Annotated in this window: 55 protein-coding genes and 2 pseudogenes (2 of these 57 only partly in view); 34 read left to right on the top strand and 23 right to left on the bottom strand. The window is 70.9% G+C overall.

Annotated features, from left to right (window positions below):
• Positions 1–656, bottom strand: the 5' portion of a protein-coding gene (locus OCT49_RS04010) for a DMT family transporter (RefSeq protein WP_502963334.1). Its footprint begins 355 nt before the window's first position; the window shows 656 of its 1,011 coding nt (coding positions 1–656); the start codon lies at positions 654–656; the stop codon falls past the left edge of the window.
• A gap of 74 nt (positions 657–730) precedes the next feature.
• On the opposite strand from OCT49_RS04010, the gene OCT49_RS04005 reads away from it, so the two are divergent.
• Positions 731–1,639: a LysR family transcriptional regulator gene (locus tag OCT49_RS04005; RefSeq protein WP_283850520.1), complete on the top strand. Its 909-nt coding sequence runs from the start codon at positions 731–733 to the stop codon at positions 1,637–1,639.
• A gap of 77 nt (positions 1,640–1,716) precedes the next feature.
• Positions 1,717–2,103, top strand: coding sequence for a hypothetical protein (locus OCT49_RS04000; RefSeq protein ID WP_283856033.1), 387 nt, complete (start codon positions 1,717–1,719; stop codon positions 2,101–2,103).
• Here the strand turns inward: OCT49_RS04000 and OCT49_RS03995 are convergent.
• Positions 2,025–2,501, bottom strand: a complete 477-nt coding sequence (locus OCT49_RS03995; RefSeq protein ID WP_283850519.1) for a pyridoxamine 5'-phosphate oxidase family protein — start codon at positions 2,499–2,501, stop codon at positions 2,025–2,027. The two genes, OCT49_RS04000 and OCT49_RS03995, sit on opposite strands and share 79 nt — an antisense overlap.
• 109 nt (positions 2,502–2,610) lie before the next feature.
• On the opposite strand from OCT49_RS03995, the gene OCT49_RS03990 reads away from it, so the two are divergent.
• Positions 2,611–3,264, top strand: a complete 654-nt coding sequence (locus tag OCT49_RS03990) for a cysteine hydrolase family protein (RefSeq protein WP_283850518.1) — start codon at positions 2,611–2,613, stop codon at positions 3,262–3,264.
• Here the strand turns inward: OCT49_RS03990 and OCT49_RS03985 are convergent.
• Together OCT49_RS03985 and OCT49_RS03980 are read right to left on the bottom strand one after the other, a co-directional pair.
• On the bottom strand, positions 3,248–3,697 hold the full coding sequence (locus OCT49_RS03985) for a Rieske (2Fe-2S) protein (RefSeq protein ID WP_283850517.1): 450 nt from the start codon (positions 3,695–3,697) through the stop codon (positions 3,248–3,250). The genes OCT49_RS03990 and OCT49_RS03985 overlap by 17 nt on opposite strands.
• A gap of 194 nt (positions 3,698–3,891) precedes the next feature.
• Entirely contained in the window at positions 3,892–5,391 is a 1,500-nt protein-coding gene (locus OCT49_RS03980; protein ID WP_283850516.1) for an ankyrin repeat domain-containing protein, read from the bottom strand.
• A gap of 516 nt (positions 5,392–5,907) precedes the next feature.
• Here OCT49_RS03980 and OCT49_RS03975 point away from each other — a divergent pair.
• On the top strand, positions 5,908–7,329 hold the full coding sequence (locus OCT49_RS03975) for an APC family permease (protein ID WP_283850515.1): 1,422 nt from the start codon (positions 5,908–5,910) through the stop codon (positions 7,327–7,329).
• A gap of 162 nt (positions 7,330–7,491) precedes the next feature.
• On the opposite strand, the gene OCT49_RS03970 is transcribed toward OCT49_RS03975, so the two are convergent.
• Both OCT49_RS03970 and OCT49_RS03965 read right to left on the bottom strand, forming a co-directional pair.
• Positions 7,492–7,953, bottom strand: a complete 462-nt coding sequence (locus OCT49_RS03970; protein ID WP_283850514.1) for a cupin domain-containing protein — start codon at positions 7,951–7,953, stop codon at positions 7,492–7,494.
• A gap of 535 nt (positions 7,954–8,488) precedes the next feature.
• Positions 8,489–9,646: a serine hydrolase domain-containing protein gene (locus OCT49_RS03965; RefSeq protein WP_283850513.1), complete on the bottom strand. Its 1,158-nt coding sequence runs from the start codon at positions 9,644–9,646 to the stop codon at positions 8,489–8,491.
• A 189-nt stretch (positions 9,647–9,835) separates the two neighbouring features.
• Between OCT49_RS03965 and OCT49_RS03960 the strand changes: the two genes are divergently transcribed.
• The 4 genes from OCT49_RS03960 to OCT49_RS03945 all read left to right on the top strand — a co-directional run bounded on the left by OCT49_RS03960 (position 9,836) and on the right by OCT49_RS03945 (position 13,776).
• Positions 9,836–10,459 carry a TetR/AcrR family transcriptional regulator gene (locus tag OCT49_RS03960; RefSeq protein WP_283850512.1) on the top strand — a complete coding sequence of 208 codons (624 nt, stop codon included), beginning with the start codon at positions 9,836–9,838 and terminating at the stop codon, positions 10,457–10,459.
• 378 nt (positions 10,460–10,837) lie between these two features.
• Positions 10,838–11,512 carry an ArsR/SmtB family transcription factor gene (locus tag OCT49_RS03955; RefSeq protein ID WP_283850511.1) on the top strand — a complete coding sequence of 225 codons (675 nt, stop codon included), beginning with the start codon at positions 10,838–10,840 and terminating at the stop codon, positions 11,510–11,512.
• Between the two features lie 660 nt (positions 11,513–12,172).
• Complete coding sequence (locus tag OCT49_RS03950; RefSeq protein WP_283850510.1) at positions 12,173–12,370, top strand: PLP-dependent transferase; 198 nt, start codon at positions 12,173–12,175, stop codon at positions 12,368–12,370.
• A 140-nt stretch (positions 12,371–12,510) separates the two neighbouring features.
• A complete protein-coding gene (locus OCT49_RS03945; protein WP_283850509.1) occupies positions 12,511–13,776 on the top strand; it encodes an MFS transporter in 1,266 nt (421 codons plus the stop codon).
• Between the two features lie 358 nt (positions 13,777–14,134).
• Here OCT49_RS03945 and OCT49_RS03940 read toward each other — a convergent pair whose 3' ends face one another.
• Positions 14,135–15,049: a LysR family transcriptional regulator gene (locus OCT49_RS03940; RefSeq protein WP_283850508.1), complete on the bottom strand. Its 915-nt coding sequence runs from the start codon at positions 15,047–15,049 to the stop codon at positions 14,135–14,137.
• A gap of 105 nt (positions 15,050–15,154) precedes the next feature.
• On the opposite strand from OCT49_RS03940, the gene OCT49_RS03935 reads away from it, so the two are divergent.
• The 4 genes from OCT49_RS03935 to OCT49_RS03920 all read left to right on the top strand — a co-directional run bounded on the left by OCT49_RS03935 (position 15,155) and on the right by OCT49_RS03920 (position 17,748).
• A complete protein-coding gene (locus tag OCT49_RS03935) occupies positions 15,155–15,460 on the top strand; it encodes a hypothetical protein (RefSeq protein WP_283850507.1) in 306 nt (101 codons plus the stop codon).
• 12 nt (positions 15,461–15,472) lie between these two features.
• Complete coding sequence (locus OCT49_RS03930) at positions 15,473–15,823, top strand: DoxX family protein (RefSeq protein WP_283850506.1); 351 nt, start codon at positions 15,473–15,475, stop codon at positions 15,821–15,823.
• A 643-nt stretch (positions 15,824–16,466) separates the two neighbouring features.
• Positions 16,467–17,522: an OsmC family protein gene (locus tag OCT49_RS03925; protein ID WP_283850505.1), complete on the top strand. Its 1,056-nt coding sequence runs from the start codon at positions 16,467–16,469 to the stop codon at positions 17,520–17,522.
• Positions 17,523–17,598: 76 nt separating this feature from the next.
• A complete protein-coding gene (locus OCT49_RS03920) occupies positions 17,599–17,748 on the top strand; it encodes a hypothetical protein (protein WP_283850504.1) in 150 nt (49 codons plus the stop codon).
• 229 nt (positions 17,749–17,977) lie between these two features.
• Here OCT49_RS03920 and OCT49_RS03915 read toward each other — a convergent pair whose 3' ends face one another.
• Complete coding sequence (locus tag OCT49_RS03915; RefSeq protein ID WP_283850503.1) at positions 17,978–18,562, bottom strand: helix-turn-helix domain-containing protein; 585 nt, start codon at positions 18,560–18,562, stop codon at positions 17,978–17,980.
• A 450-nt stretch (positions 18,563–19,012) separates the two neighbouring features.
• Here OCT49_RS03915 and OCT49_RS40030 point away from each other — a divergent pair.
• A pseudogene (locus OCT49_RS40030) lies at positions 19,013–19,129 on the top strand (thioredoxin reductase); the annotation flags it as partial.
• 224 nt (positions 19,130–19,353) lie between these two features.
• A complete protein-coding gene (locus OCT49_RS03910) occupies positions 19,354–20,010 on the top strand; it encodes an NAD(P)/FAD-dependent oxidoreductase (RefSeq protein ID WP_502963333.1) in 657 nt (218 codons plus the stop codon).
• Positions 20,011–20,291: 281 nt separating this feature from the next.
• On the opposite strand, the gene OCT49_RS03905 is transcribed toward OCT49_RS03910, so the two are convergent.
• The 3 genes from OCT49_RS03905 to OCT49_RS03895 all read right to left on the bottom strand — a co-directional run bounded on the left by OCT49_RS03905 (position 20,292) and on the right by OCT49_RS03895 (position 22,773).
• A complete protein-coding gene (locus OCT49_RS03905; RefSeq protein ID WP_283850502.1) occupies positions 20,292–21,278 on the bottom strand; it encodes an LLM class flavin-dependent oxidoreductase in 987 nt (328 codons plus the stop codon).
• A gap of 341 nt (positions 21,279–21,619) precedes the next feature.
• Positions 21,620–22,180, bottom strand: a complete 561-nt coding sequence (locus tag OCT49_RS03900; RefSeq protein ID WP_283850501.1) for a DEAD/DEAH box helicase family protein — start codon at positions 22,178–22,180, stop codon at positions 21,620–21,622.
• Positions 22,181–22,269: 89 nt separating this feature from the next.
• Entirely contained in the window at positions 22,270–22,773 is a 504-nt protein-coding gene (locus tag OCT49_RS03895; protein WP_283850500.1) for a GNAT family N-acetyltransferase, read from the bottom strand.
• Positions 22,774–22,824: 51 nt separating this feature from the next.
• Between OCT49_RS03895 and OCT49_RS03890 the strand changes: the two genes are divergently transcribed.
• Complete coding sequence (locus OCT49_RS03890) at positions 22,825–23,403, top strand: TetR/AcrR family transcriptional regulator (RefSeq protein ID WP_283850499.1); 579 nt, start codon at positions 22,825–22,827, stop codon at positions 23,401–23,403.
• A 119-nt stretch (positions 23,404–23,522) separates the two neighbouring features.
• Here OCT49_RS03890 and OCT49_RS03885 read toward each other — a convergent pair.
• The 3 genes and pseudogenes from OCT49_RS03885 to OCT49_RS03875 all read right to left on the bottom strand — a co-directional run.
• Positions 23,523–23,717, bottom strand: a pseudogene (locus OCT49_RS03885) (IS5/IS1182 family transposase); the annotation flags it as partial.
• Between the two features lie 218 nt (positions 23,718–23,935).
• Positions 23,936–24,709, bottom strand: a complete 774-nt coding sequence (locus OCT49_RS03880) for a GNAT family N-acetyltransferase (RefSeq protein ID WP_283850498.1) — start codon at positions 24,707–24,709, stop codon at positions 23,936–23,938.
• A gap of 88 nt (positions 24,710–24,797) precedes the next feature.
• Positions 24,798–25,820 (bottom strand): GNAT family N-acetyltransferase, encoded by a 1,023-nt coding sequence (locus OCT49_RS03875; RefSeq protein ID WP_283850497.1) that lies wholly within the window; start codon positions 25,818–25,820, stop codon positions 24,798–24,800.
• 1,129 nt (positions 25,821–26,949) lie between these two features.
• Here OCT49_RS03875 and OCT49_RS03870 point away from each other — a divergent pair.
• On the top strand, positions 26,950–29,241 hold the full coding sequence (locus OCT49_RS03870; protein WP_283850496.1) for a M20/M25/M40 family metallo-hydrolase: 2,292 nt from the start codon (positions 26,950–26,952) through the stop codon (positions 29,239–29,241).
• A gap of 471 nt (positions 29,242–29,712) precedes the next feature.
• Here the strand turns inward: OCT49_RS03870 and OCT49_RS03865 are convergent, their stop codons facing one another.
• Positions 29,713–30,930, bottom strand: a complete 1,218-nt coding sequence (locus OCT49_RS03865; protein WP_283850495.1) for a PucR family transcriptional regulator — start codon at positions 30,928–30,930, stop codon at positions 29,713–29,715.
• Between the two features lie 289 nt (positions 30,931–31,219).
• Between OCT49_RS03865 and OCT49_RS03860 the strand changes: the two genes are divergently transcribed.
• The 10 genes from OCT49_RS03860 to OCT49_RS03815 all read left to right on the top strand — a co-directional run bounded on the left by OCT49_RS03860 (position 31,220) and on the right by OCT49_RS03815 (position 41,254).
• Entirely contained in the window at positions 31,220–32,524 is a 1,305-nt protein-coding gene (locus tag OCT49_RS03860; RefSeq protein WP_283850494.1) for an NAD(P)/FAD-dependent oxidoreductase, read from the top strand.
• A 235-nt stretch (positions 32,525–32,759) separates the two neighbouring features.
• Entirely contained in the window at positions 32,760–34,751 is a 1,992-nt protein-coding gene (locus tag OCT49_RS03855) for an alpha/beta hydrolase family protein (protein ID WP_283850493.1), read from the top strand.
• A gap of 116 nt (positions 34,752–34,867) precedes the next feature.
• Entirely contained in the window at positions 34,868–35,071 is a 204-nt protein-coding gene (locus OCT49_RS03850; RefSeq protein WP_283850492.1) for an integrase, read from the top strand.
• Positions 35,072–35,140: 69 nt separating this feature from the next.
• Positions 35,141–35,989, top strand: coding sequence for a HipA family kinase (locus OCT49_RS03845; protein WP_283850491.1), 849 nt, complete (start codon positions 35,141–35,143; stop codon positions 35,987–35,989).
• Complete coding sequence (locus tag OCT49_RS03840) at positions 35,986–36,369, top strand: DUF3037 domain-containing protein (protein WP_283850490.1); 384 nt, start codon at positions 35,986–35,988, stop codon at positions 36,367–36,369. The genes OCT49_RS03845 and OCT49_RS03840 overlap by 4 nt, the downstream gene beginning before the upstream one ends.
• A 234-nt stretch (positions 36,370–36,603) precedes the next feature.
• Positions 36,604–37,365 (top strand): 3-oxoacyl-ACP reductase FabG, encoded by a 762-nt coding sequence (fabG, locus tag OCT49_RS03835; RefSeq protein WP_283850489.1) that lies wholly within the window; start codon positions 36,604–36,606, stop codon positions 37,363–37,365.
• 19 nt (positions 37,366–37,384) lie between these two features.
• A complete protein-coding gene (locus OCT49_RS03830) occupies positions 37,385–38,140 on the top strand; it encodes an SDR family oxidoreductase (RefSeq protein ID WP_283850488.1) in 756 nt (251 codons plus the stop codon).
• A gap of 118 nt (positions 38,141–38,258) precedes the next feature.
• Positions 38,259–39,839 (top strand): ABC transporter substrate-binding protein, encoded by a 1,581-nt coding sequence (locus OCT49_RS03825; RefSeq protein ID WP_283850487.1) that lies wholly within the window; start codon positions 38,259–38,261, stop codon positions 39,837–39,839.
• A 95-nt stretch (positions 39,840–39,934) separates the two neighbouring features.
• Positions 39,935–40,618, top strand: coding sequence for a uracil-DNA glycosylase (locus OCT49_RS03820; RefSeq protein WP_283850486.1), 684 nt, complete (start codon positions 39,935–39,937; stop codon positions 40,616–40,618).
• Positions 40,619–40,768: 150 nt separating this feature from the next.
• Positions 40,769–41,254, top strand: coding sequence for a hypothetical protein (locus tag OCT49_RS03815; protein WP_283850485.1), 486 nt, complete (start codon positions 40,769–40,771; stop codon positions 41,252–41,254).
• Between the two features lie 49 nt (positions 41,255–41,303).
• On the opposite strand, the gene OCT49_RS03810 is transcribed toward OCT49_RS03815, so the two are convergent.
• Positions 41,304–41,729 carry a hypothetical protein gene (locus OCT49_RS03810; RefSeq protein ID WP_283855659.1) on the bottom strand — a complete coding sequence of 142 codons (426 nt, stop codon included), beginning with the start codon at positions 41,727–41,729 and terminating at the stop codon, positions 41,304–41,306.
• Between the two features lie 108 nt (positions 41,730–41,837).
• The gene (locus OCT49_RS40025) at positions 41,838–42,698 is read right to left on the bottom strand and encodes a TetR family transcriptional regulator (RefSeq protein WP_502963332.1); all 861 of its coding nucleotides are present in this window, start codon (positions 42,696–42,698) and stop codon (positions 41,838–41,840) included.
• Positions 42,699–42,785: 87 nt separating this feature from the next.
• On the opposite strand from OCT49_RS40025, the gene OCT49_RS03795 reads away from it, so the two are divergent.
• The 3 genes from OCT49_RS03795 (at position 42,786) to OCT49_RS03785 (ending at position 45,374) form a co-directional block, all read left to right on the top strand.
• The gene (locus tag OCT49_RS03795; protein ID WP_283850484.1) at positions 42,786–43,997 is read left to right on the top strand and encodes an FAD-dependent monooxygenase; all 1,212 of its coding nucleotides are present in this window, start codon (positions 42,786–42,788) and stop codon (positions 43,995–43,997) included.
• 84 nt (positions 43,998–44,081) lie between these two features.
• On the top strand, positions 44,082–44,981 hold the full coding sequence (locus OCT49_RS03790) for a Gfo/Idh/MocA family protein (RefSeq protein ID WP_283850483.1): 900 nt from the start codon (positions 44,082–44,084) through the stop codon (positions 44,979–44,981).
• Positions 44,982–45,101: 120 nt separating this feature from the next.
• Positions 45,102–45,374, top strand: coding sequence for a DUF8108 domain-containing protein (locus OCT49_RS03785; protein ID WP_283850482.1), 273 nt, complete (start codon positions 45,102–45,104; stop codon positions 45,372–45,374).
• A gap of 114 nt (positions 45,375–45,488) precedes the next feature.
• On the opposite strand, the gene lnt is transcribed toward OCT49_RS03785, so the two are convergent.
• Positions 45,489–47,117 (bottom strand): apolipoprotein N-acyltransferase, encoded by a 1,629-nt coding sequence (gene lnt, locus OCT49_RS03780; protein WP_502963331.1) that lies wholly within the window; start codon positions 47,115–47,117, stop codon positions 45,489–45,491.
• Between the two features lie 182 nt (positions 47,118–47,299).
• A complete protein-coding gene (locus tag OCT49_RS03775) occupies positions 47,300–48,157 on the bottom strand; it encodes a universal stress protein (RefSeq protein WP_283850481.1) in 858 nt (285 codons plus the stop codon).
• 306 nt (positions 48,158–48,463) lie between these two features.
• Between OCT49_RS03775 and OCT49_RS03770 the strand changes: the two genes are divergently transcribed.
• Together OCT49_RS03770 and OCT49_RS03765 are read left to right on the top strand one after the other, a co-directional pair.
• Positions 48,464–48,733 (top strand): MDR/zinc-dependent alcohol dehydrogenase-like family protein, encoded by a 270-nt coding sequence (locus OCT49_RS03770; protein ID WP_283850480.1) that lies wholly within the window; start codon positions 48,464–48,466, stop codon positions 48,731–48,733.
• Between the two features lie 91 nt (positions 48,734–48,824).
• Entirely contained in the window at positions 48,825–49,079 is a 255-nt protein-coding gene (locus OCT49_RS03765) for a LapA family protein (protein WP_283850479.1), read from the top strand.
• A gap of 201 nt (positions 49,080–49,280) precedes the next feature.
• Here the strand turns inward: OCT49_RS03765 and OCT49_RS03760 are convergent, their stop codons facing one another.
• Together OCT49_RS03760 and OCT49_RS03755 are read right to left on the bottom strand one after the other, a co-directional pair.
• Positions 49,281–50,153: an undecaprenyl-diphosphate phosphatase gene (locus OCT49_RS03760; protein WP_283850478.1), complete on the bottom strand. Its 873-nt coding sequence runs from the start codon at positions 50,151–50,153 to the stop codon at positions 49,281–49,283.
• 228 nt (positions 50,154–50,381) lie between these two features.
• Positions 50,382–51,095 (bottom strand): TVP38/TMEM64 family protein, encoded by a 714-nt coding sequence (locus OCT49_RS03755; RefSeq protein ID WP_283850477.1) that lies wholly within the window; start codon positions 51,093–51,095, stop codon positions 50,382–50,384.
• Between the two features lie 499 nt (positions 51,096–51,594).
• On the opposite strand from OCT49_RS03755, the gene tuf reads away from it, so the two are divergent.
• The 3 genes from tuf to OCT49_RS03740 all read left to right on the top strand — a co-directional run bounded on the left by tuf (position 51,595) and on the right by OCT49_RS03740 (position 54,544).
• Entirely contained in the window at positions 51,595–52,764 is a 1,170-nt protein-coding gene (gene tuf, locus OCT49_RS03750) for an elongation factor Tu (RefSeq protein ID WP_283850476.1), read from the top strand.
• A gap of 66 nt (positions 52,765–52,830) precedes the next feature.
• Entirely contained in the window at positions 52,831–53,676 is an 846-nt protein-coding gene (locus OCT49_RS03745; RefSeq protein WP_283850475.1) for a patatin-like phospholipase family protein, read from the top strand.
• 22 nt (positions 53,677–53,698) lie between these two features.
• Positions 53,699–54,544 (top strand): spermidine synthase, encoded by an 846-nt coding sequence (locus OCT49_RS03740; protein ID WP_283850474.1) that lies wholly within the window; start codon positions 53,699–53,701, stop codon positions 54,542–54,544.
• Here the strand turns inward: OCT49_RS03740 and OCT49_RS03735 are convergent.
• Positions 54,506–55,849 (bottom strand): MFS transporter, encoded by a 1,344-nt coding sequence (locus OCT49_RS03735; protein WP_283855657.1) that lies wholly within the window; start codon positions 55,847–55,849, stop codon positions 54,506–54,508. The two genes, OCT49_RS03740 and OCT49_RS03735, sit on opposite strands and share 39 nt — an antisense overlap.
• 66 nt (positions 55,850–55,915) lie before the next feature.
• Positions 55,916–55,986, bottom strand: the final stretch of a protein-coding gene (locus tag OCT49_RS03730) for a DUF8017 domain-containing protein (RefSeq protein WP_283850473.1). 994 nt of this gene lie beyond the right edge of the window; the window shows 71 of its 1,065 coding nt (coding positions 995–1,065); its start codon lies beyond the right edge, outside the window; the stop codon is at positions 55,916–55,918.

Genomic DNA, 55,986 nt, shown 5'->3' with positions numbered 1-55,986 from the left:
CCCGCCAGCGTCCTGCGGACGTAGATCCAGCCGACCGGGTAGCTCAGCGAGGCCAGCAGGGCCATGGCCGTACCGCCGAAGTCCAGCCCGGAGAAGCCCTGCCAGGCACCGAGCACGGTCAGCACCCCGAGGAAGCCGAGCCCGAGACCGGCGACGCGGCGACGGGTCGGGCGGTCCTCGGAGAGCGCCACGAGCGACAGCGCCATGCCCCACAGCGGGGACGTCGCGTTGCAGATGCCCGCCAGTGTCGACGGGATGCTCAGCTCGGCGTAGGCGAAGAGCGAGAACGGCAGCGCGTTCAGGAAGAACGCGGCCACGGTCAGATGGCCCCAGGTGCGCGCGCCGCGCGGCAGCCGTTCGCGCCGTACCGCCATCGCGGCCACCAGGACCGCCGTGCCCGCCACGAGACGGCCGAGGGTGACCTGGAACGGGGCGTACCCCTCGGTGCCGACCTTGATCAGCAGGAAGCTGAAGCCCCAGATGAGCGAGAGCGCCCCGAAACGGATCCGCCAGTCCAGCACCCGGCGGGCGGCGGGGGCCGGATACGCGGCCGAGGAGACTGTTCCCGGCGCGGTGCTCGTCGGCGGGAGGGGGGCTGGGACGGGGACGGGGGACTCGTCGGAAGGCGTGGTCCCCGGTGCGGCGGTGGCGCTCATGGGATCAACGATGAAGGCCACAACCGCGTAGGACAAGCGAGATTTTGTGCTGGTGTCTGCGTAGCATTGCTTACATGTTGAATCTGGAGCGCCTGCGCACCCTGGACGCCTTCGCCCGGCACGGTTCGGTCAGCGGTGCCGCGGAGGGGCTGCACGTGACCACCTCGGCCGTCTCCCAGCAGATGGCCAAGCTGGAGCGGGAGGTGGGGCAGCAACTCCTGGCCAAGAACGGGCGCGGGGTCCGGCTCACCGACGCCGGCCGACTGCTCGCCGACCACGCGGCCCGGATCCTGTCCCAGGTCGAGCTGGCCCAGTCCGACATCGAGGCGCAGCGCGGCGAGGTGGTGGGCGAGATCCTGCTCTCGGCCTTCCCGACGGCGGCGCGCGGGCTCTTCCCCGCAGCGCTCCGCACGTTGCGCGCGGACCATCCCGAACTGCGCGTGCGCACCCGGGAACTGGAGCCCGAGGACGGAATCCGCGCGGTGCTCAGGGGGGACACGGACCTCGCCGTGGTGCTGGACTGGAGCAACAAGCGACTGCCCGTGCCCGGCGGCCTGACCAAGGCCGAACTCCTGGACGACGCACCGGACATCGCGATGCCCGCCGATCACCGGCTCGCGGACCGGACCGAGGTGGACCTGGAGGACTTCGCCGACGACGACTGGGTGTCCTGGCCCGAGGGCGAGTTCTGCTACGACTGGCTGATGTTCACCCTCCGCTCCAAGGGCATCGAGCCGCGCATCGCGCACCTGGCGGGCGAACACCACACCCAACTCGCCCTGATCGCCGCCGGGATGGGCGTCTGCGTGGCACCGAGACTCGGCCGCGGCCCGGTGCCCGAAGGGGTACGGCTCGTGCCGGTGCGGCAGAAGATGCGCAGGCACGTCCACGCCGTGTGGCGCACCGACGCGGACCGGCGCCCGTCGATCAGGGCCGCGGTGGCCGCCCTGCGTGCGGCCGGTCGGGCCCTGGACGTGCCGTGAGCCGCGGAAGGGCCCTGAGCAGCGGATGTGGCCGAGGTGTGGACGTGCTCTGAGCGGCGGATGTGCCTGAGGCGTGGATGTCGGCGCGGCGTGCGTCGAGGGTGGGTTCGCCCCTGTCGCCCGACGCCGACATCGGTACGGACGTCATCCTGCTGATCGGCCTCGAGGTCGGCGTCGACCACACGCTCTTCCACGGGGCGCTGCTGCTGGTGGCCTTCGCGATGACCGTGTACGCCTTCTGCTCCGTGGCGCTCGGCCTGATCGGGGTCGCGCTCAACCTGCTCTTCGCCGCGGCCGCCGACGGTTCCACCGGTCCACCGGCCGTCGCCGGACGGACCGGGCACACCGGCCGGACCGGTGCGCCCGGCGACGGCCGCCTTGTGGTTCAGGCCGTGGGCGGTCCGGGGAGCTTGTGGAAGTCCCAGGAGGTGATTGTCCTCGGTGTCAGCCGCAGCCAGGCGTGACGGCCGTCATGCGGCATGGTGTCCCTCGCGAAGTACTTATCCGCGAACAGCCGTTCCGGCACGTCCAGTTCGGGACACGGCTCGCCGGTGCGGGGCGCCTCGCCCACGGGCACGGCCTCGCCGCGCAGTTCGATGCCGCGCAACCGGGTGTACTCCACCCCGTCGTCCACGACCACCGCGACCCTCGGATCCCCGCACAGCTGGGACCAGCGCAGGCTGCGGGTGATCGAGTACAGCCAGAGGGAGGTGCCGTCCCAGACGAACCAGAGGGCGCCGACGTGCGGACTGCCGTCCGCGGACACGGTGGCGACCCGGCAGGTGCGCTGTCGCGTGAGGTAGGCGTCGCGTTCGGCGTCCGTCATCATGATCCGGCGTCCCCGCCGCTGACCGGTGGTCATGGGTGCCCCTCCCATAGCTGACTAGGTGTCAGAAATCATGGGGCCTCTTCCCCCTTCACGCAATGGCGGATAGCCTCGCGCGCCCCGTCCGCCGCCGAAAGGGGCAGCCGTGCCGTCGACGGAACAACTCGCCGCGCAGCTCGACCCGGCCACCACCGCGCTCATGACGGTCGAATGCCAGGAGGGGGTCGTCGGCCCCCGGAGCGCCCTGCCCGAACTGGCCGACCAGGCCCGGTCCTCCGGCGTCCTCCACCGGGTCGCCCGGCTGGTCGGGGCCGCCCACGGAGCCGGGGTGCAGGTGCTGCACGCGGTGGCCGAACGCCGCCCCGACGGGCGGGGCTCCAACAGCAACGCCCGGCTCTTCCGGGCCGCCGGCCGGCTGCCCGTGCAGCAGCACCCCGGCACCACGGCGGTACGGGTCGCCGCGCCCATCGAGGTGACCCCCGAGGACCTGATCGTGCGCAGGCTGCACGGGCTCTCGCCCATCGCCGGGACGGAGGCGGACGCGCTGCTGCGCAACCTCGGCTGCCGGACCCTCGTCGTCACCGGGGTCTCCGCCAACGTCGCCGTGCCCAACGCCGTGTTCGACGCGGTGAACCTCGGCTACACGGCCGTGGTGCCGTCCGACGCCATCGCGGGGGTGCCGGCCGAGTACACCCCCGCGATGATCCGCAACACGCTCGCCCTCGTCGCCACCGTCACGACCACCGACGACGTGCTCGGGTGCTGGTCGGACCGGCCCCGGTTCAGGACAGGAGCGTGATCGAGCCGTCCGTGACGGCGATCTTCTTGGCGGGCAGCGGTTCGGTGGCGGGCCCGTGGACCACGGCGCCCGACGCGGCGTCGAACCTGCTGCCGTGACAGGAGCAGTTGACGGTGCCGTCCGACACGCTCGACACGGTGCACCCCTGATGGGTGCACTTCGACGAGAACGCCTTGAACTCATCGGCCTTCGGACGGGTCACCACGACGCCCCGGTCGGCGAAGACCTTTCCGCCGTTCTCGGGGATGTCGGCCGTTGTGGCCAGGACGACCCCGCTGTCCGTCCCCCCGTCGGAGGGCTTCACCACGTCCGAGCCGCCCGATTCCTCCCGGCCGCCGCACGCGGCGAGTACGGCGGCCAGCGGTGCGGCCCCGAACGCCATGACGACGGCCCGGCGGCCGGAACCTTCCCCGGGTTCCTGCGATGCGCTCATACCGGCTTCCCCTTTCGCGGTGTCCACGTCTGCGCCGTCCGGCCGTGACGTGCCCGGCCGGGAACCGGTGCGTGCGGGACGGCGGCCATCAAGTCATCGGCAGGTCCGTGCGCCGACATGAGCGGCCGGGGGACCGGCCCTCAGGTGCCCTGGACCGCCCCGGGCACCTGAGGGGAGCGGGCGTGTCGGCGGGATCAGTGCGCAGCCGCGTCGGCGTCCGCGCGGAAGACCGGCCTCCTCTGGCGCAGCCGGGCGAAGAGGAGCGTCTGGTCCAGCTGTTCCTCCTCCTCGTCCTCCTCGTTGCTGAACACCTCGTCCACCAGCAGCTCGCGCAGTTCCTCCTGCACGCCCTCGCCGTACCCCTGCTGGAAGTCGTCCAGGTCGAAGTGGGTGTCCGCCTCCACCGTGGCGATCGTCTCGTGCTCGTCCTCGATGACCAGACGGGCGCGGATCGTCCCCGCCTGGAGCGTCTGGTCGTTGTAGTAGCCGTAGACGACCTCGGCCTCGATGTCGCCGCCGACGGACATCTCGCCGTCGGTGTGCACCCCGAGGGCCGTGACGTCACGGCCGACGGCGACGACGGAGGAGTGGCCGCAGTCGGCCAGACAGCCCTCGACCGTGAGCGAACCGGTGACCACGAACGGGGCCGACACGTCCAAGTGCCCCTTCACCAGCAGGTTCCCGTGGTGGAAGAACGGCTCACGGATCTCCTGGTCGCCCGTCAGCGTGCGGTCCGTACGGGCCTCGTCGCCGAGTGTCCGCGCGCACAGCTCCGGTATCAGCGGCACGTGGTCGGAGTCGATGCCGTCGCACAGCCCGGTGAGGAGGTCCTGGAAGCTGTTGAAGTCCGGCCGGGTGAACTCCGTCAGCCGGCCGCTGTCGTCCGGCACCCCGGCGGCTTGGCGGGCCTCGGACAGCTCGGCGCGCATCTCCTCCGCGACCCGGCGGGCGGCCGTCATGTCGATGGGCAGCGGCCCGCCTTCCACCGCGGGGTACTCGACCCGGACGGGCGCGCCCGCCGCCTCCAGCGCGGCCACGATTTCCGCCCGCGTCCTGCGCTGCTCCTGACTGAGCTGCGGCAGGCGCAGCGCGACCCCCAGCGGGGTCCGGCCGAGACGGTCGACCGCACCGGTGTCGGCGTGCCGCTCCAGCAGCAGTTCCACCAGCCGGGGACGGCCGCAGTCGACCGCGGCGTGCAGCGGTGTCCTGCCGCGGTCGTCGACCGCTTCGAGAGGGGCACCGTGGTCGAGCAGGAACGCGAGGACCGGGGGCACCGCACAGCTGTGGTGGGCGAACGAGCCCCCGGTGGCGAGGGAGCAGCGCCCGTCGAGGCGGGCCCCGGCCCCGACAAGGAGTTCCAGCACCTCCACCGAACGGTCCACCACGGCCTTCGGATCGGAGTCGTTGGCGGAAACCGCCCACCCGGCGGCCGTCACCCCGTGCCCGTCGACCGCGTGCACGTCAGCGCCGCACTCCAGCAGCGCCCGGACGACCTCCGGGGACGGCAGCGGTCCGTTGCCTTCGTACGGAGCCCTCACCGCCCGGTGGAGAGGGGTGGCTCCTTCCTCGTCACGTGCCGACGGGTCCGCGCCGTCGGCTGTCAGCGCACGCACCTCGGCGGCCCGCCGCACGGGGTCGGCGTCGGGAGCGGGGGTGACGGCGGCAAAGAGTGCTCTGTTGGTCAAGTCGCTCATGGGGCAGGACTTTAGGAGTTGCCTCTGACACCCGGCCCCGGGCCGTGACTGCGGTCGGGCCGGACGGGGTGGTGCGGGCCCGCCGGGCGGGCAACAAAAGGCGCAACGGACAAAGCACCGCCCACCACCGCCATCGAGAAGACCGGAGAAAACGCCGGCCGCCCGGTACGTCCCCTCCCCAAGCCGGAACGCCTTGGGTGTCCTCGGCGGAGCGGAGGCGTTGTCCGGGGTGAAACCGACCGCCGACCAAAGGGGAGCCCACAAGCATGAACAACCGGCCCGACAGTCCGCTGGGACAGTTCAGCGTTCTTCCGGAACTCCTCCACCGGCTCCGCTCGGAGCACGGTCCTTCACCGCAGCCGACGTCCCCCTGCTGACTGCCTGCGACGACGGAGCCCCCGACCCAGTCGGTCGCCGAGCAGTTGAATGCCCGCCTCACGCATCGGGGTAGATCGACCAGGGCGCAAGGCGGCAGACAGCTGGATCCACGACCGTCACCACCTCAAGGAGTACTCCATGTCCGCGACAGATTTACCGAGCTCGTCCGGGACGAACCGGCCCGGACTGAAACGGGTGATGGGTCCGAGGTTGTTGTTGCTGTTCATCGTGGGCGACATCCTCGGGACCGGAATCTACGCGTTGACCGGACAGGTCGCGGGAGAGGTCGGGGGCGCGGCATGGCTGCCGTTCGTCGTGGCGTTCGCTGTAGCGCTGATCACCGCGTTCTCCTACCTGGAGCTGGTCACCAAGTACCCCCGGGCCGCCGGTGCCGCCCTCTACGTGCACAAGGCCTTCGGCAAGCACTTCCTGACCTTTCTGGTGTGCTTCGCCGTGATGTGCTCCGGCATCACCTCGGCTTCGGCGGCCTCGCGGGCCTTTGCGGCCAACCTGGTCACCGGCTTCGGGCTCGACGCGGGCGACGGCCTCATCCTGCTGATCGCCCTCGGCTTCATGGGCCTGGTGCTGATCGTCAACCTGCGGGGTGTCAGCGAGAGCCTCAAGGCCAACGTACTGCTGACGGCCGTGGAGCTGGCGGGCCTCCTCCTCGTCGTCCTGATCAGCGGCTACTTCATCGCGGGTGGGAACGCGGACTTCTCCCGTGTCGTCGCCTTCGAGACCGCGTCCGACAAGAACGTGTTCCTGGCGGTGAGTACGGCGACGTCACTGGCCTTTTTCGCCATGATCGGTTTCGAGGACTCGGTCAACATGGCGGAGGAGACGAAGGACCCGGCGCGCAACTTCCCCCGCATGATGTTCACCGGGCTGGGCATCACCGGACTGATCTACGTTCTGATCTCCGTCTGCGCCGTTGCCGTGGTTCCCGTCGGCCGACTCGCCTCCAGCGAGACCCCGTTGGCCACGGTGGTGCAGACAGCCGCGCCCGACTTCCCCATCTCCGACATGCTGCCCTTCATCTCCATGTTCGCCGTGGCCAACTCCGCGCTGATCAACATGCTGATGGCCAGCCGTCTGCTGTACGGCATGGCCGAGCAAGGAGTGCTTCCGCCCTTCCTCTCCCGGGTGCATGCCACACGACGCACCCCGCAGGCCGCGATCCTGTTCACCACCGTCATCGCCTTCGGCCTCATCACCTTCGTCTCACTGAACCCCGACAGCCCGGTCGTGGCGCTGCTGGGCGGGACGACATCGCTGCTGCTGCTCATGGTCTTCGCCGGAGTCCACGTGGCAGTCCTCGTACTGCGCCGGGACCGGGTCGAGGCACCGCACTTCCGGGCCGGCCGACTGATGCCCGTGGTGGGGGCGGTCGCCTGCGTCCACCTGGTCCTGCCCTGGTCCTCCGGACGCCCTGCCGACCAGTACCGCATCGCCGGGGTTCTGCTGCTGATCGGTGTGGTCCTGTGGGCGGTCACATGGTTCACCCGCCGCGACGCCTCCGTCCCCGAGGCCGGCCGGCCCGACGAGACCGCACCGCACTGAACCCGAGGGCCCCGACCACACCCCACTGCGGCCCGTCGCGGACGGGCCGCAGTGGGGCGGTGAGACTACGCGGCACCGCCGCCCGCCCCGTGATCGCCACAGGCGAGGCGGATCAGCGTTCCAGGTCATTGCCGACCATGGTTGACCTCGTCGATTCGGCCCCTACGACGTCGACCGGCTCGACTGGGTGCTCGTCGCCTTGAGCTGGTACAGCTCGGGCACGGAGGCCTTGAACGGCTCCTGGGTGGTCCGGGCGATCACGACGACCGCGGGCTCGTTCGGGTCGGGGTTCTCCTCCCGGTGCGGAACGAACGGGGGGACGAGGAAGAAGTCGCCCGGTCCGGCGGCGAGCCGTACCTCCTGTGTGCCGTCGTGGTAGACGAACACGGGGTGGCCGCTGACCACGTAGATGCCGGCCTCCGAATCGCCGTGATGGTGGTTGTCCGTCGAGCTCAGCGGCGGGTTCTCCACCAGGCCCATCCAGAGCTTCTTCGAGCCGACCTTTCCTCCGCTGATGGCGGCGTAACCGTCCAGTTCGCCGGATGCCACGTGGTGGACGCGGTTGTTGACCGGCGCACGGTCACCGGAGTCCGGTGCGGGCACGGCGCCTTCATGGGTAGCCATTGTGAAGCCTTTCGGATTCGTTTTGCCTTGACCCGGATCAGGCTGCAACTCCCTTACTGAAGCGGTCAATTGCTCTTGCCGTTCCAGCAACGTGCATTCTTCCGGCACCTGGGAATCCGCTCGGACTTCCCTGCGCCGTCTGCGGGACAGGGCGAGCTCTTCGTATGGTTCTCCAGCCAGGGGCGTCGGGTGTGGCTTGCAACCTTCTGCCGCTTGTGGCTTCCATCGATCGGCCGCCCATGAGGAATTGCGATTCATCGCTCCGTGGGGATGGGACAGCACGGGCATCCTGGTCGCGGACAGCGAGGCCGACCGCTCGTACTGCGGCAGGCCGTCGGCCGCAACGGAGTCTGCGGCTTTCTCGTGATGCGGCTGTCCGCGCTGGTCGGGTGCGGAACCCGGGCACTGATCGACGCGGTGCTGGGACCATGGGAGCCGACTGAGGAGTCCCGGTGCACAGTGCTGAGCCGGGTGCCGAACCCGGTGATGATGCTGCCGGCTGACCGGGGCGGCTCACCCCGCGTTCAATCACAGGTCAGTGGCTGTGCCGGGCGATCGTGCGCAGGAATGCGATGGTCTCCACCTCACGGTTGGTGGCTTCGTCCGGGGACGTCCCGTACCGGCGGTTGGCGGAGAGCTTCACGGTGGTGGTCCGGCTGACCGGATCGACGTAGACGAACTGGTTGTAGACGCCGATCGCGCTGAACTCACCACGGTCTCCCGCCGGGAGCCACCACTGGTAGCCGTAGCCGAGGTTGACATGGTTGCGGCCGATCAGAGGACGGCCGGGGCGGAGATGCGGGGCGGTCGCGGTGATGGAGTCGCGCACCCACTGTGCGGGCACGATCTGCCGGCCCTGCCACACACCCCCGTTGCGGTACAGTTCCCCGAGTCTGGCGAAGTCATGGGCGGTCAGGTTGAGCCCTCCGAAGGCGAGTTCCCTTCCGGCCGGGTCCAGCAGCCAGTATCCCGCCGACGTCATGCCGAGCGGCTCGCACAGTTTCTCGCTCATGTAGTCGGCGACCGGGCGACCGGTGGCCCGGCCCACCAGGGCGCCGAGCACCTGCGTCTCGCCGGAGTTGTAGCGGCAGACGGTGCCGGGCTCGTTCTCGCGCACCATGCGGGCGACGAAGTCGTCGAGCGTGCCACCGATGCCCATGGTCGCGGCGGTGAGCTGGAAGATGTCGGAGGCCGGGTCGTTGTAGTCCTCGTTCCACCGGGCGCCGGAGGACATCTGGAGCACGTCCCTGATGGACACACCGTCGTACGCGGAACCGGGCTGCAACGGCACGTAGGAGCTGATGGGCTCGGCGATGCTCGTGATGTGCCCCTCGTCGACCGCTATGCCGACGAGCGCGGAGACGAAGCTCTTGGCGACCGACATGGACAGCCACTGAACGTCCGGGCCGCCGGTCAGGAAGTAGCTCTCGTGTCTGATGGCCCCGTCGACGAGAACGAGCAGTGCGGACGTGTCGGTGTCGGCCAGGAACTTTTCGGTCGGCCGTGCGGTGCCGTCGTACTCGTAGGTCTCGGGCAGGGGGGTCGTCTCACCGCGTGGCCAGAAGTGAGGGTGTGCGGAGGGGGCCATCTCCCGGGTGGCGAGGAGGTCCTTCATCCGGCAGAAATGCTCGTGCTGCGGTGCGCCGGTGAAGAGGCCGAGGTCGGCCATGGTCATGCGCTTCTGATCAGTCATTGTCGTCCTTCGAGTGGAACGAGGGGTCCGGAAGGAGAGGGGGAGCGGGCCGACACCATTGCGGGGGTGTGCTCGTCCTGGGGGCCCGACGGCCCGGCTGCGATGCCGAGAAAGTAACAGTACCACTCGGTTAGGGCAACCGAGTGGTACTGTTAAATTTCAGATCAAGCAGAACGGCGGAAGGCGGCGATGAGTTCTTCCCGCATCGACGGACGCTCCCTCCGGTTCCAGCATCGGCGGCCGGAGCTGCTGGCTGCGGCGACCGAGTACGTCCTTGAACACGGCCTCGGTGGCCTGTCCCTGCGCCCTGTGGCGCAGGCGCTCGGTGTCACCCACGCGACACTGCTACGGCACTTTTCCTCGAAGGACGAGCTGCTCCTGGCCGTCGCGGAGAAGGTCCGCGCGGATCTGGCCGCATGGCTGGTGTCGGACGTGGAACTGCGTGAGGCGCGCTCGACGGCCGAACTCGTGAGGGCGGTATGGCGTCGGCTGTGCGAACCGCGGGAGCAGCGCCAGTTCCTCCTGCTTTTCGAATTCGTCGGCCATCACGGGGAGGAGTCGGGGGAGGACGAGAAGCTCTCCCGGTCGATCGTCCACGACTGGATCGAGATCATCGCCAACAGGCTTGTCGCGGACGGCTGGACGCCCGAGGACGCCTCCGCTCTGTCCACTCTTGTCCTCGCGCAGGTGCGGGGCCTGCAGCTCGATCTCCTCGTCTCCGGGGACCGTGCGCGAGCGGACCGCGCCATCGACTTCGCCGTCCGCCTCCTTGACCGCTCCATGCGGGCCGACGGCACGGACGATCACGGGTAGACGGCCATGCTCCGGCGTGCACACGCCCCTGTGTGCGCCAGGTGCTGATCTGCTCCGATGTGGGACGCCGGCCCACCGATTCCGGCCGTGGCCACCTCGGTGAAGGTGGCACCCGCGCCGTGAACAGCGCCACGTACGGCAGGCTGGGGATGGGTGAAGGGTGGACGGCACCCCGCACCCGGGTGCCGCGGGGCGCGCCGGTCGGCCCGGCGAGGCGGTCGCAGTGGGCCGCGCAGGTGTGCAGGTGCGCCTTGAGCCGGTGGGCGAAAGTGTCCTCATCCGGGGTGGAGCTGAGCGGGCCGGCGCCGTGAACGGGGCGTATGGTCGCCGTGCGGACCATCAAGTACAGTAATCCATGGATTTATGGAGGATGGGCTGATGGGGAACACCAAGAGCTTTACCAAGGCCAGGCTGTATGACGTGTTCGCGGCCAGTGGCAAGGCGCTGGCCAACGGAAAGCGTCTGGAGCTGCTGGAGCTGCTCGCCCAGGGTGAGCGCACTGTGGACGCGCTCGCGAAGACGGCCGGGCTGAACCTGACCACCGCGTCGGCGCATCTGCAGACGCTCAAGCAGGCTGGGTTCGTCGCGACCCGGCGTGAAGGCGTGCGCATTCACTACCGGCTCGCCGGTGACGATGTCGCCCAGCTGTTCGTCCTGCTGCGCAAGGTCGCCGAACGCCACCAAGCTGCAGTGCCCGCCGCGCGCGACGCCTACCTCGGCCAGGACACGACGGGTGCGATGAGCCATGAGGAGCTTCGCGCCCGCGTTGCCGCAGGAGACGTCGTCGTGCTCGATGTACGGCCGACAGAGGAATACCTCTCCGAACACATCCCCGGCGCGCTCTCCATCCCCGCCCAGGAACTGGCCGACCGCATCGACGAACTGCCCAAGGACACCGAGATCGTCGTCTACTGCCGCGGCGAATACTGCGTCCTGGCCTACGACGCCGTACGGCTGCTGACCGACCGCGGCCACCGCGCGATCCGCCTGAACGACGGCATGCTGGAGTGGCGCCTGTCCGAGCTGCCCGCCGACGCGGCGGAGCTGACGTGAGCGTCCCCGGCCGCACGCTCCCACCGCACCCCGGACTCCCGGACGGGACCGGGTACCTGGATCGCAACGCCACCACCCCCGGCGACCTGCGGATGACCGAGGCGATGTGGCCGCACCTGACGGACTTCTTCGACAACCCCACCAGCAACCACCTTTGCAGCGCCGAACCCGGGCGGGCATGCGCCGAGGCTCGCGTCCGGGACTCGGGCCTGATCGGTGAGCGAGACCGTCTTCCCTCCTTCCGGCTCCGCGGGCGACCTGCTCGCGTTCGGTGGCGCGGTCCTCGCATCCGGCCACCGGCAACGCCCGCGCGTGATCACCCGGGCCATCGAGCACGCGGCCGGCTGGAGCCGGTTCGTCCACGGCGGCAGGAACGGGGCCTGCGTGCGGGCACGGAGAACGTCACCCCGGCTGTCAGGCCATCGCACTCCACACCGTCTCCCTCCTCGCCCGCGCTCTCCCCGTCCGTACGCGGAATGACACCGTCGCGGCCGTAGCCGTCCGCCTCCCCGCACACCCACACGGCCCTCATCAACTGTCCAGGACCGGCCACTGGCAAGCCGAAGCGGATCATGGGCACGGGGAGATGCACGGCGGCGGCATGCCCAGGGCCGTACCGGACACAGAAGCCGAACTGACCGCCGTGGTGGGGGACCGGTCGTGTCTGTTCGCCATCGCACCCAGCAGCGGCGGAGTCGAGTCCCTGGCCGCCCAGCCCGACACCCCGCCCACCACGGCCAGGGCCCGGCCGAGCAAACCGAGCGGGGCATCCCCAACAACATGGTCCGCTTGTCCATCGGCCTCGAAGGCGCCAACGACCTGATCGCCGACCTCGCACGGGCCCTCGACGTCCGCTGACACAACCCGCGATCCGCCCCGCAGCGCTGTTCATCCGGCGCCGGGTCGGTACACGACGGCCCCGCACTCCGCCGAGACCACCGCGCTTGCCAGGGCCTTTCGCTGCTTCCACATCGTTCACCACCGCTCCGGAAAGAGACATGACCAGCACCGCGCCCACCAGCACAATGGCCCCCATACCCGACCCCGCCCAGGCCCAGCCCCGGATTCTGCGCGTTCTGGTCGCCTCCCAGATCCTCTCTGGCGCAGGTCTGGCCGCCGGCGTCACCGTCGGCGCCTTGCTCGCCCAGGACATGCTCGGCTCCACCAGCCTTGCCGGACTCCCCAGCGCCCTGTTCACCGCCGGATCCGCGCTCGCCGCCGTCGCCGTCGGCCGCATGTCCCAGGCCCGCGGTCGCCGCCCCGGCCTCGCGACCGGCTACCTCGCCGGAGCCATCGGCTCGGCCGGCGTCATCATCGCCGCCGTCCTCGACAACCCGGTACTGCTGTTCATCGCTCTCTTCGTCTACGGCGCCGGCACCGCCACCAACCTCCAGGCCCGCTACGCCGGAGCCGACCTCGCCGCCCCTGGCCACCGGGCCCGGGCCGTCTCCGCCGTCCTGGTCGCCACCACCCTCGGTGGCGTCGCCGGCCCCACCCTCACCGCCCCCCTCGGGAACCTCGCCGAAACCCTCGGCATGCCGAACCTCGCAGGCCCCTTCATCCTCGCCGGAACCGCCTACGCCCTGGCCGCCCTCGTCCTCGTCCTCTGGCTGCGACCCGACCCGCTGCTCCTGGCCCGCACTCTCACCGAGGCGAAGGACACCGAAGCAGACGTCGCCGAGACCACCGCCGAGGCCGCGCACACGCGGGAAGGGCGCGGAGGCGTGGTCCTCGGCGCGCTCGTCACCGTCCTCACCCAGCTCGTCATGGTCGCGATCATGACAATGACCCCTGTCCACATGCACGACCATGGCCACAGCACCACCGCCTCCGGGCTCGTCATCGCCATTCACATCGGCGCCATGTACCTGCCCTCACCGCTCACCGGCTGGCTCGTCGACCGCTACGGCCCCATGAAGGTCGCCGCCGCCTCCGGTCTCACCCTGCTTGCCGCCGGCATCCTCGCCGCCGCCGCGCCCGGCGACTCCGTCGTCCTCCTCGCCCTCGCCCTGGCCCTGCTGGGACTGGGCTGGAACTTCGGTCTCGTGTCCGGCACCGCGATCATCACCGACACCGTCCCGCTCGCCACCCGTGCCAAGACCCAAGGACTGGTCGACGTCTCCATCGCCATTGCCGGCGCCACCGGCGGCATGGCCTCCGGCATCATGGTCGCCGCCACCAGCTACCCCGCCCTCGCCCTCACCGGCGGCCTGCTCTCCCTCGCCCTGCTGCCTGCCGTCGCCGCCACCGCCTACCGACGATGACCACCACGAACCACGACGTCCAGGCGCCCGACATCACCGTCGACGGCACCGGTACGCCACGCGTCGCAATCCTGCGCCGCCCAGGGGCGTGCACGCGCAGTGGGGGACGGCCCCGGGTACCTGCCTGATCTTGCTGCTGACGAACCTGGGTGGCGGCGCGAAAGGCGAAAAGAACGACTTGGCGAGGGCGTGGTCGTAGCGCGAGCCGACCCGGCCCATGCCGGGGTGGATGCCGTGCCGGCGGCAGACGTCGGTGAAGGCGGCCACGCTGTGCCGTGCGGGACGCACCGGGCACCCGGCAGATCCGCTTGACGCCCGAGTCGGAGGGTCTGCCTGGTGGTCCGGCCGCGGCGTCGGATTACGTGACGGTTTCGCCGGGCCCGGGTGATCTGCTGTCCAGGCAGCAGCGGACGAAGTCCTGGACGATGGGGTTGGTGTCGTCGATGGGTGCCCAGGCGATGCCGACCTGGCTGGGGCTGACTCCGCTGACGGGCCGGTAGGTGATGCCGGGGCGGGCGTAGAAACGGGCGGAGGATTCGGGGGTGAGGGCGATGCCGTAGCCATTGGCGATCGCGCTGAGCCAGTCGTCGGGTTGGTCGGTGACGGCGCCGATGCGGACCGGGTGGCCCTCACGTTCGTCGGCGGCCAGCCAGTACTCCCGCCACCAGCCCGTTTCCGGTGGGGCTGCCACAAACGGCTCCTCCCACAGATCCCGGAAGGGGATCCGGTCACGCGTGGCGAACGGGTGGGTCGTGGGGAGTGCGACCCAGCGCGGCTCGGTGAACAGCACCTTCACCCGCAGACTGTTCTGGCCCGGGAAGGGCAGCCGCAGCAGCGCGGCGTCGACATCACCGTCGGCGAGTCCGGCGGTCGGGTTCGACCACGCGGCTTGTCGCATGTCGACCCTCCAGCCCGGCCGACGGCGGGCGAACATCGCGACGATCTGCTGGGTGGTTTCGTTGGCGGCGCTGGCCACGAAGCCGACCCGCAGCACACGGGCTGCCCGGTCGGCCGCGCTCTTCGTCTCCCGCAGCGCCCGGTCCCAGTCGGCCAGCAGCGCGGGTACCCGCGCCACCAGGGCCCGGCCCGGTTCGGTGAGGGCCATGCCGGCCCGGGACCGGGTGAACAACAGCACGCCGAGCTGGGACTCCAGTTGCTTGATCTGTTTGGTCAACGCCGGTTGGGAAACAAACATTCGTTCTGCTGCTCGGGTGAGGCTTCCTTCCTCCGCCACGGTGGCGAAGTAGCGCAACAGCCGGGTGTCGACATCCATGCCATCAGGTTATAGATGCAGGTATTGGACGCAAGCCCAGGGCTCGCCGAGAGTGAATACAACAGACGAGCAGCAGCTCGCCAAGCCAAGGACGAGAGAGACGTCATGCCTGTTCTGATGATTCGCCACGAGGTGGCCGATGAAGGTGTGGCGGAGGTTGTCGACGCGATCGGGGCGGCCTTCGCGGCGGTGGAGGCGCACCGGCCGGAAGGCATCCGGTATGCGTACCTGCGTCAAGCCGGCACTGCCGAATTCGTTGCCCTGCTGGACCTCGACGAGGGGATCGAGAATCCCCTCCCCGGCCTTGAGGCGGCTCGCGAGCTGCAAGCGACCGTGGCCAAGTGGGCTGTGGGGACAGGTGCAGTACCACAGCGATTTGACGTCCTCGGTTCCTACCGCATTCTCCCCTGAACGGTTCACACCATGCATATCGCCTACATAGTCGTCACCGTCATCACGGTCGCGGCCAATGCCGGGATCGCCATCGCGGACTTCGCAAAGGCCAAGTTCGTCCTTGCCAACTCGGCTGAAGTGAATCTGCCGCAGACCTGGCTCCCGATGCTCGCCACGATGAAAGCCGCTGGGGCTGTCGGGCTCGCTGTCGGACTCCTGGGCGTTCGGGTCATCGGCGTCGCCGCCGCCATCGGCCTGGTGCTGTTCTTCGTCGGCGCCATGGCAGCCCACGTCCGGGCCCGCGTGTTCCGCAACATTGCCTTTCCCGGTGCCTACCTGGCGATGGCCATCGCTTCTCTCGGACTCGCCATCACTCAGTGATGCGGTTCCTTGTGGTCGGCGGGTACGGTCTTGCCGCCGTCCGCCGGGGCGGTCCGGCTTTCGTGAAGACCTCCGGGCGGGCGTTCAGCCCAGACGGCAGTGGGATGGGCATCCATATTCCGTTCCCGGAAATATCCTGACGTTCCATCATCATGCGGAATAATCAGTTTCGTTCGCCATTTCCGGCCGATATGATCGGCAGTGGCGGGCGCAGTCCGAAGAGAGTGGCAGTGGCCGACGCTGCCCTCCACGGAAGGGCAGTGCCCCGCCCGGCAAGCACTTCCCTGACGCTCCGTCCAGCACGGGGGCTCGCGGCGTTGGCCGAAACCTCTGGTGGCTCCACTGCAAGGGCTTCCGGCCGCCTTCCGGTCGCACGTACCGGCCGGCCCGAGTGCTGGTCGATGCAGCCGGGCGCGTCAACGGCGCACTGGTCGAGACCGACGTGATTGCGTCCGTCCCGTCCTCTTCCCTGTGGTCCGATCACGGCCGGCTGTTTTGATCGGACCACAGGCCGGTGCCTCAGTTCTGGAGCGCAACGCACCTGCACGATGACACGGCCGCACGACGACGCATGTTCGTCATCGACGGAGCAGGGGCTCAGTGGTAACCCGTCATCCCAACGACCGAACAAGGAAGATGCCGCATGGCACAGGAACACGGACTCCCCGCGTATCTCACCGCGAAAGCGGTGGCGATGGAGGACGCCCTCAGGCGAAAGCCCTCCCCGCATCAGTGGCTCGACCACCTGGAGGTCACCACGCGTACCGATGACGCATCAGGTGTACGAAAGATCGACATTCGCGAATGGCGCCTTCTCAGCACCGGGGGGCGGGCGGTCGGCGACTATGAACTGGGGCCCACGTCCCCGGAAAATGCTTCGGCAGCGATCGTGAGCTGTCTCACGCAGGTGGTCATGATTCTGGCGGCTCGGCGCACTGTCCCGCTGGAGCACGTGCGGGTCGAAATGCGCAGCCTCTTCAGTGAAGCTGCCCTCTTCGGAGTGGACAGCTCGGACCCGCACGGTTTGTTCGACTGCGAGCTCACGTTCGATCTGGGGCACCCGGGTGCGACGGAGGAAGTCAAGCGAGCGTTTGTCGAGGACGTCATGGCGGTGTGCGGGCTGCTCCAATTGCTCCGCAAGCCGACCACGGTGGCTGTCTGCCTGGAGGACGAGCCGCCGGCCACTGTCGGTGACCTCGGCAACTATCTGGCTCACAAGCGTCATTCCCTCCAGGCGCTGCAGAACGACCGGCCCTCGGCCGCCGATTGGCGGGATCCTGTCGTGGCGGAGTGCACCGTCGACAACGCGTCCGGGGTACGCCGAGTCCGTGCGGGCGATTGGCACTCGATCCACAACGGTGGCTCGGACTTCGGCGACCATGGGCTGGGAGTCATGCCCACGGAGCTGTTTCTTGGCTCGCTCGGCACGTGTCTCACCCACACCATCCTGCTGCTGGCCGCGCAGCAGGGCTTGCCCGTCCAGGGCGTGCGCACGCGTGTGGAGGCCGATAGCCACGACGCCCGCTACCTCGGTTTCCGTGCGGACGAGCCCCTGACGGACCTTGCGGCGCACGTATCCATCGCCGCTCCTTCACTGACTGCGGAGGCGAAGCAGGCGCTCCTCCGGGACGCGGAGCAGCAATGCGGCCTGCTGCAGACGCTCGCCCGGTCCAACGACGTTCGGGTGCAGGTGCTCTGACAACTGACAATCGGAGCGATCGTCCTGCTGCCTGCCTGCCTGCCTGCCTGCCGTCAGCCGCCACCGCCCACCGACGATGACCGCCACGAACCACGGTCCCGAGCTGTTCCACAGCCTGCGCGTCCTGGCTGTCGGTGGATTGCCGCTGGTGGTGTCCGATGCTGCCGGTGGCCGGGAAGCGTTCGGCGGCGACGGCAAGTCACTGTTGGTCGATCGCGGATCCTGAGGCCTGGCGCCGCCCGGTTCGGAGCGGCCACGGGCCCGGCCTGACCGGCTCCGTGCCGACCAGGCACACGCTTCCCGCAAGAACCGTGCCCACCTGCGCCGACGCGGTATCCGCTGCGCTGTCCCGGATAGGGCCGACCAGCCCCGCCACCGCAAGAAGCCCGGCTCTCGCGGCAGCCGGCCACCCGAATTCGATGCCGTCGTATGCCGCATCCCACGGGACGCGGTGTTCAGCAGGAGCGAGGTTCGGCGCGGACGTGTACGCGCTCGCCCTGGCTGCCGAAGAGGTTGAGGACCTCCACGGCCGAGTCACCGACGGACCCGAACCAGTGGGGGAGGCGGGTGCCGAACTCGGCGGCCTCGCCCGGTTCCAGGACCAAGTCCTGCTCGCCCAGGACGAGCCGTACACGTCCGGACAGGACGTACAGCCACTCGTACCCCTCATGTGTGCGTGGCTCGGGCCGGTTCTGGGTGGCCGGGATGACCGTCTTCCATGCCTGCAAGGGGCCCGGCCGGTTGGTCAGCGGAATCAGCGTCCGGCCGTTGCGCACGTGTGGTCTGCGGTGGATCCGGGGGTCGCCGACCTCGGGCGCCCCGACCAGCTCGTCCAGCGGCAGCTGATGGGCCTGCGCGATCGGCAGCAGCATTTCGAGGCTCGCGCGGCGCAGGCCGGATTCGAGCCTCGAAAGTGTGCTCATGGAGATCCCGGTGGCCTCGGCCAGTGCGGACAGGGTCACGCCGCGCTGCGTACGGATGCGTCGAAGCCGCGTACCGACCTGTGCCAGCGTGGTGGCGATGGGGGATTGCTCGTCCATGAGCCCGATTCAACCCAAGCCGATCCGGAGGCGGCAAAGAAAGTTGCTCAAATCGCAAAGCCGGGGCACTTTGAGGCGGGGGTGCTCGCCGTGCTGAAGGCGACGAGGGGTGTCACTCGTGGTGTGCAGGTCGCGGGAGTCGAAGACGGGCCGGCGCCCGGCACGAGTGCACGCCGGAGATCGACGAGTACCTGCTTTCCTGCGTCGTCGGTCACGACGGAACGCGCGACGACCGGCCAGGGCGAACGTTTGGCTCGCGTGTGCGTCCTGGGGCCATGAAGTTCCCGGCCTTCCCGGTTGGGCGGATCGGATACGTGAGGCTGCTGTTTGCCCCGGGTTCTCTTCGGACCACTGCGGACAGCGTCAAGAAATGGCAGCTTTTGCGAAGATGGCAATCTTATTTGCCAGTATTTCGATTGGGGGCGCACGCTCGTGGCGGAGGTGATCGCCATGAGCGATACGACAAACAATCTGCAGAACCCCAATCCTGACGACGGCGTGTACGACGTGGTGGTGGTGGGCGCGGGCGCTGCAGGGCTGAGCGCCGCCCTGGTCCTGGCCCGGTCCCGCCGCCGGGTTGCGGTGGTGGATGCGGGAGAGCCGCGCAACGCCCCTGCAGCGCACATGCACGGCTTCCTGTCCCGGGACGGGATGCCCGGGGCCGATCTGCTGGCAGTGGGGCGGGCCGAGATCACCGGCTACGGGGTGGACCTGTTCGAGAGCCGTGTGGTGAGATCGACCCCGGCTACTTCGTCCGGCTGGACGGCGGCGCGGTGCTCAGGACCCGTCGAGTGGTGGTGGCCACCGGCCTGCGGGACGAGCTCCCCGCGATCCCGGGCGTACCCGAGCAGTGGGGCAAGGGGCTGCTGTTCTGCCCCTACTGCCATGCGTATGAAGTACGCGACCAGCCCATCGGAGTGCTGGGCACCCACGTCGGCGCGGTGCAGCACGCGCTGCTGCTGCGACAGTGGTCGCACGACATCGTCCTCTTCGCGCACACCCTGGACCTCGGCGCGGAGGAACATGAACAGCTGTCCGTCCGCGGGATCACCGTTGTCGAGGGCACCGTCAAGCGCCTGGTGACGGAAGGCGACCGGCTGCGCGGCGTCGAGCTGGCCGAAGGCCATGTCCACCCCCGCTCCGCGGTTTTCGTCTTCCCGCACATGGTGCCCCGCGACGCCCTGCTCACCGGTCTGGGGTGCGAGCGGGACCGGAACGGCTGGGTGACCACCGACGCTGTGGGCCGGACAAGCGTGTTCGGGGTGTGGGCGGTCGGCAACGTATCGGACCCGAAGGCACTTGTGATCACCGCAGCGGGACAGGGCGCCGCAGCCGCGTTCGCGCTCAACCATGACCTCGTCGCGGAGGACATCGAGCGTGCCGTGGAGAACGCCAGATCCTCGTCCGGGACGCCCCAGCAATTCCCGCAGCCCGCCTTGTCCGACTGACCCCCGCCCGTATGGACGGGCGCTGCACCGAAGCCGCTCCTGGAACGCCACCTCGGCCCCTTCCTTCGCTGAGCGCCGGCGGGCACCACGCACTCGACACGGCAGAGCCGGGCCGAGTCGGGGTGCCCGCCGCTCATGCTTCTGGAACTGGAGGGCTCATGAACCCACCTCACGATCAGGGCATCGGGGGGAGGCCTCGGACGCGCTCCGGGAGCGCGAAGCCGGTCTGCACGCCCCCGCTCTCGCGCAGACCATGGACTGGGTGCGGAATCTGCTGCGGATCAGGGGCGGGGGACCAGGGCGCGGGCGAGCGAGTCGAGGGATGCCAGGGGGTCGGGGCCGGTGGGAGTGAGAACGACGCTGGTCGCGCCGGCTGCGTGGCGGGCCTTGATCGCTTCGCGTGCCTGAGCCGGGGTGCCGGTGATGCTCAGCCGGCGAACCCAGTCGGTGGGCATGGTCTGGGCGAATTGCTGGGCGTCTGCGCAGGCGGCGCGGTGTTCACGCAACTGCGCTGCGAAGGGCAGGGGGTCGATGTGCGCGGCCCAGGCCGGCTCTCCGATGGCGGTCAGGCCGGCGCGGACGCGGGCGAGAGCAACATCCTCGTCGTCATCGATGGCGGCGGCGTCGTAGGTGACGACTTCGGGGCTGCTCGTGCGAGGAACACCGTTCATGTGCTGCAGCGAGGAAGCGATGTATGCGGGGGCTGCGGGTTCGGCGAGGAGGAGCCCGTCGGCCACCTCGCCCGCGGCTGCCTGCGACTTGGGACCCCGTACGCCGAGGACGACCGGGGGGACGATGTCGGGGGTTTCGGTGATGACCACGCCTTCGCAGCGCACGTAGCGGCCGTCTGCAGGGCCGGGCTCGCCGCGTATGAGCAGGCGCAGGGCTGTCGTGTACTCCTTGATCAGGGTCAGGGGGCTGGCGGGCCAGGCCCCGGCCTGGCGCATCCAGTCGGGCATGCCGTGGCCGATGCCGGCGATCAGCCGGCCGGGGTAGAGCTGCGCGAGGGTGGCCAGTTCCATTGCGGCGAAGCACACGTTGCGGGCACCGGCAGGCATGATGCCGATGCCGACGGTGATGCTGGTGGTGCTGGCGAGTACGGGGCCGGCTTGTGCGAGTCCGCCGCGCCAGCCGAGGTCTTCGACCACCCATACCTGGTCGAATCCCAGTTCTTCCGCTCGCAGGGCGAACGGCAGCATGTCCCGGACGGGCAGGTCGCGGGGCAGCATTACGCCAATGCGGCCGCGGGCGTCAGCTGATCGAAGCATGGGAAGTTCCTTGCGCGAGTAATGGGTTTCTCCTGTACCCGGTCCGGCAGCCGGGCCGGGTGGGCAGGGGCAGGACGTCAGGGGGGTGCCGCCCGAGCGGTCAGTGGCACTCCGCTGTCTCGTGCGGGCGGTCGGGTCCGGTGTGCGGGATTGCCGCGGTCGCGGTCGCGTTCACGCACAGTGGAGTCGGTGGCAGGAAAGCGTGGTCGAGTGTGGTGAGGCGGGTGGTCCAGCCGACGGCGGCGGGCCCGGCGAGCGTCCCGAGGCAGCCGAAAGCCGGCGACTCGGGAGACGTGGGTGCCGGGGCGAGGGGGTGGCGTACCTGGCTGAACTGAGCAACGTCACAGCCAGCCCGCCTTCCTGGTCACGTCGGCAGCGACCTCACCGACCGGGCGCGTGGTGGCGTCGACGGTGAAGTCGTCGACTGCCGCTTGGTCGAGGAGTGCGGCCAGTTCGCCGGCCCTGGCCAGGTGCCATCGCAACGTTTCGGGCTCGTTCTCGTGGCGCCGCATGAGCCGCTGGTGGACGACGGGCACATCGGCATGGAGCCGTCCCACCGAAAGCTCGACACCGAGCGCCTCGCTGCACGACTTCCGTTCCTCCGGGGTCTCGATCACACCGGCGAGGACCAGCCGAACTGCTCCCGCAGCGAGGTAGTTACCGGCGATGCTGTGCAGGTTTCGCAGCATCATGCCGAAATTGAAGCGGTCTCCCGAAGGCGTTGGCCAAGACTGCCTCAGCCAGTCGAGGTCGATGACGGCGTTGGGTATCCCGGCGTCGGTGAGAAGGTCGCCCACGCCCTCGGCCACCGATGTCTTGCCGACGCCGACAGTGCCGTTGATCAGGAGGGCGCTGGGCGCGGGAGAGTGTTCTGCATGCATGCGTGGGACTTCACGATCCACTTGGCACGGACTCCTTGCACACGGTCTCGGCGGGCAATGTCACACGGCTCTGCGGACCCCGGCCGCCGCCGACGAGGCTGAACAGCACCTCAGCTGTCTCGCTCCAGGCGGCGCCGCCAGGTTTGGCCGACGAGGTCATGGCCGAAGCTGTGGTGGGGCTCCTCGGCGACGAGTTCGAAGCCCTGCTTCTGGTAGACGCACCGGGCCGAGCCGAGCACGTCGTTGGTCCACAGTGTGATCGCCTCGTACCCGGCCTCCCGTGCGAACCTCAGGCACTCCTCGACCAAGCGGGCTCCCAGGCCCAGGCCGCGCGCCTTCGGATCGACAAGCAGCAGGCGCAGCTTCGCCGTCCGGTCGTCCTCGCGCACGCAGAAGACGGAGCCGGACCGTACCCCGTCGACCTCCACGATCCAGGCCGCCTGCGGCCCGGGGACCTTTTCCTCGGCGTAGTCGGCGACGATCCGGGCGACAAGCGCCTCGAAGCTCGCGTCCCAGCCGAACTCCCGTTCGTAGAACTCGCCGTGCGCCATGACCACCCAGCCCAGATCGCCGGGCCGCCCCAGAGGCCGGATGGCCACCGCACGCTCCGCCATCGTGTCCTCACTTCCATTCGACTGAAACGACTGTTTCAGTAAACTAACCCGGTGACCCGATCTGAATCAAACTCCTCCCCGCGAAGGCAGGAGCTGCTGGAAGCGGCCTACGCCCATGCCCTGCGCAGTGGCCTCGGTGGGCTGTCCCTGCGCCCGTTGGCCGAGGAGATCCACTCCAGCCCGCGCGTGCTGCTCTACCTGTTCGGCAGCAAGGACGGCCTGATCCAGGCCCTGCTCGCGCGGGCCAGAGCCGACGAACTGGCGCACCTGCAGCAGCTCGCCGACTCACAGGAGCAGTCCGAGGGACTACGGCCAATCGCATGTGAGCTGTGGCGATGGTTGTCCGCCGACGCTCACCGCGGCCTGCTGACGCTGTGGGTCGAGAGCTACGCCCGCTCCCTCATCGACCCCGCCGGGCCATGGGCCGGCTTCGCCCGCGACACGGTCGGCGACTGGCTGGAACTTCTCGCCGCCGGCCAGCCCGCCGGGATACGTGACACCGAGGCCGGCCTGGCGCAGCGCACCCTCGTCCTCGCCGTTCTGCGGGGCGCGCTGCTGGACCTCCTCGCCACCGGCGATGCCACGCGCACCACTGCGGCAGTACGCCTCCAGCTGGCTGCCCTGGGATGACGGGCAGGGCTCCAACGGCTCCGCCGCACCGGACTCGATTCCTTTGCGGCGGTGCGAACCCTGGCGTTTGCGGGCGGTGCGGAGCCTGGTGTTCCCGCGGAGCCATCTCCGCAGGGCGGGTATGCCGCACGCCTTGTCCACGCGGTACCGGCGGTGCGCGCGGTGGACTTCGAGCTCCCGGAACACGGCGGCAGAGCCCGCCGGGCACAACCGCTGACCAGGACATGGATGATCGCGCGAACAGCGTCTCACCAGGTGTGCTGCGTCCCACCGCCCTGCGGCCGCACCCTCGTCGGCGGGATCAGAAGAACCACACCCTCAACGGATCGGGACCTGGGTGGGAGAGACCCGGGACCGTCGGATGAACACCACAATGAGCACCCGCGGATTCCAGCAGGCTGGGATGCGGAGGCCGGCCGACATGGTCGCCCGACGGTGCCCGCCCTGGTGAGGCCGGTGGACTCGGTGCGGTCACCAGGGCGGTGGAGGGATTCGGCGGGTTCGGCAGGCAGCGGGAGCGGGTGGGCGGTTCCTACAGGGCGGATTCCGGCGAGATGACGTCCCAGGTTCCGAACAACGTCAGGCCGGCCGATCCGGCTGCCGCCACCGAGGCGTGGTTGTCGAGCTGGCAGCGGTACTGCGGCTGGTGGTCCCGTGCGAGGGCATGGCGGGAGATCGCGCGCACGAGGCGGCGGGCGTGGCCCTTGCCCCGGTACGGCGGGAGTGTCAGCACGCCGAGGTCGGCCAGTGGTGCGTCGTCCCACGGGTACATGCTCGCCACGCACACCAACTGCCCGTCCTCGAACGCTCCGTACACCGCCCAGTGCTCCAGCTCGACGGATGCGTCGTCGAGATCCTGCTCGGATGCCGCTTCCTCGAACTGTTTGAACGCGGCTGCGTCGGCCTCGGTGAGGGGACGGATCGAGGGGTCGTCCGGTTCGCCGAGCAACGCCTTCAGGGCCTCATCGGTGAAGTAGAACAGGTTGTCGGCGCCGTGCAGCGAGATTCCGGACTTCTCCAGCCGCTGCCGGAAGCCCGCCTCGTCGATTGGCCGACCGGCTTCCAGGCCCACGACCTCGGCGATCGCGGGGGTGAGCAGAACGCGCGTGTTCCCGTCGGTCGTCGTGAGGATGGTGAGCCGTTCGTCCTCGTCGAGGGCGGCATCGACGGTGACACTGAAGGTGCCGTCGGTGTGGAGGAGCCGACTCGTCGCGGAGGGGGTCAGCCAGAAGTCGGTGATGGGGGAAGGGAACATGTCGGGTGCTCTCTGCTCGTCGTGGTCGGGCGGCACGGTGATGTGCCGCAAGTCGTATGGGACGCCTCGGCGATGTGTTGCCGACGGTGGCGCCTCAACGGCCGCCTGCTGGAGGCCGGATGGGTGGGGCCGGGGCAGGTCAGAAGCGTTTGACAAGGCTGACCGCACGGTCGGTGACGGTGAAACCGAGGCTCTGGTAGAGGCCGAGGGCACCGGTCGGGCTGTCGGCGTCGACATCGAGCACGGCGTGATCGAGGCCATCGGCCCGCAGCGCCCGCAGCACGTGGGCCAGCATCGTACGGGCCAGCCCCTGCCCCCGCGCCTCCCGCCGCACACCGACGGCCGTGATGTATCCGAACGGGCCGCTGCGCAGCGGCCACTCGTCCGGCGCCACGTCGACGAAGACGAACCCCACGACGCGCTCGGCACCGCCCGGGGCGGAGGCGATGGCGAGGAGAGACAGGTCCGGGCGGAACGCCTCCAGGCGGTCGCCCGAGGCCCAATCGGCGGCAGTGACCGGCTGGGAACCCCAGTGGTCGCGGAAGGCGTCGTTCATCGCGGACCTGGCCCGCTCGCTCCACTCCTTCCCGTACGGCACAAGCCGCACTGCCGGGGCGGACGGCGGCTCGGCGACAGGCGCGGCAAGATCGCGCTCCAGCTCCAGCCACCACCGGGCACGCTCGAAACCGTGTGCCTCCAGGAGCCGGATCGCAGAAGTGGCGTGGTCCTGCGCGCCGGCGGCGAGCCAACCGGGCAGCGTGGCATCGCTCGCCGCGAGATGCTGAAGCCCCCGGGCCTCCTGCCACGCCAGGAGCGCTGTGCCGATGCCTTCGCGCCGGCGGTCCGGAACCACCGTTCCGTCGAGTTCCCCCCAGACGATCGTCTCCTGGCTCGCCGGGGCCATGGCCGAGCCGTAGGCGACGGCCCGGCCGGAGGCATCGACGGCGATCACGGCATCGCGCTCGGGGTGGAAGACTTCGCTGCTGAATCCCTCCTCCAGCTCGTCCCTCGTCACCAGCGAGCGCGGGTGGTCGATCTTTCCGGCGGCATGCGCCAGTTCGAGGATCAGGCCGATGTCGGCAGCGGTGACAGGTCTCCAGACGAGCCCCTCCCCGGCCGTGGGCAGCGCAATCGACGACGGAGCGGTCACCCTGTCGCGCAATGCGTGGAGTTCAGGGCTGTGATGTGTCGTCCCACTCACAAGGGGATCCTTTCTCGGCACCGACTGCACCCATTTCGGAATTCTGTGGTGGCGGTGCGACAGGGGAGCGGGTGTGGGGGCTCGCGTCCCGTGCGGAAGCGCCTCGGCCACACTCGGCCCGTACAGATCTTGCTCGTTATTGATCCGACCGTATCGAATGAAAACTGCGGAGAGAATTGATTTGAATCGGGGTGTTCGCCCATGGCAGGGACAAGGAGACGGTGATGGTGCCGTGTCCAGCAGACGGAAGGCCGGGCGGCGGGCCCCAACCCGCCGACATGAGGTCGGGGGAGGGCGCCTCGTCCCGGCGCATCCGCTCACCCCTGGCGACCGGTCGACGGTCCACGGGCTCGCCCCTTCTGCCGCAGCTGTATGCGGCTCTTCGAACGGTGAGGAATGAACAATGAACCCGGCCGGTCGCTCCTGTTGCGGTGGTTCCGCAGCTGCGGAGACGTCCGCTACCGCGCCGGGATCCACCACCATCGTCGCCCCGTGGGACATGGATCTCTGGTCCGTGCCCTCGCACACACTCAAGCCCGACATGTGCTTTCCCGCACGCGAGACACAGCGACACACATCGTGGCGGGCGTTGTGGAGAGGGAGACCGCCCACCCATGATGGACAGGGCCGGCCGGCGACATCAATCGACAGATGCCGAATGTTTTGTATGAAGCGAGCGACATCTGTATGCCGCATGGGGTGAGGCTGCCGCTGCCGGAAAGACTTCCGGACATCTCGCCGTGTGAGCGCACACCGGAGTTGCTGCCGCGCGTACGGGTTTTGCCCGGGGAGCGACCAGGTCATTCGCTCAGTGCTTGCCGAACGCGGGCCAAAGTGCAGTGGACTTATGCAGCCTGCAACTGGTACATCTGCTGGCCAAGTCGTTTTGCAGGGCAGCCAAGACCAGTTCGTGCGGCGGCACCTTTTCCGGGACGTTCCCGGGCGCCGACCAGCTCTGGACGCCCGACCACGCCGGTGAGCACCGCATTGCCGGACTGCGAACCATCACCGTCGACGCCACAGCTCGGCGCGCACCGGCCCCTGCCCCACCCCCCTGTTGCTATGAGGTACATCCGTGCAGGTCCTGACCATGTTGCGTAAACGGATACCGGCCCTGGCCGCTCTTCTGCTGTTGCTCCTCACCGCTGTCGCGGCCATGCTGCCGTTGCGTACCGCCGATCCCCGGCCGGCCTCCGCCCCCGCCGGTGACTTCTCGGCGGCCCGTGCGGTTGCGCGGCTCGGCGGCATCGCGAAGGTTCCGCACCCGGCGGGCTCGGCCGCGCAGTCGGACGTACGGGAGTATCTCGTCGGTGAGTTGCGGAAACTGGGACTGCGACCTGAGGTCCAGACCCGGGTCGCTCCTTCCAGGGCCGACGACATCCCCGCCATCGTCGGGTCCGTCTCCAACATCCACGCCACGATCCCCGGCAAGAATTCCACCGGCCGGGTCCTTGTCGTCGCCCACTACGACTCCGTGCCGATCGCCCCGGGCGCTGCCGACGACGGCTCCAACGTCGCCGCGATCCTCGAAATCGTCCGCATCCTCAAGGCCGGACCTCAGCTCCGCAACGACGTCGAGGTCCTCTTCACCGATGGCGAGGAGCAAGGGCTGCTCGGAGCGCAGGCATTCGTCGATGCCGAGGCCGGCACGCGCCGGAACACCGACCCTCGGCAGACCGTTGTGGTGAACATGGAGGGCCGGGGCCCCTCCGGGCCCGTTGTGATGTTCCAGATGGCGGGAACCGGCCTCGCCCCTGCCGTACGGGCCTCCGGTGCACTGACCACGTCGTTCTCCGCAGCGATCTATGACCAACTGCCCAACGACACCGACCTGACCGTCTTCGACGAGGCCGGCATGCGGGGACTCAACTTCGCCTTCATGGACGGCTCCGCGCACTACCACACCGCCCACGACGACATCGCCCGGCTCGACCCCGCGAGCGTGCAGGACATGGGGGAGACGGCACTCGCGGCGGTCCGTCATCTCGGTGGGTCGGACCTCTCGCGGAGCGGCCCGGACGCCACGTACTTCTCCCTGTTCGCCACGGTCGTGTCGTACCCGGCATGGCTGGTCCTGCCGCTCGCCGTGGTGACCCTCCTGGGCGTGCCGCTGCTGTTGTGGTTCGGCCGGCGCCGCGGGCTGTCCCCCGCCGGGGCCGGACGGGCCGCCATGACCTTCCCGCTCACGCTGATCGGCGCGGCGGGCATCGGCCTGGTCGGATGGTGGGCATTGGGCCTGGCCCGACCGGACTTCGTGCTCAGCGAGGGCAGCATGTTCCACCTCGGCCGGTACGCGTGGGGCGAGGCGTTGCTCCTCCTGGCGCTGCTCGTCGCCTGGTACCGCTGGGCCCGCCGCAAGGCTTCACCCCTGGACATCGTGGTCGGTGTGCTCGGATGGTTCGCGCTGCTCGCCGTGGTCTGCGCGGTGCTGCTGCCCGGGGCCGCCTACCTCTTCACCTGGCCGGCGCTGATCGGACCGGCGGTTGTTGCCATGACGCTGCGGTTCATACCTGCCGACTCCCCGTGGCGGGCGGTGGCCGGAGCGGTGACCGCCGTACCGGCTGTCGCACTCGTCCTGCCGGTCGTACTCCTGCTGCTGCCCGCCCTGGGGCTCTCGCTCACCGCCGCCCCATTGGTTCTCACGGCACTGCTCGCAGCGTTGTTGCTGAGCTTCCTGGAGCCGTTTCCCGAGCGCCGGGCGGTCACCGCCGGGATGCTCGCGGTGGCGGTGGCAGGTGCGGGCACGCTGGGCGTGGGAACGGCGCTCGACGGCTACAGTGCTGACGAGCCACGGCCCGTCAGCCTCGGGTACGTCCTGGAGTCCGACACGGGCAAGGCCACCTGGGTCAGCCTCGGCGACTCCTCACAGCCTGCCGTCGGCGAACTCCTCACCGGCGAGCCGGCCCGCTACGACGACCGTATTCCCCCGCTGGCCGGCATCGCGCTCTCGAACGGAGCCGCCAAGGCCGCACGCCTGGAAACCCCGCGTGCCAAGAACGCCTCGGCCACCGAGGCCGACGGTATCCGCACGATCCGGGTCCGTATCCAGGCCCCTGCCAACGCCCACAGCATCGACATCCACGCCGGCACCGGCGACCACCAGATCCTCGACGCCACCGTCGAGGGCGTGAAGCTCGCCGGCGGTCCCAAGCATCCGCAGGACGACTGGGAATGGAGCTTCAGCTACGCTGCCCCGCCCGCGGACGGCATCGAGGTCGTCATCCGCACCCGTGGCAAGGGCTCCCTGCCGCTCCGCGTGGTGTCCACCGCAGTCGGCCTGCCGGACGGGGTCGGCGCGCCCGCCCCGGACGCGGACCGGAGTTGGGCGAGCTGGCCATCGGTCGCCGGCCAGACCTTCGTCGTACGGACCTTCCGGCTCTGACCGCGTCGTGCGAAAGACCCGTCGCACGGATCGATCCGTTCCCCCGGTCGCCGCCACACTCCGGTTCGGAGAAGGGCGGAGAGGCATTCCGGATCGTCGCCATCAGCAGGTCGACCGGGCGACGCCGGCCCGACGGGCGCAACGCAGGTCCGGAGCGGGGCGGGATGCCGTTCGTCACGGTGGTACCGCCCCGCCCCCGGCCGGGACCGTTCGGCACACACGGGCCGATCCGGCCGAGCACGACCTCATGGTGCTCGGCCGGAACAACGTACTGACACCCTGGGCCTGACTGCCGTTCAGGAGGGTCCGGTCCTCTCCACGCGATCGGTCGCAGCTCTGACGACCTCGTGGCCCCGAACGTGTCCCGGCCCATGACGTCGGCAGGACAGCGCACGTACAGCCGGCCTTCCGCGAAGTCGAGCACCGCCCGGGCAGCCCCGGCCGGCCGGGGCGCCGAGGGGAGGCGGAACGTCAGGGCGGGCGGTGCAGCTGTGCCATCTTCAGGCCGAGATGGGCGGTGAGCCGATCGTCTCCGCAGGACATGTTCAGGCCGGTCAGTTCCTCGACGCGCCGTAGCCGCTGGTAGAGCGTGGAGCGGTGGACGTGCAGCCGGGCGGCGGCCCGCTGGGCGTCGCCGGCGTGGTCGAGGTAGGTGCTCAGGGTCTCGACCAGGTCCTGGTGCCCGGACTCCGGCTCCAGCAGTCGGCGCAGTCCGGGATGGATGCCTTCGGCCAGCTCATCCGGTGAGAGCTTGGCCAGCAGCGCGTAGACCCCGAGGCGTGCATAGGCGGCCACCGGCCCCATCGCGTGGGTGGCGCGTGCGACGTCGGTGGCTTGGCGGGCCTCCCGGTAGGAGACGTGGGCCTCGGCCAGGCGACGGTGTCTCCCGCCGATACCCACCCAGCAGGACGTCCTTCGGCCGGTGCCGAGTTCGGCGACGAGTTTCTCGTGCAGGACGTGGGCCAATTCGCCGACGGCGTGTTCGATGCCATCGCTCCGGGTTCCCGGCCAGATGGTGAGCAGCAGGGCGTGGTCCGGCCGGGACAGGACGAGGGCACGGGTGGGCGACAGCCTCCGCCGGGCGTGGTCGAGCGAGAGGTCCAGTGCCAGCCGCTGCTGTTCGGCGAGCGGTTCCCCGGCCCCGTGCGACACCGTGGCCACCAGGGCCGTGACCGGCCCGGCCACAGCCAGCCCCTCCTCGACGAGCGCGGCGGCGGCCTCGTCCCGCACGGAGGGATCGGGGGCGACCAGGTCACGGACGTGCTCGCGTTCGTGGCTGCGGGAGACCTCGTCGGCCAGGTGATCGCGTTGCAGGATCAAGGCGGCCTGTCCGGCCGCCTCCCGCAGCGCCTCGACGTCCCTGGGGGTGGTGGGGCCGATCAGCCAGAGGTACCCCCGCAGCGCCCCGTTGTACCGGACCGGCATGCCGGTCCGCTCGGCCGTGAAGCCGATCTCCGGGCACGGTGGGACGGTGAAGACGTCGGTGGCCCGGGCAGCCCCGTGCCGGGCGACGTGAGCGGACAACGCGGCCGACACCCCGCGGTTCATGATCGACTCGATGCGGGCGTCGTCGACGTCGCCGGTGTGCGCGGTATGGGCGAGCAGCCGGATGCGGGCGTCATCCATGGCCACCGACCGCCCCAGTCGCGCGCTGAGTGCATCGAGCAACTGCTGCAGTTCAGAAGCCATGTCTTGCATGGTAAAGGCCCCATTGGCCCCGGCGGCACCGGCCGTCGGCGTGCCCGACAGTGGGCCGACACCTGTCGATTTCCGCATCTGTGGTCGCGACAGGTGTGGAGGGTCGAGGGAGTCCCGTAATCCCTATCGTCTTCCTCAGTGCGGATCGGACAACAGGGGCTCCGGCCACCCACCGAGCCGGTCTGCCTCCCGGCGTTGGGTTCCGGCCGGCCCGCGGCTCACCCGTTCGATTCCGCGAAGGACCTGTAACGGAACCCCTTGCTTACAGGAGGGTGACTCAGTGTCTGACACCTCGGACGTCCTGGTGGTCGGCGCGGGCGTGATCGGCTGCTCGGTGGCGCTCGAACTGGCCAAGTCCGGTCTGCGCGTCACTGTGGTGGACAAGCTCGGTGGGGCCGGCGTGGGCTCCACCAGCGCTTCCAGCGCAGTTGTTCGCTTCAACTACTCCGCTCTCGACGGGGTGGCGACCGCCTGGGAGGCCAGGCACTGCTGGGAGCACTGGCCGGAGCACCTGGGGAAGAGCGGCTCGGGTCCGCTGGCCGCCTTCGTACGCACCGGCCTCGTCGCCCTGGACGCGCCTTCGGCGCCCCGCGACCGCGTCACACCTCTCTTCGACCAGGTCGGCGTTCCCTATCAGGAGTGGGACGCGGCAGAGCTCGCGGCGCGGCTGCCGGCCCTCGACACCGGCTGCTACTGGCCGCCCACGCCCGTGGACGAGGACGAGTTCTTCGCCGATGCCACCGCGCAGCTGGGGGCGCTCCACACCCCCGACGCCGGTTACATCGACGATCCGCAGCTTGCCGCACTCAACCTGGCCGAAGCCGCGCGGGAACGCGGAGTGAGATTCTCCTTCAAGACCGAGGTGACCTCCGTCCTGCAACGGGGCGGCCGGGTCCGCGGTGTGCGGCTCGCCGACGGTTCGAGTGTCTCGGCCCCCGTGCTGGTCAACGCCGCGGGCCCCTGGTCCGGTGCGCTCAACCGACTCGCGGGGGTCGGCGCCGAGTTCACCGTGGGGGTGCGGCCCCTGCGCCAGGAGGTCCACCAGGTCGCCGCCCCGCCCGGCTACCATCCGGCGGACGGCATCGGGCCGGTCGTCGCCGACCTCGACCTCGGCATCTACCTGCGTCCCGTCGGGCGGGACTTCCTCCTGGTCGGCGGCACGGAACCGGAATGCGACCCGCTGGAATGGGTCGACGACCCGGACCGGTCCGGCCCCGGCGCAACGGTGCGGGGCTTTCACACCCAGGTGACCCGCGCTGCCCGTCGGCTGCCCGGACTGCGCGTCCCCAACAAGCCCAGCGGAGTCGCCGGCGTCTACGACGTCACCGACGACTGGGCGCCCATCTACGACCGCACCGACCTCGACGGCTTCTACGTCGCCATCGGCACCAGCGGCAATCAGTTCAAGAACGCCCCCCTCGTCGGCCGGTTCGTCGCCACCCTGGTCCACGGGACGGAGGCAGGACACGACCACGACCGACAGCCGTTGCACTACGCCTGCGAGTACACCGGCCATCACATCAATCTCGGAACCTTCTCCCGCAAACGCCGCCCCAACACCTCCTCCGGCACCGTCATGGGCTGAGCCGGCCCGGACGAGTCACCGGACGGTTCGGTACGCGTCCCGTCGGCCGGGCAACGGGCGACCGATGTCGGCCGGAGACGGGGCGCACAGCGGAAGAGGTGTCCGGTTGCCCGCAGAGACCCCGGGCTGTCGAGCGGTGCTGCGGCAGTCCTTCGACAGCAGTGAACGAATACGACCGCCGACGGCGCGGGTGTCGGGTGACGCCGCACGCCGATGGAACGCAAAGGAGACCGCAATGCTGCCGACCGACGTGCGTGACACCACCGAGTACAAGGCCGTTCACAGCTATCTGCTGAAGTCGCACGAGCCGGCCTTCGGCAGGCCGGACGGCCTGTCGGAGCCGCACGCGTCCCCCGACGGCCGCCGGATCGTGGTGACCGGAGCGGTGCTCGACGAACTGGCCGGCGTGCCCCGCACCGCGGTCTATGCGGCCGAGGACGGCGAGCTGCGGGCGATCACCTCCGGTGAGGCGTCGGCGCGGTGCCCGCGCATCTCGCCGGACGGCCGGACGCTGGCGTTCCTCTCGGACCGCGCCCAGCCGGGCCGGTTCCAACTCCACCTGCTCCACGAAGGGCGGATGGGCGAGGCCGAAGCCGCACCCGCCGTGCCGGGAACGGTGGAGTACGCGCACTGGTCGCCGGACGGCGCCCGGCTCCTGCTGGGCGTCGCGGGCCTCGGCGCAGACCTGTCCGGCGGACAGGGCGCGAAAAAGAACGCTACCCAGGACGACGGTCTGCCGGAGTGGCACCCGGCCGTCGACACCGGGCCCGGCGAGGAGTCGTGGCGCAGCCTGTGGCTCTACACAGTGGCCACCGGGGAGCTGTCCCGAGTCTCGCCGGAAGGGATGAACTGCTGGGAGGCCGCCTGGTGCGGTCCGTCCCGGCTGGCCGCCATCACCAGCGACGCGCCGGCGGAGAACGACTGGTACGGGGCGGTCCTCACCCTCATCGAGCCGGGCACGGGCGAGTGCCGCGAGCTGCTGCGCAGCGAAGTCCAGCTCGGCTGGCCGGCCGGCTCGCCGGACGGGCGCCATGTCGGTGTCGTGGAAGCCGTGTGCAGCGACCGGTGGGTGATGGCCGGCGATCTCAGCGTGATCGACCTCCAGTCCGGCGCGAGGACGGAGATCGACACGGCCGGGACCGATGCGACCTGCCTCCAGTGGCTGGACGATACCCGGCTCGGCTACCTGGGCCAGCGCCACCTCGACTCGGTGGCCGCGATCGCCGACGTCCCGCACGGCAAGGTGACGGAGGTGTTCAGCACCGACCTTTCGTGCGGCAGCCTGTTCTACCCGGAGGGAACGTTCACCGCCGACGGCAGTGTGCTGGTCGTGCAGTCGGCGTACCGCCTGCCGCCGCGCCTCGCTCTCGTGGCGCCCGGGAGCGAGCGGATACTGGCTTCGGTGTCCCATCCCGGCACCGACTTCCTGCTGTCGAACTGCGGCGAGGCCGAGGCGGTGACCTGGAAGTCGTGCGACGGCCTGGAGATCGAAGGGATCCTGTGCACCCCGCCCGGCGACGGTCCGCACCCCTTGGTGGTCCATGTGCATGGCGGGCCGGTGTGGGCGTATCGCGACACATGGTCCATGTACACGCCGTACGTGCCGCTTCTGGTCTCGCGCGGCTACGCGGTGCTCCACCCCAACCCGCGAGGCAGCGGCGGACGCGGACAGGAGTTCGCCGGTGCCGTCGTCGGGGACATGGGTGGCCTGGACGCGCAGGACATCCTGTCGGGCATCGACGCGCTGGTGGCGCGGGGGCTGGCCGACCCGGACCGGATCGGGCTGATCGGCGGCAGCTACGGCGGTTTCATGTCGTCCTGGCTGGTCACGCAGGACCAGCGGTTCGCGGCCTCGGTGCCCACGGCCCCGGTGACCGACTGGTGCAGCCAGACGTACACCAGCAATATCGGCGGCTGGGGCCTCGCGTTCCTGGGAGCGGGCCTCGATGCCCCCGGTGGTGGGCCCGCCCAGGAGCGCAGCCCCGTCCTGCACGCCGACAAGGTCCGTACGCCATGCCTCAACGTCGCCGGTGCGAAGGACCTGTGCACACCGGCCGGCCAGGCCCAGGAGTTCCACCAGGCCCTGATCGCCCACGGCGTCGAGTCGGTACTCGCCATCTATCCGCTCGAAGGACACGGCGTACGGATGTACCCGGCGCTGACCGACTACCTCACCCGGGTCGTCATGTGGTTCGACAGGCACATGCCGGCACGGGTCGACCGGTGAGCAGGGTGTGGGGTGCGTCGGCCGGGCCCGCCCCGGCCGACGCGCACGACCGGCAAGGAGGACGGTGGCGCGGCACCGGGCATCGAAACGTTCCCGTCGGTAGGGATGGCGCTGTCGTGGGGGAAACCGGAGAGTCCGTCGTGACCCCGGCCCGGTGGCTCGGACACTCCTCACCGGCGATCACCCTCGGTTACTATGCTCACTTCATGCCGGAAGCCGGCAGCAAGGGACGCGGCACGATCGACGGTCTGCTGGGGAGCGGGGAGATCGGCTCGCCGGCCGAAACTCCCCAGATTCTCCCCAGCGCCGTCGACCGGTGATTCCTGCCTCTACATCCTGGAGAAGCCGTCCGTGGATTATGAGGCTGAAAAGATGGGTGGCCTGGGAAAGTGTTGGAAGAAGTCGTAGCGACTCGCTATGTCACGCCTTTGCGTGAGGGCGGTTCGCTCCCCGGGATCGTCGAGGCCGACGACTCCGGCACCTACGTCATGAAGTTCACCGGTGCCGGACAGGGGCGCAAGACGCTGGTCGCGGAGGTCATCTGTGGACAGCTCGGCCGCAGGCTCGGCCTGCGCGTGCCCGACCTCGTGCAGATCCAGCTCGACCCGGTCATCGGCCTGGCCGAACCCGACCAGGAGGTGCAGGAACTCCTGAAGGCCAGCGGCGGCCTCAACCTGGGGATGGACTTCCTGCCCGGCTCGATCGGTTTCGACCCGCTCGCCTACCGGGTGGACGCGCGGGAGGCCGGACGGGTCGTCTGGTTCGACGCGCTGATCAACAACGTCGACCGGTCCTGGCGCAACCCGAACATGCTGGTCTGGCACGGCGACCTGTGGCTCATCGACCACGGCGCCACCATGATCTGGCACCACAACTGGCCCGGGGCCCAGGCGTCCGCCGCCAAGCCGTACAACGCGTCGGACCACGCCCTCGCCCCGTTCGCCCCCGACATCGCGGCGGCCGCCGCCGAACTCGCCCCGCTGGTCACCGGGGAACTGCTCGCCGAGGTCGCGTCCGACGTCCCCGACGAGTGGCTGGTGGACGAACCCGGCTTCGCGTCCCCCGACGACCTGCGCCGCGCCTATGTGGAGGCGCTGCTGCCGCGCGCCGCGACCATCCACGAGCGGATCATCATGGACGCCCCCACCGAGCCCAAGCCGTCCCAGGCCCCCGGCTGGCTCACCGACCACCTCACCCCCTGGCCGCACCCCGCCAAGAAGAAGGACGACCGTCCGTGAGCGAGCGCGATGTCTTCGAGTACGCGCTGCTGCGCGTGGTGCCGCGGGTGCAGCGCGGCGAGTGCTTCAACGCGGGCGTGATCGTCTACTGCCGCGCCCGGAGCTTCGTCGCCGCCCGCACCCATCTCGACGAGACCAAGCTGAAGGTCCTGGACCCGGCCGCCGACGTGGTCGGCGTACGGGCCGCCCTGCGCGCCGTCGAGGGAGTGTGCCTGGGCGGCGCGGACGCGGGCCAGGCCGCCCGTGACGACGCGGGCCGGCGCTTCCGCTGGCTGATCGCGCCGCGCTCCACCGTCGTCCAGCCGGGCCCCGTGCACAGCGGCCTCACTGCCGACCCGGAGGCCGAGGTGGAACGGCTGCTCGACCTGCTGGTGCGCTGACCCCCGTGCCGCGCCGCCGTCCGCGACCGTTGCGGACGGCGGCGCCACCGGGTGTGACATGCGCCCCGGCCGTCGCGCGCCGTTGACACCGGGTGCCAGGGCTTCTAGCGTCTCGTCTGCTGAAGGTACTAAGCGGTCGCTCAGCCATCGGGAAGGTTCCGCGCACACGAGGTCCCGTGCCGGAGGTGCCCCGACGTCCGCTGGGCGGCGATCCAAGGGCGAGGAGAACCAAGCATGTCCACCACCGAGCAGCGCGTCGCCATCGTGACCGGAGCGGCGCGGGGCATTGGCGCCGCCACCGCGGTACGCCTGGCGGCCGAGGGCCGCGCCGTCGCCGTACTCGACCTCGACGGGGCGGCCTGCAAGGACACCCTCGAGAAGATCACCGCCGCGGGGGGCACCGCCCTCGCCGTCGGCTGCGATGTGTCGGACAGCGCCCAGGTGGAGGCCGCGGTCGAGCGGGTGGCCGCCGAACTCGGCGCCCCGACGATCCTCGTCAACAACGCGGGCGTGCTCCGCGACAACCTGCTCTTCAAGATGAGCGAGTCCGACTGGGACATCGTGATGAACGTGCACCTCAAGGGCGCGTTCCTGATGGCCAAGGCGGTCCAGAAGCACATGGTGGACGCCGGGTTCGGCCGGATCGTCTCGCTCTCCTCCTCCTCGGCGCTCGGCAACCGCGGCCAGGCCAACTACGCCGCCGTCAAGGCCGGTCTGCAGGGCTTCACCAAGACCCTCGCCAAGGAACTCGGCAAGTTCGGCATCACGGCCAACGCCGTCGCCCCCGGCTTCGTCGTCACCGAGATGACCGCGCAGACCGCGGCCCGGATCGGCATGGGCTTCGAGGAGTTCCAGGCCGCCGCCGCCACTCAGATCCCGGTGCAGCGGGTCGGCCGCCCCGAGGACATCGCCAACGCCATCGCCTTCTTCACGGGGGACGCGGCGGGCTTCGTGTCCGGGCAGGTCATGTACGTGGCCGGCGGACCGCTCAACTGACCCGAAGGGCTGCGGAATCATGACTGTGCAGGACAGCGGGAAGGTCGCGCTCGTCACGGGCGCGAGCCGGGGCATCGGTTACGGCATCGCCGAGGCGCTGGTGGCCCGGGGCGACCGGGTGTGCATCACCGGGCGTGGCGAGGAGGCGCTCGAGGAGGCCGTCGAACGGCTGGGTTCCGACCGGGTGATCGGGGTGGCGGGCAAGGCGCACGACGCGGAGCACCGGGTGGTGGCCGTCGAACGCACCATGGAGGCCTTCGGCCGGGTCGATTTCCTGGTCAACAATGCCGGGACGAATCCGGTCTTCGGGCCGATCGCCGAACTCGACCTCGACGTGGCCCGCAAGGTCTTCGAGACGAATGTGATCTCGGCGCTCGGGTTCGCGCAGCAGACCTGGAAGGCGTGGCAGAAGGACAACGGCGGGGCGATCGTCAACATCGCCTCGATCGCCGGGGTGTCCGCCTCGCCCTTCATCGGCGCCTACGGCATGAGCAAGGCGGCCATGGTCAATCTGACCCTCCAGCTGGCGCACGAATTCGCGCCGGTCGTCCGGGTCAACGCAATTGCTCCCGCGGTCGTGAAGACGAAATTCGCCCAGGCGCTGTACGAGGGCCGAGAGGAGGAGGCCGCGGCGGCCTATCCGCTCGGACGGCTCGGGGTCCCCGAGGACATCGGCGGCGCCGCGGCGTTTCTCACCTCGGGTCAGGCCGACTGGATCACCGGTCAGACCCTGGTGGTCGACGGAGGAATCTTCCTGAATGCGGGCGTGGGCTGAGAACGGCCTGAGAGGGTTTGGCCCTGATTGACTCAAGTGCCCCGCCAGACCTGCGGATTGACCTGGCGGGGCGCTGCGGTATGGTCTGCCGACCCATGGCTGATCGAGGAGCGTTCACGTGTTCTACCGGGCCGGTCGTCAGGCCGTTGCAGCTCTTGCTTCCCTTTCTCTGCTGTCGGGCTGCGGACTTTTCTCCGACAGCGGATCGGATATCGAGCAGAAGATAGTCGTCGGCACGACCAGTGAGCCTTCCACTCTCGATCCGGCGGCTGCATGGGACAACTCCTGGGAGCTGATGCGCAATGTCTTCCAGACCCTGGTGAGTTTCCCCACGGGAAGTACGAGTCCCCAGCCCGATGCCGCGGAGTGGTGCAAGTTCACCGATACCACCAGCACCTCCTACCGGTGCAAACTCCGCAAAGGGCTGAAGTTCTCCAACGGGGACGCACTCGATGCCGAGGCCGTGAAGTACTCCATCGACCGGATCAGGGAGATCGATTTCAAGGGTGGCCCGGTCGGCATGCTCGGTTCGCTCGACCGGATCGAGACCAAGGGGGAGGACGTCGTCGTCTTCCACCTCACCAAGCCGGACGCCACCTTCCCGTTCGTTCTCACCACGCCCGCCATGTCGCTGGTGGCCCCCAGTGCCTATTCGAAGCACAAGCTGCGCACTGACGGAAAGATCACCGGATCGGGCCCGTACCTTCTCGATTCGTACAAGCCGGGGAAGCGCGCCGAACTGGTGAAGAACCCGGACTACAAGGGATTCGCCAACCGCAAGAACGATTCTGTGACGATCCGTTACTTCAAGGAGTCCGCCCCCGTGGTGGCGGCCCTCCGGAAGAACGAGATCGACGCGATCTACCGCGGCCTCACCGCCGAGGAGGTCATCGCCCTGGAGAACGGCCAGAACAAGGACGGCAGCCCGCAGATCGTCGAGACGGTCGGCGCGGACATCCGTTTCCTGGTCTTCAACCCCGAGGACCCGGCCGCGGGGAACGTGGCCGTGCGGCGGGCCATCGCCCAGCTCGTGGACCGTGACGCCCTGGTGGCCAAGGTCTACCAGGGCACGGCCGAGCCGCTGTACTCCATGGTCCCCAAGGGCATCACGGCCCACACCACCAGCTTCTTCGACGCCTACGGTGACCCGGACCGGGCCAAGGCCAAGCAGATCCTGACCAAGGCCGGCATCACCAAGCCCGTCAAGCTGACGCTCTGGTACGCGACCGACCGGTACGGCTCCTCCACGGCCCTCGAGTTCGAGGAGCTGAAGCGGCAGCTGGAGGGTTCCGGGCTGTTCCGGATCACGTTGAAGGGCAAGCCCTGGAAGACGTTCCAGGAGGGCTTCAACAAGGGCGAGTACCCCGTCTTCGGCCGGGGCTGGTTCCCGGACTTCCCGGACCCGGACAACTTCATCGCCCCGTTCCTCGGCAAGGACAGCGTCACGGGCATGCCGTACATGAAGGACGAGATCACCCGGGAGCTGCTGCCGCAGACCCGCAAGGAGAGCGACCGGGGCGCGGTCGTCAAGCAGTTCGAACGGGCCCAGAAGATCCTGGTCGACGACGTGCGGGTGCTGCCGTTGTGGCAGGGCAAGCTGTACGTCGCCTCGGGCGAGGACATCGGCGGGGGCGAGCGAGCCCTGGACCCGCAGACGGTCATGCAGATGTGGGAGTTCTACCGCAAGGCCAGCTGGTAGGGCGAAAAGGGCGGAACCGGACCGGCGGGGGCGTTGTCAGTGGTCCCCGGTAGGTTCTCGGATGAAATGCCGATTGCTCACCGGAGGTTGTTCACGTGACCGACACCGACCTGCTGCCCGAGTCCTGGCGCGGCGTCCTCGGCGAAGAGCTGCAGAAGCCCTACTTCAAGGAGCTCACCGAGTTCGTCGAGGAGGAGCGGGCCAAGGGGCCGGTCTACCCCCCGCGCGACCAGGTGTTCGCCGCCCTGGAGGCCACGCCCTACGACAAGGTGAAGGTCCTTGTCCTCGGCCAGGACCCGTACCACGGGGAGGGGCAGGGGCACGGGCTGTGCTTCTCCGTGCGGCCCGGCGTGAAGACGCCGCCGTCCCTGCGGAACATCTACAAGGAGATGAAGGAGGAGCTCGGCCTGCCGATCCCGGACAACGGGTATCTGATGCCGTGGGCCGAGCAGGGCGTGCTCCTGCTCAACGCCGTGCTCACGGTCCGTGCGGGCGAGGCCAACTCGCACAAGGGCAAGGGCTGGGAGAAGTTCACCGACGCGGTGATCCGCGCCGTCGCGTCGAGGCCCGACCCGGCGGTCTTCGTCCTCTGGGGCAACTACGCGCAGAAGAAGCTCCCGCTGATCGACGAGGAGCGCCACGTGGTGGTGAAGGGGGCGCACCCCTCGCCGCTCTCGGCCAAGAAGTTCTTCGGCTCGCGTCCGTTCACGCAGATCAACGAAGCGGTGGCGGCGCAGGGCCACGACGCGATCGACTGGCGCATCCCCGACCTGGGCTGATCCACCCGGTCCGGCGGCCGGGCCCGGCCCGGCCGACGGCGGCACCCGGCGGACAGTCCCGGGGCGTCCGCCCGAGCCTCAGCGGGATCGACGACGACTGCGGTTAGCGTCGAGGGGGAACGGGCGGACGGGTCGTGCAGGGAGGCCGTGGTGACGGAGCAGCAGGAGGCGTCGAAGGACGCCGTCATGACCAGGATCGGCCAGGCGGTCATGCTGCTGCACGGCGGTGACCGGGAAGAGGCCCGCAACCGCTTCGGCGCGATCTGGTCGGAGATCGGCGAGGACGGCGAGGCCCTGCACCGGTGCACCCTCGCCCACTACATGGCCGATGCCCAGGACGATCCCGGCGACGAGCTGGCCTGGGACCTGCGGGCGCTGACCGCGGCCGACGGGCTGTCCGACGAGCGTGCGGCACAACACCCCGACGCGCCGGCGGTGCGGGCGCTCTACCCCTCGCTCCACCTCAACCTCGCGGCGGACTATGTGCGGCTCCAGCACCCCGGGGCGGCCCGGATCCACCTGGACCGGGCCCGGGCCGCTTCCGTCGTGCTCGCCGAGGACGGCGCGGACGACGGGTACGGGGGAGGGGTGCGCGCGGCGATCGCGCGGCTGGAGCTGAGGCTGCGCGAACTGTGAGGGCGGCCCGTCCGTGGGGGACGGGCCGCCCTCGTGTCGTTCCCCGGGGTCAGCGGCCGTAGGTGTGCTCGCAGATCCGGGACTGCGGGCTGCCTGCGGGCCAGTGCCCGTAGCTCCGCCCCAGCGCGCAGACGTCCGTCCCGGCGACGGGGGCCGGCAAGGGCGGTGCGGGCGGGATCACGGCGGGCGGCGCCTGGCGCGGCCGGGGGCGCGCGACATGGGGAAGCCGGGGGCGCCGCGGGGCGCCGGGCGCCGCGCGGCGGGTGTCCGGCGGGGCCGCCCGGGGTGACGGGGAGGCGGGCGACTCGGAGGCCGGTACGGCTTCCAGGGAGTCGTGGACGGGTGGCCGCGCGGTCTGCGGGGCCAGGTCCTGGGCGGGTCCGCCGGTGTCGGGCCGGGCCGGGGCGTCCGGCCGGGGCTGCACGGACACGCAGCCGGTCAGTGAGGTGGCGGCCAGGCCCGCCACGAGGCCCATGGTGATCCTGACGGTGATTCCGGTTCGTTGCACCTGATCAACTCTGCGGTGCGGACCCGGCTCCGGGCGGGACACACGGCGGGGATTGGTCCGCACGGGTGACACCGGTCAGTGCGGTGCCCACCGCGGTCCGAGCATTCCGTCCAGCAGTTCGGCGAAGCCCGCGCGCAGCTCCTCCTCGCTCGGCGCGGCGCGGTTGTACGACCCCGCCGCGCAGGAGAACATCAGCCCCTCGCACCAGGCCACCAGGGACAGGGCGTGCCGTTCGGGCTCCGCCGATCCGGCCGAGGCCATCAGGGCCAGCAGCGGCTCGCGGAACTGCCGGCCCGTGGCGTCGAAGAACTCCCGCAGCTCCGGGCGCCGGGTCGCCTCCAGGGCGAGTTCGTAACGGCAGACGAGCAGTTCGGGGTGGTCGGTGAGGTAGCGGTGCAGCACCCGGGCCAGACCGGCGATCAGTTCCGCCGCCCCGGCGGGCGGAACGCCGTCCGCGTCGGGCCTGCGCCCGTCCGCGTCGGGCCTGCGCCCGTCCGCGTCGGGCCTGCGCCCGTCCGCGTCGGGCCTGCGCCCGTCCGCGTCGGGCCTGCGCCCGTCCGCGTCGGGCCTGCGCCCGTCCGCGTCGGGCCTGCGCCCGTCCGCGTCGGGCCTGCGCCCGTCCGCGTCGGGCCTGCGCCCGTCCGCGTCGGGCCTGCGCCCGTCGGGGTCCGGGCCGCTTCCCGTCCCGGCGGCCGGGGCCGGGAGGAGCCCGGCGGGGGCGAGCACCCGGGCCTCGCGCTCCGCGAGCCGCCGCACCGCCGCCTCCAGCAGCGACTGCCGGGTCCGCGCGTGGTTGGACGTCGAGCCCTGGGGGAGCCCGGCGCGCTCGTCCACCGCGCGGTGGGTCAGCCCGCGCATCCCGCGTTCGGCGAGCAGGGCGAGGGCGGCATCGGCGATGAGGGCGGCCCGGGAGGTACCGGCGGTGCGTGTGGCCATGGGGCCAACCTACCCCTGCAACTACAGCCGTAGTACGGTGAGCGTGGCACTACGGATGTAGTGCGGACGCAGTTCCGAGGAGGAGTCATGGACAAGCCCCGCGCCGTCGTCATCGGCGGCGGAATCGGCGGTCTCACCACGGCGGTGGCCCTGCACGGCCTCGGCTGGCACATCACCGTCCTGGAACGCGCGGCCTCCCTGGAACCCGTCGGAGCCGGGATCGCCCTGGCCCCCAACGCCCAGCGCGCCCTGGACGTCATCGGCCTCGGCGACGAGATGAGGTCCCTCGCCGCCTGGCAGGGCGACGGCGGCATGCGCGCCCCGAACGGCCGCTGGCTCTCGCGCACGGACAGCGCCGCCGCGGCCGAGCGGTTCGGCGGCCCGCTGGTTCTGTTGCACCGCGCCACCTTCGTCGACCGCCTCGTGGCCCGGCTGCCCGAGGGCACCGTCCGCACCGGCGCGGCCGCGCGGCTGCTGGACCCGGGCACCGCGGGCGGCGCGCCCGCGGTGGTCGAGACGGCGGCCGGGAGCATGGAGGCCGACCTCGTCATCGGCGCCGACGGCATCAAATCGGCCGTGCGCGGCGCGCTCTTCCCGGCCCACCCCGGCCCCTCGTACGCCGGGTTCACCACCTGGCGCATCGTCGTCCCCGCCCTCGGGCGTCCCTTCTCCCCGCACGAGACCTGGGGACGCGGCGCGCTCTGGGGCACCCAGCCGCTCAAGGACGGCCGGATCTACGCCTACGGGGCCGCCGTCGCCCCCGCCGGGGCCCGCGCGGCCGACGACGAGAAGGCGGAGATGACGCGCCGCTTCGGCGACTGGCACGACCCGATCCCCGCGGTCATCGCCGCCGCCGAGCCGGACCAGGTGCTCCGCAACGACGTGTACCAGCTGATTCACCCCCTGCCCGCCTTCCACCGGGGCCGCACCGTCCTCGTCGGTGACTCCGCCCACGCGATGGCCCCCAGCCTCGGCCAGGGCGGCAACCAGAGCGTCGAGGACGCGCTCGTGCTCGCCCACCGGCTGACGACGAGCACGGACCTCGGCGCGGGACTGGCCGCGTACACCGCCGACCGCCTGCCCCGTACGTCGGCCATCGTCCGCAGGGCTGCCCGGACCGCCCGCCTGACGCGGCTGAGCAGCGCCCCCGCCGTTGCGGTGCGCGACGCGCTGATGGTCGCCGTCTCGCGCTTCGGACCCGCCCTCGTCCTGCGCACCTTCGACGGGATCATGGACTGGCAACCGCCCCGGTCCACGTATGCTGCCCGGACGAACGACGCGCACGGGACGCTGCGGTAGGACACCGGCTCCGGGGAGCCCGCGGGCCCGCCCGCCCGGTGGCCACCGCACCGGGCGGGCGCCGGACAGTGAGAGGGAGACCCCGTGAAGGTCGGCTGCATCGGACTCGGCGACATCGCGCGGAAGGCGTACCTGCCCGTCCTGACCACCGTGCCCGGGATCGAGCTGCACCTGCAGACCCGCACCCCCGCCACCCTGGAGGCGGTCGCCGGGACGTACCGCATCCCGCCGCGACAGTGCCACGCCGACCTCGGATCGCTGCTGGCCCAGGACCTGGACGCCGCCTTCGTCCACGCCCCGACCGCCGCGCACCCCGAGATCGTGGGCCGGTTGCTGGAGGCGGGCGTCGCCACGTACGTCGACAAGCCGCTGGCCTACGAACTCGCCGACTCCCAGCGGCTGGTGGACCTCGCCGAGGAGCGGGGGACGAGCCTGGCCGTCGGCTTCAACCGCAGGTTCGCGCCCGGTTACGCGCAGTGCGCCGAACATCCGCGCGAGCTGATCCTCATGCAGAAGAACCGGGTGGGCCTGCCCGAGGAACCGCGCGGCATGGTGTTGGACGACTTCATACATGTTGTCGATACCTTGCGCTTCCTGGTGCCGGGACCGGTCGACCAGACCGTCGTGCGGGCCAGGATCCGCGAGGGGCTGATGCACCACGTCGTGCTGCAGCTGTCCGGCGACGGGTTCACCGCCATCGGCACGATGAACCGGCTCAGCGGATCGGCCGAGGAACGGCTGGAGGTCTCCGGCCAGGACTCCAAGCGCGAGGTCGTCAACCTCGCCGAGGTGATCGACCACAAGGGACAGCCGAGCCTGCGACGGCGCGGCGACTGGGTGCCGGTGGCCCGTCAGCGCGGCATCGAGCAGTGCGTGCTGTCCTTCCTGGACGCGGTGCGCGCCGGTACGGTGCTGAGCGCCCGGGACGCCTTGCGGACGCACGAGCTGTGCGAACGCATCCTGCGCGACCTGGGCTGCGCCTGAGGGCCGAACCAGGGGCCGCGGAGGGGCGCCCGGCCCCGGCGCCGACGGGCTTCCGGATGCGTGGGGCCGGGCACCGATGCAGGCTGAGGGGATGGACCACCGGCCCGTGGAGGTGACCGCGTGAGGCCCCACGACGAGCCGAAGGGCTGGGGAGCTCTTCAGCCGCCGCCCGGTTACTACTCCGCCGACGGACGGCCGCCCGACGCGACACAGCGCGGGCTGATCCTCGACTGGGCGGTCAACCAGCGGATCGCGAGCGGCTGGCGGGTGGAGTCACGGGCCGAGACGCAGGTCGTCATGGTCCGGGGCAAGCCGCTCAACCACGTGCTGCACGCCCTTCTGACGGTGTTCAGCTGCTTCCTCTGGGCCCCGTGTGGCTGGTGCTGGCCGTGACCAACAAGGTCGAGCGGGTCGCGCTCACCGTCGACGCCCAGGGCCACATCGTCTCCGTGAGCGGCCCCCGCCGAAGACTGTGCGGATGAGCCCGCCGGGCCACCGCCCACCGGATCACCGCCCGCCGGGACCGCCGGAGCCGGAGCCGGCCGCGACGGGACCGCGCCGGGCACCGGTCGGCCCGGCCCGGCCGCGCCGCCCCGCCGACCGCGCCGCTTCGAGGGCGCCGTACGCCACCAGCACCGCCGCCGCACCCCACAACGCCCAGTCGCCCAGCCGCACGTAGAGCGTGGTGCCCGTCGCCAGCGGCACGTCGAACACGGCGGCGCCACTGGTGTCCGTACCGAGCGGAACACCGACCGGGGCACCCTGCGGGCCGTACACCGCGCTGACACCGGTCAGGGTGGCGTGCACCATCGGGCGGCCGTTCTCGGCGGCCCGCAGCGCCCCGAGCGACGCGTGCTGCTCGGGTGCCCAACTGTGCTGGAACGAGGAGGTGGACGACTGCGCGACCAGCAACTGCGCACCGTCCAGGGTCAGCCGGCGGCTCATGTCGGGGAACGCGGACTCGAAGCAGACCAGCGGCCCGAACCGCAGCCCGCGCCCGCCGTCCGCCCCCGGCAGCGACATCGTGACCGGGGCGGTGCCCCGCAACCGGTCCTCGCCCGCGGCCCGGCCCATGGAGGTGACCCAGCCGAGTACCGGACGGACCGGGACGTACTCGCCGAACGGCACCAGCCGCATCTTGTCGTAGCGGTCCCCGGTCGGGCCGTCCGGGCCCACCAGCACCGCCGACTTGAAGATGCCCTTCCGGCCCGACCCGTCGGTCTGCCGGGCGTCCGTGTTGACCAGCACGTCCGCGCCGACCCGGCGCGCGAGGGCCGCGATCCGGGCGGCGATGTCCGGACGCCGGGTAAGGTCCGCCCCCACACTGCTCTCGCCCCACACCACCAGATCGAGATCGTTCCCGGCCAGCGAACCGGTCAGCCGCTCGCCCACCGCGAGACGGCGCTCGACGCTGTGGGGCCCCGCGACCACACCCGGCTGCACGACGGCGATCCTGACCGTTCCCGACCGCTCGGGCCGCGGCGCCCAGCCCGCCATCGCGCCCACGGCCAGCGCGCACACCACCAGGCTCACGACGGCCGCGGTGCGGGCGGCCGCGGTCACGAACAGCAGGGCGACGGCGGTGTTCACCGCCACCACCAGGAGACTCACCAGCCACACCCCGCCCACGGAGGCGACCCGGAGCGCGGGGGCCACCTGCCACTGGCTCGCGCCGAGCAGTCCCCAGGGACCGCCCAGCGCCTCCCAGGACCGGACCAGTTCGATCATCAGCCAGCCGCAGGGCACCACGACGACCGCCCGGACGGCGCCCGCCGCCGACACCGGCCCGCCCAGCGTCCGCAGGACCAGTACCCCCCACGGGGCCCACAGCAGACCGAGCAGGGCGGCCAGGAGAACGATGAACACATGGAGGCTCGGCACCAGCCAGTGATGCACCGCGATCATGTAGCCGATGCCGCCGAGCCAGCCGTCCAGCGCGGCCCTGCGCCCCGTACCGGCGGAACGGACGAGGAGCAGCCACGGCACCAGGCCGATCCCGGCGAGCCACCACAGGGAAGGGGCGGGAAAGGCGAGCGCGGGCAGTGCGCCCGCGAGGACCGCGAGGCCGCCGCGCCATCGGCCGGACCGCAGCATCCGCGCCCACCACTCGCCGCCCCGACCGGCCGGAACCAGCATGGTCCGCCTCCTCGTCCCGCCTGATCAGCAGTCTCCACCCCGGTACCCCGCTCCGCAGTTCTTCCCCGGCGCGGAGAAACGGAAGCATCGCTCCGTACCCGCGCGGCGGCGGAGGCCCCGGTGCGGGCACCGGGGCACGGGGCCGGGAGGAGTACGCGGACGGCGGGACGGCACCGCCACCGTCAGCAGGGCACCACCGCGACCGGGCCGAGCGCGTGCGAGAGCGTGGTCTGGGCGACGGGGGAGAGGCCGAGCCCGAGAGACTCCCCGCCCTTGCGCCGGCCGACCACGGTCAGGGCCGCGGTCGCCGAGGCCGTGACCAGGGTGCGGGAGGCGGAGCCGCTGACCGGTTCCCGGACGACCTCGACCTGGGGGTACTTCTCCTGCCACCCCGCGGTGAGCTCCGCGAGGGTCCGGTCGGCCGAGTCCGCCGCCGCTGCCCGGTCGAAGACGGGGCCGCCGGACAGGAGCGAGGAGAACATCGTCCAGCCGTGCACGATCCGCAGCCGTGCGCCCGGCCGGGAGGCGGCGGTCCCGAAGGCGAACTCCAGCACCGCTTCGCTGCTCTCGTCAGCGGCCACGCCCGCGACGATGTCGGTGAACTCCTCCGCCGTCGCCCCCTCGTCCGTCGCCCCGCCGTGGATGACGACGACGGGACACTTGGCCATCGAGGCGGTCGCGAGGCTGTTGGAGCCGAGCATCAGGGACCGGAACCCGCCGAGCCCGCGCGAGCCGACGACCACCAGCGACGCGTCACGGCTGAGCGAAGTGAGGGCCGCCGAGGGGAAGTCCAGAGGCGAGAGCGTCGTCGGGTGCAGGGTCGGCTCGATCTCGGACACCCGCTGCACGGACCGTTCGAGCAGTTCCTCCGACTCGCGCCGCAGGGCGTCCTGCGCACTGCGCCGATCGGGCGTCCGGGCGTGTACGACGACCAGTGCGAGTCCTCGTCGCACGGCTTCGTGGGCGGCCCAGTCGAGGGCTTCCCGGCTGTGCGGGGAGCCGTCCACGGCGGCGATCACGGGACGGTCGGTGGCGGTCATGGTTCCCTCCAGAATCCGGCGGTATCCCGTCCCAGGCTGGTACGTACGGCCGTCGTACGGCAGGGACTTTCGGCCCCTCTGTCCGGGAGATCCATGAGGGACCCCCGTCCGCGCGGAGCGGTGGGGCGTCGCGGACGTGCGCCGGGGCCGTTTCGTACGCTACGGCCCGCCGGGGCCCGGTGCCTGTTCGGGAGCCGGGACCGGCGCCGGAGCGGGACTGCCCCGCCGCCGGGCGGGGCCGACGTGCCCGCGGGGCCCGGCGGCCACCGGGGCGCCGCTGTCAGTGCCGGGTGCGATCCTGCCCCCATGGACGAGCTGATGCGGCAGCGGCGCGTGTACGGCGCCGACCACGACGATCCCGATCCGGGACCCCGGCCGGGCCACTCCTACCGGGAGCTGGTGGGCGGCCCCCTCGACGGGCTGCTCCTCGACGTGACCGGCTGGACGGACGCGGCGCTGCGCGAGGGGGCGGCGCTGAACACGGAGATCGGGCGGTTCGGAGCGGGCGGCCGGGCGGAGTACGGTCCCCGGGACGGCGATCCCGCCCGGTGGGACTGGCGGGGCGACATACCCTGAGCCGGCCGGCACATTGTGCGGCGCACGGGGCGTACAGGAGCGGGGCCGGGCCCACCAGGACCGATCGCCCGAACCGCCCGATACTGGATGAATGGTGCAGAAGACCTCTCGATCGGATGCTCCGTCGACCCTGACCGTCAAGGGACGGGACATCCGGCTGCGCACGATCGGATTCGTGGTGCTGGCGGTGCTCACGATCTGGTTCATTGCCGTGAACACCGCGTCCGTGGGCATACGGCTGTGGGTCGCCACGGTCACTCTGCCGCTCTGGGCGGTGCTGACCGTGACCCTGGCGGTCGGGCTGCTCATGGGTGCCCTCCTGGCCCGCCGCCGCGCGAAGCGCTGACCCGGAGATCCGGTGCGGGGCGGGCGGTGGTCCGCCCGCCCCGCACCGGATCCTTCTTCCCGCTCGTCGACTTTGCAGTCGCACCTTCGCGGTTCGAGGTGTTCCGCCCCTTCGGGTGGGAGGCGAGTGAGAGATGATCATGGTGCGCGGTTGTGCGAAGGTGCAAGAAAACGCTGGATCAGGATGGAAGTGGGTACCTGGTCAGCCCGCGGACTCGCCCGCGTGCGGGCTCAGGACCCCCGCGCCGACCAGGATGAACAGCAGAATGCCCAGAATGATCCGGTAGATCACGAACGGCATGAAGCTCTTGGTCGTGATGAACTTCATGAACCAGGCGATGACGGCATACCCCACGCCGAACGCGATGAAGGTCGCGAAGATCGTCGGCCCCCACGACACGTGCCCCTCGCCCGCGTCCTTCAGCTCGAAGACGCCCGAGGCCAGCACTGCGGGGATCGCGAGCAGGAAGGAGTACCGGGCCGCCGCCTCACGGGTGTACCCCATGAGCAGACCGCCGCTGATGGTGGCCCCGGAGCGGGAGACGCCCGGGATCAGGGCCATCGCCTGGCAGCAGCCGAAGATCAGGCCGTCCTTCACGCCGAGTTCCTTGAGCGTCTTGCGCTCCTTGCCGGCCCGGTGCCTGCCGCCCGTCTCCTCGCGCGCGGCGAGACGGTCGGCGATGCCGAGGACGATGCCCATGACGATCAGGGTGGTGGCGATCAGCCGCAGGTCGCGGAAGGGGCCCTCGATCTGGTCCTTGAGCGTCACGCCGAGCACACCGATGGGGATGGAGCCCACGATCACCAGCCAGCCCATCTGGGCGTCGTGGTCGCCGCGCATCGACCGGTCCACCAGGGAACGGAACCACGCCGAGACGATCCGGACGATGTCCTTGCGGAAGTAGATGAGGACTGCCGCCTCCGTGCCGATCTGGGTGATGGCGGTGAACGCCGCACCCGGGTCGTGCCAGCCGGCGAATGCCGCAGTGAGCCGCAGATGCGCGCTGGAGGAGATCGGCAGGAATTCGGTCAGTCCCTGAACGAGGCCCAGGACGAACGATTCGAACCAGCTCATGGGGCTTTGGCCATCCCGGAGGTGATCATGCATCGGCCGACGGCGGAACCGTCGGCGACGTGCGTATGGCGGTCAATGGAGAACAGGACCGCGCAGGATCCGCGGCCCTTCGGTCGGTCGCGGGCAGGGTATCTCCCCCGGGTGAACAACGCCGCCCGCACCCGGGTCGTCCGGCCGCCGGCCACCCCGCCTCCCGGGACCGGCACCGGTCCCGGGAGGAGAGAAGGGTCACTCGGAGGCCAGCCGGTGGCGCTTGCGCCAGGCGACGAAGGCCGTGCCGACCCCCGTCAGCACGATGAAGCCCATGGCGGCCAGGAACGCGGGCGAGGTCGGCGACGTCGCCTCGCTGCCCGCCACCACGTACGCCGCGGTGTTCGGGATCGAACCGAGCCCGGTGGCGACCAGGAACGGCGGATACCCCATGCGCGAGACCGCCGCGCAGTAGTTTGCCGCCGCGAACGGGACACCCGGGAACAGTCGCAGCGCCAGCATCGAACGGAACCCGTGCCGGCTCAGCTGGCCGTCCGCCGCCCTGAGCCACCGCCCGCGCAGCAGCGTGCGCAGCGCGTCCTGCCCGAGCACCCTGCCCAGCCCGAACGAGATGCCCGCCCCCAGCACCGTCCCCGCCAGCGCGGCGGCCAGCCCCGCCTGCGTGCCGAAGAGCGCGCCCGCGGCGAGGTTGAGCAGGGGGCGCGGTACGAAGGCGACGGTGCACACGCCGTACGCGACCCCGAACAGGAGGACCGCCACGACGCCGCCGTCGAGCCGGGCGGGCCAGCCGGTGGCGAGCAGCCGCTGGGGTTCGAGGAGCAGCATCGCGACCGCCGCGGCCAGCAGCACCACCACGAGCAGTGAGAACCGGGACCAGGGCGAGAGCAGCACCCTGGTGCAGCGCACGGCGAGGCCGGTGGCGGGCCGGGCGGTGGGGGCGGGGTCGAACATGCCGGGAGAGTAGCCGACAGCGGTGAACGAACACCGCGACATGCGCGGCACGGAGGCGACGGCGCACACGCCGTACGGCGAACGGGCCGCCCGCACCGCACGGCCGTGGGCCTCGTGACCCTGCGCCGCGCCGGACCGCATGCCGGACCGCCCGCCGGGCCGCGGCGGCGGGCACGTGCCGGTGGCCGTGCGCCCAACTCCCGTACCGGCCCCGGGAAGTCCGCCGGAAAACCATTCGACGGGGCGGCGGGGGCCGGACATCATCGGAGCCATGTTCCGGTACGCCTTCCCCGCAGCGCCGTCCGCAGTCGCGGACGCGCCGAAGGCTGCCGTGAGCCCCGCGACCGCAGCAGTCGTCCCGGCGGCGTGCACCGCCGCCGCAGCGCCCCTCGGCGGCGCCCGAAGCTGACCCTCCCCCGACAGTCCGGCGGACCCCGCAAGGGGAGGGTCGGCCGGGCCCCGGGGTCCTCACCCAGCTTCGAAACCCAAGGAATGAACCATGCCCAAGACGGCATACGTGCGCACCAAGCCGCACCTCAACATCGGCACCATGGGCCACGTCGACCACGGCAAGACCACCCTGACCGCCGCCATCACCAAGGTCCTCAGCGACCGGGGGACCGGCACGTTCGTCCCGTTCGACCGGATCGACCGGGCCCCGGAGGAGTCGCGGCGCGGCATCACCATCAACATCGCGCACGTCGAGTACGAGACCGACACCCGTCACTACGCGCACGTCGACATGCCCGGGCACGCCGACTACATCAAGAACATGGTCACCGGCGCCGCCCAGCTCGACGGGGCGATCCTCGTCGTCTCGGCGCTCGAGGGGATCATGCCGCAGACCGCCGAGCACGTCCTGCTCGCCCGCCAGGTGGGGGTCGACCACATCGTCGTCGCCCTCAACAAGGCGGACGCGGGGGACCCCGAGCTGACCGACCTGGTCGAGCTGGAGGTCCGTGAGCTGCTGTCCGCGCACGGCTACGGCGGCGACTCCGTGCCCGTCGTACGGGTCTCGGGGCTGAGGGCGCTGGCGGGCGACCCCCGCTGGACCGCGGCCGTCGAGGCGCTGCTGGACGCCGTCGACACGTACGTACCGATGCCGGTCCGCTACACCGACGCGCCGTTCCTGCTGTCGGTGGAGAACGTCCTGACCATCACCGGCCGGGGCACCGTCGTCACCGGGGCCGTCGAGCGCGGCACCGTCCGCGTCGGCGACCGGGTGGCGGTGCTCGGACCGGACATCGAGACGGTCGTCATCGGCCTGGAGACCTTCGGGAAGCCGATGGAGTCCGCCGAGGCGGGCGACAACGTGGCCCTGCTGCTGCGCGGTGTGGAGCGCGACCGGGTCCGGCGCGGACACGTGGTCGCGGTGCCGGGCAGCGTGACGCCGAGCCGGCGCTTCACGGCGCAGGTGTACGTGCTGTCGGCGCGGGAGGGCGGCCGCAGCACACCGCTCACCACCGGCTACCGACCACAGTTCTACATCCGCACGGCGGACGTCGTCGGGGACGTGGACCTCGGCGAGGTGGCGGTGGCGCGTCCCGGCGACACGGTCGACCTGACCGTCGAACTGGGCCGTGACGTCCCGCTGGAGACCGGACTCGGCTTCGCGATCCGCGAGGGCGGCCGCACGGTCGGCGCCGGCACGGTCACCGGGCTGCTCTGAGGCCCCGGGGCCCGCCTCCCGTACCCCACGGGAGGCGGGCCCCGCACCGTGCGCAAGACTGACGGCATGACAGAAACAGCACTGGTGCTCGGTTCCGGCGGTGTCACCGGCGGAGCCTGGGAAATCGGGATCCTGCACGGACTCGCGGAAGCAGGCGCGGACCTCTCCACCGTCGATCTGATCATCGGCAGCTCGGCCGGGGCCTCGGTCGGCGCGCAGCTGGCCTCCGGACTGCTCGACCTCCCCGGAATGTACGAACTCCAGCTCGCCGACCCGCGGGAGATGAGGGGCGGCCGGCTCGGCGCACTCACCCTGCTGCGCTACGCGGGGGCCGTGCTCCTCTCCCGCACCCCCGAGGAGTACGGCCGGAGGCTGGGCCGGCTGGCGCGGGGCGCCCGGCTCGACCTCGACGCGGAGGAACGGCGCGCGGCGATCGCGAGCCGCCTCCCCTCGACGGAGTGGCCCGACCGCCCCCTGCGCATCACCGCCGTCGACGCCTTCACCGGCGAACTCCACACGTTCGGCAAGGAGGACGGCGTCCCCCTCGTGGACGCCGTCACCGCGAGCTCGGCGGTTCCCGGCGTGTGGCCCGTCGCCCGGGCCGGGGGACGGGACTGCATCGACGGCGGGGTGTACTCCACGGCCAACGCCCACCTCGCCGCCGGCCACCGGCGCGTCGTCGTCATCGCCCCGTCGGCGAGCGGCAACAAGGCCATCGCCGCCCCGGCCGCACAGGGGGCCGAGCTCGTCGCGAACGGCGCCCGCGTCGAGGTCATCACCCCCGACGCGGCGTCGAAGGGCGCGTTCGGCCGCAACCCCCTCGACCCGGGCCACCGGGCCGCGGCGGCCCGAGCGGGTCTCGCCCAGGCGGCCACGCACGCCGAGGCCGTCGCCGCGGTCCTCGGCAGCTGATCCGGCACCCCACAATGGAGGGGTGAACGAGCCGATACCCGTCATCCGGGACGTGGACCAGGGCACCGCCAGACTCCTCCCCGACGTGGACCGGGACAGGGCCTGGCTGCTCACCGTCGACGGCGCGCCCCAGTCGTACGTGGACCTCGACGCTCCGGACCACCTGGAGTTCGAGTACGTGCGACGGCTCGCCCATGTCGTCGACCGCGCCGGACCACCGGGCGCGCCGCTGGACGTCCTCCACCTCGGCGGCGGCGCGCTCACCCTGCCCCGCTACGTCGCCGAGGTCAGGCCGGGCTCCCGCCAGGACGTCGCCGAGGCCGACCTCGGGCTGCTCGAACTGGTCGCCGAACGGCTCCCGCTGCCCGAGGACAGCGGGATCGCCGTGCACGGCACGGACGCCCGCGGCCTGCTGGAACGGACCGCGGCAGGGTCCCTCGACGTACTGATCGGGGACGTCTTCGGCGGCTCGCGGGTGCCCGCCCACCTCACCTCCGTCGAGTACGCGCGAGCCGCCCGCAGGGCGCTGCGCGAGGGCGGGATCTACGTTGCCAACCTCGCGGACGGGGCACCCTTCGACTTCCTCCGCTCCCAACTGGCCACCTTCGCGGCGGTCTTCGAGGAACTCGCGCTGATCGCCGAACCGGCGGTGCTGCGCGGCCGGCGTTTCGGCAACGCCGTCCTCGTCGCGTCCCGGCACCCCGTCGACATCGCGGCCCTGACCCGGAGCTGCGCCGCCGACGCCTTCCCCGCCAGGGTCGAGCACGGTCCCGCGCTGGACCGGTTCATCGGGTCCGCCCGGCCGGTCGGGGACGGCGAGGCGGTCGCCTCACCCGAGCCGCCCGACGGAGCCTTCGGCATCGGCTGAGGCCGCGGCCGGAGCCGGGCCCGTGGCCGCAGTCGTACCGGGAACCGGGCCCGGGGTCTTGACCGTCACTCCGGCGGGGTCGGGTTTCCGGGTCAGGTTGCGCACCTCGGGGACGAACAACACGGCCCCGGTGACCAGCACGATCAGCCCCGCGCAGCCCCACAGGGCCTGACTGCGCCCCACCAGCGACTCCACCGGGCCCGCGAGCGCCGTCGCCACCGGCATCATCGCCACCGAGCCGAACCAGTCGTACGCCGAGATGCGCGACAGCTTCTCCTCGGGGATCTCCTGGTGCATGGCCGTCATCCACGCGACCCCGAACACCTCGATGGCGACGCCGCTGACGAACATCACCAGGCAGAGCCAGACCACCGGCAACGGCACCGCGAGGCCCGCCGGCGGAAAGGCCAGCGGGAAGACGCAGAGCGTCCCGACCAGCAGCATCCGCCGCGGCTTCCAGCGGGTCATCAGGAGCGCCCCGCCCAGCGTGCCGGCCCCGAACGCGGCGAGCGCGAAGCCCCACGGGCGGGCGCCACCGAGCTCGTCCCGGGCGACCAGCGGCCCGTACACCGATTCGGCGGCGCCCACCGCGGCGACCACCACCGAGAACTGCGCCACGATGCTCCACAGCCAGGGACGGCCGATGAACTCCTGCCAGCCGTCCCGCAGGTCGGCGAGCAGCCCGCCGCCCGGCGCGCGCGAGGGAATGTGGCTGACGTCCAGGAACGCGCGCAGCACGCCCGCCGCGGCGAAGGCCGCGGCGTCGACGGCCAGCACCCAGCCCGGGTCCATCGCCGCGATCATGGCGCCGCCGAGCGCAGCCCCGCCGATCGTCGCGCCCTGCGTGGCCATCCGGAACAGCGCGAAGGCGCGGCTCGCCTGCTCATGGCTGATGCTGGACATCAGCATGCCCTCGGCCGCCGGGTTGAAGAACGCCTGCCCGGTCCCGCACAGCGCGGTGAGCAGCATCATCTGCCACAGCTTCGGGTCGCCGGCCAGCACCAGCCAGGCGAAGACCGCCTGCGAGAGACAGTTGAGGACGTTCGCCGCGACCATCACCCGGTGACGTGGCAGCCGGTCCGCGATCGCCCCGCCGACCAGCAGGAAGAGCACCAGCGGCACGGCCCTGGCCGCGGCCACCAGGCCGACGTCGCCCCCGTCGCCGCCCGCCTGCAGAACGGCGAACGCCGCCGCGATCAGCGCGCCATGGGTACCCAGGCCCGTGATGACCGCGGCGGCGGTCAGAAGACGGTAGTTGCGGGCGGAACGGTTCGAAGGCGCGGCGGAGGCGGGGGAGGCGGCGATCACCCAGGGACTATCGCCGCTCCGCCTCCGCCGTGCCACCTGTTTTCCCGGGGGAGGGCCGGAGGGTCAGGACTCCGGCGCGACCTCCACCAGCCGCACGGTGCTGAGGATCTTCTGGATCGTCTCGTCCGGGAGTT

The sequence above is a fragment of the Streptomyces sp. ML-6 genome (assembly GCF_030116705.1).
Lineage (GTDB): Bacteria > Actinomycetota > Actinomycetes > Streptomycetales > Streptomycetaceae > Streptomyces.
The sequence above is the reverse complement of the archived record's forward strand: the minus strand, read 5'-3'. Positions and strand labels throughout refer to the sequence as shown.

Excerpts from the sequence above, each read along its gene's own strand:
- OCT49_RS03795 (WP_283850484.1), top strand. The coding sequence starts at position 42,786 with ATGGACAAGCCCCGCGCCGTCGTCATCGGCGGCGGAATCGGCGGTCTC.
- OCT49_RS03945 (WP_283850509.1), top strand. The coding sequence starts at position 12,511 with ATGACCAGCACCGCGCCCACCAGCACAATGGCCCCCATACCCGACCCC.
- OCT49_RS03965 (WP_283850513.1), bottom strand. The coding sequence starts at position 9,646 with ATGACTGATCAGAAGCGCATGACCATGGCCGACCTCGGCCTCTTCACC.
- OCT49_RS03940 (WP_283850508.1), bottom strand. The coding sequence starts at position 15,049 with ATGGATGTCGACACCCGGCTGTTGCGCTACTTCGCCACCGTGGCGGAG.
- OCT49_RS03970 (WP_283850514.1), bottom strand. The coding sequence starts at position 7,953 with ATGGCTACCCATGAAGGCGCCGTGCCCGCACCGGACTCCGGTGACCGT.
- OCT49_RS40025 (WP_502963332.1), bottom strand. The coding sequence starts at position 42,698 with ATGGCCACACGCACCGCCGGTACCTCCCGGGCCGCCCTCATCGCCGAT.
- OCT49_RS03935 (WP_283850507.1), top strand. The coding sequence starts at position 15,155 with ATGCCTGTTCTGATGATTCGCCACGAGGTGGCCGATGAAGGTGTGGCG.
- OCT49_RS03770 (WP_283850480.1), top strand. The coding sequence starts at position 48,464 with ATGGACGAGCTGATGCGGCAGCGGCGCGTGTACGGCGCCGACCACGAC.
- fabG (WP_283850489.1), top strand. The coding sequence starts at position 36,604 with ATGTCCACCACCGAGCAGCGCGTCGCCATCGTGACCGGAGCGGCGCGG.
- OCT49_RS03745 (WP_283850475.1), top strand. The coding sequence starts at position 52,831 with ATGACAGAAACAGCACTGGTGCTCGGTTCCGGCGGTGTCACCGGCGGA.
- OCT49_RS03755 (WP_283850477.1), bottom strand. The coding sequence starts at position 51,095 with ATGTTCGACCCCGCCCCCACCGCCCGGCCCGCCACCGGCCTCGCCGTG.
- OCT49_RS03765 (WP_283850479.1), top strand. The coding sequence starts at position 48,825 with ATGGTGCAGAAGACCTCTCGATCGGATGCTCCGTCGACCCTGACCGTC.
- OCT49_RS03760 (WP_283850478.1), bottom strand. The coding sequence starts at position 50,153 with ATGAGCTGGTTCGAATCGTTCGTCCTGGGCCTCGTTCAGGGACTGACC.
- OCT49_RS03985 (WP_283850517.1), bottom strand. The coding sequence starts at position 3,697 with ATGAGCGCATCGCAGGAACCCGGGGAAGGTTCCGGCCGCCGGGCCGTC.
- OCT49_RS03980 (WP_283850516.1), bottom strand. The coding sequence starts at position 5,391 with ATGAGCGACTTGACCAACAGAGCACTCTTTGCCGCCGTCACCCCCGCT.
- tuf (WP_283850476.1), top strand. The coding sequence starts at position 51,595 with ATGCCCAAGACGGCATACGTGCGCACCAAGCCGCACCTCAACATCGGC.
- OCT49_RS03995 (WP_283850519.1), bottom strand. The coding sequence starts at position 2,501 with ATGACCACCGGTCAGCGGCGGGGACGCCGGATCATGATGACGGACGCC.
- OCT49_RS03830 (WP_283850488.1), top strand. The coding sequence starts at position 37,385 with ATGACTGTGCAGGACAGCGGGAAGGTCGCGCTCGTCACGGGCGCGAGC.
- OCT49_RS03775 (WP_283850481.1), bottom strand. The coding sequence starts at position 48,157 with ATGACCGCCACCGACCGTCCCGTGATCGCCGCCGTGGACGGCTCCCCG.
- OCT49_RS03930 (WP_283850506.1), top strand. The coding sequence starts at position 15,473 with ATGCATATCGCCTACATAGTCGTCACCGTCATCACGGTCGCGGCCAAT.
- OCT49_RS04000 (WP_283856033.1), top strand. The coding sequence starts at position 1,717 with ATGTCGGCGCGGCGTGCGTCGAGGGTGGGTTCGCCCCTGTCGCCCGAC.
- OCT49_RS03975 (WP_283850515.1), top strand. The coding sequence starts at position 5,908 with ATGTCCGCGACAGATTTACCGAGCTCGTCCGGGACGAACCGGCCCGGA.
- OCT49_RS03920 (WP_283850504.1), top strand. The coding sequence starts at position 17,599 with ATGACCGCCACGAACCACGGTCCCGAGCTGTTCCACAGCCTGCGCGTC.
- OCT49_RS03895 (WP_283850500.1), bottom strand. The coding sequence starts at position 22,773 with ATGGCGGAGCGTGCGGTGGCCATCCGGCCTCTGGGGCGGCCCGGCGAT.
- OCT49_RS03925 (WP_283850505.1), top strand. The coding sequence starts at position 16,467 with ATGGCACAGGAACACGGACTCCCCGCGTATCTCACCGCGAAAGCGGTG.
- OCT49_RS03955 (WP_283850511.1), top strand. The coding sequence starts at position 10,838 with ATGGGGAACACCAAGAGCTTTACCAAGGCCAGGCTGTATGACGTGTTC.
- lnt (WP_502963331.1), bottom strand. The coding sequence starts at position 47,117 with ATGCTGGTTCCGGCCGGTCGGGGCGGCGAGTGGTGGGCGCGGATGCTG.
- OCT49_RS03960 (WP_283850512.1), top strand. The coding sequence starts at position 9,836 with ATGAGTTCTTCCCGCATCGACGGACGCTCCCTCCGGTTCCAGCATCGG.
- OCT49_RS03865 (WP_283850495.1), bottom strand. The coding sequence starts at position 30,930 with ATGGCTTCTGAACTGCAGCAGTTGCTCGATGCACTCAGCGCGCGACTG.
- OCT49_RS03855 (WP_283850493.1), top strand. The coding sequence starts at position 32,760 with ATGCTGCCGACCGACGTGCGTGACACCACCGAGTACAAGGCCGTTCAC.
- OCT49_RS03870 (WP_283850496.1), top strand. The coding sequence starts at position 26,950 with ATGTTGCGTAAACGGATACCGGCCCTGGCCGCTCTTCTGCTGTTGCTC.
- OCT49_RS03810 (WP_283855659.1), bottom strand. The coding sequence starts at position 41,729 with ATGGGCCTCGTGGCGGGCCTGGCCGCCACCTCACTGACCGGCTGCGTG.
- OCT49_RS04005 (WP_283850520.1), top strand. The coding sequence starts at position 731 with ATGTTGAATCTGGAGCGCCTGCGCACCCTGGACGCCTTCGCCCGGCAC.
- OCT49_RS03905 (WP_283850502.1), bottom strand. The coding sequence starts at position 21,278 with ATGCTTCGATCAGCTGACGCCCGCGGCCGCATTGGCGTAATGCTGCCC.
- OCT49_RS03915 (WP_283850503.1), bottom strand. The coding sequence starts at position 18,562 with ATGGACGAGCAATCCCCCATCGCCACCACGCTGGCACAGGTCGGTACG.